A 57233-nucleotide genomic window follows, 5' to 3' on the forward strand; every position below is an offset into this window, starting at 1 on the left:
CGTTCTCGCCGAAGAAGACGAAATCCCGGGTGACCGCCTCGGCCGGCGCGTCCAGGGTGAGCGAGAGCGTGCTGGTGGCGCCCCCGTCGTGGGTGAGCAGCAGGTGCACCAGCCCGCTCGGGCCGTCCATCGCGGCCACCCGGGTGACCCGGCCCAGCACCGGCAGGATCAGCGACAGCGCGTGCGGGCCGACGTCCCAGAGCGCGCCCCGCTCCCGTCGCCACGGCGAGTTCCCGTACGGGTTTCCGGGCTGGTAGATGGAGGCGAACATGGTCGCCCGGGCGTGCTGCCAACCGCCGGCCGCCGCGGTCGAGGCGAGGAAGCCGGTGACGTTCGGGTGGAACCGCTGGGTGAAGAAGACCACCGAGGCCACCCCGGACGCCTGGGCGGCGGCGACCACCCGGTCGGCCTCGGCGAGGCTCAGCGCCAGCGGCTTGTCCAGCAGCAGGTGCCGCCCGGCGGCGGCGGCCCGGACGGCGATCTCCGCCTGCACGTCCGGCGGCAGCGCGACGGCGATCGCGTCGCAGGCGCCGAGCAGCTCGTCGACGTCGCCGAAGGCCGGTACGCCGTGCCGGGCGGCCAGCGCGCCGACCTTCTCCGGATCCCGGCCCCAGACCCCGGCCAGCTCGGCCTGCGGGTGGGCGTCGATGGCCGCGGCGTGCGTCTCCGCCGCCCAGTGACCGGTGCCGAACAAGCCGAACCGCAGCACGAGTCCCCCCGCCTTCGTCGTCCGCCACGGCGTACGCCCGTGGTCGTGATCCCACGCTAGTCGTCCGGTCCGTATCGCGCGCCTCGACCGGACGGGAGAGCCGGGCGACAGTCGTTACTACGACGCTTAGTAGTCTGTGCCGGTGACTCGGACTGCGCCGGGAGGGCGTCGATGACCAGCGCCGCTGCGGCCGGCTCGCCGGTGGATGGGATCCTCGCGACCTTCGCGATCGTGCTGTCGCTCGTACTCGCGATCTGGGCGCTGGTGGCGGCGCTGCGCCACCGGGCCCCGGACCGGCTCCAGTTCGCCGGGCTGGCTCTGCTGGAGGCGGCGCTGCTCGCGCTTGCCGCGCTGGCCCTGGTCGCGCTGGGCGGCGGTGAGCGGCCGGGCGAGCCGGGCGCCTTCTTCGGCTACCTGGTGACGCTGGTCTGCCTGCCGCCGCTGGCCTGGGTGCTGGCCCGGATGGAGCCGACCCGCTGGGGCTCGGCCATCGTCTGCGCGGTCTGCCTGGTCACCCCGGTCGTGGTGGTCCGCCTGCAGCAGACCTGGGAGGTCGTCGGTGGCTGAGACCCGGGTGCCCGAGCGCACGACGAACCGGGGGCCGGGGCGGCTGCTGATCGCGGTCTACATCCTCTTCGCCATCGCCGCGACCTCGCGGGCGGGCCTGCAGATCGCCACCAGGTTCGACGAGGCGCCGGTGGCGTACCTGCTCTCCGCGGTGGCCGCGCTGATCTACATCGTGGCCGCGGTCGGGCTGGCCCGGGCCGGGCACACCGGCCGCCGGGTCGCGCTGGCCTGCTGCTCGGTCGAACTGGTCGGGGTGGTCGCGGTGGGCATCCTCAGCGTGGCCGACAAGGCGCTCTTCCCGGACGAGACGGTCTGGTCCGGGTTCGGCAGCGGCTACGGCTACATCCCGCTGGTCCTGCCGGTGCTCGGCCTCTACTGGCTCTGGCGCACCCGCCGCGACGCCGACTGATCGCGTCCCGCCCGGCGGCGGCCGGGCGGGACGACGGTACGGGTCAGTCCTTGGGGCCGCCGGCGACGTAGATGACCTGGCCGGAGACGAACGACGCGCCCTCGCTGACCAGGAACGAGATGGTGTGCGCGACGTCCTCGGGGCGGCCGGTGCGGCGGACCGGGATCTCGGCCGCGGCGTGCTGCTGCAGCGCGGCGAAGTCGACCTTCATCCGGGCCGCGGTGGCCGCGGTCATGTCGGTGACGATGAAGCCGGGCGCGACCGCGTTGACGGTCACCCCGAACGGGCCCAGCTCGATGGCCAGGGTCTTGGTGAAGCCCTGCAGGCCGGCCTTGGCGGCGGAGTAGTTCGCCTGGCCCCGGTTGCCCAGCGCCGAGGTGCTGGAGAGGTTGACGATCCGGCCCCACTCCCGCTCGACCATGTGCCGCTGGGCGGCCTGGCTGAACAGGAACGCGCCGCGCAGGTGCACGCCCATCACCGTGTCCCAGTCGGCGTCGGTCATCTTGAAGAGCAGGTTGTCGCGGAGCACCCCGGCGTTGTTGACCAGCACGGTCGGCGCCCCCAGCTCGGCGGCCACCCGCTCGACGGCGGCCTCCACCTGAGCCCGGTCGGAGACGTCGGCGCCGACCCCGAGTGCCCGGCCGCCGGCGGCGGCGATGCCGTCCACGGTGTCCTTGGTCGCCGCCTCCTCGATGTCGACCACGGCGACGGCCATGCCGTCGGCGGCCAGCCGGCGGGCGGTGGCCGCGCCGATGCCGCGCGCGGCTCCGGTCACGATGGCGACGCGGGGCTCCTCCGACATGATTACCTCCCGGTAACTTGGGCTCGATCGAAGGAGCTTAACCCAGGGGTACGCGGCGGTGATCCCGTCGTCACATGTCCTTGCCCCGGCAGACCCGGATCCACCGGTACCCGTAGCCGGCGAGCTTGAGGCGGTCCAGCTTGCCGACCTCCTCGTAGTTCCGGTCGGTCAGCACGTCGATCGGCAGGTCCGCCTCGGGGGCGAGCATGCTCAGGTCCACCTCGACGTCCTCGGTGCCGAGATTGTGCAGGAAGGCCATCGTCCCGGTCGGCCCGTCGGCCCGGTGCGCGAGCACCCCGGGCGGCATCGGCACGTCGATGTGGGTGGTGCTGCCCGAGCCGATCTCCGGGGCCTCCCGGAGCGTACGGATCATCCGCTCGAACCAGCCCAGCAGCGACCTCGGGTCCCGGCGCTGGGCGGTCACGTTGACCTTCTGGTAGCCGTACTCGCCCTTGTCGACCACCGGGCGGACCAGCTTCTCCGGCTCCGCCGTGGAGAATCCCCCGTTCTCCTTGTACGACCACTGCATCGGGGTACGGATCGCCTCCCGGCCGGGCAGCGACAGGTCCTCGCCCATGCCGATCTCCTCGCCGTAGCGCAGCACCGGCGTGCCGCGCAGCGAGAACTGCAGCGCGTACGCCAGCTCGATGCGCCGGCGGTCGTTGCCGAGCATCGGGGCGAGCCGGCGGCGGATGCCCCGGCCGTAGAGGCGCATGTCCTCGTCCGGGCCGAACTGCTCGTACACCTGGTTGCGCTGCTCGGCGGTGAGCCGGGACAGGTCGATCTCGTCGTGGTTGCGCAGGAAGGTGGCCCACTGCCCGCCCTCGGGCAGCGCCGGAGTGTCCCGCAGCGCCTCGATCACCGGCTCCGGGTCCTGCCGGGCCAGGGCGAGCATCAGCCGCCCGTTGAGCATGAAGTCGAAGAGCATGTGGATCCGGTTGGCCGATCCGCCGCTGTCGCCGAAGTAGACCGGGAGTTGGTCCGGCTCGACGTTCGCCTCGGCCAGCAGGACGGCGTCGCCGCGTCGCCACTGCACGTGCTGGCGCAGCTCGGTGAGGAACTCCAGGTCCTTGGGCGAGTTCGGGTTGCCCGGTTCGGTCGACTCGATGATGAAGGGCACCGCGTCCATCCGGAAGCCGGAGACGCCGAGCTGGAGCCAGAACGACATGATCTTCTTGATCTCGGCCCGGACCTCCGGGTTGGTGATGTTCAGGTCCGGCTGGAACTTGTAGAAGCGGTGGTAGTACCAGGCCTTCGCGGTGCGGTCGTAACTCCAGGTCTCGTTCTGCTCGCCGGGGAAGACCATGCCCTGGTACCGGTCCGGCGGCTCCTCCTCGCTCCACACGTACCAGTTCCGGTACGGCGAGTCGGGCGAGGAGCGGGCGGACTGGAACCAGGGGTGCTCGTCCGAGGTGTGGTTCACCACCAGGTCGATGATCACGTGGATGCCCCGGTTCTGTGCCTGGTGCAACAGCTCGGCGAAGTCGCCGAGGGTGCCCAGGCGCGGGTCCACGTTGTAGAAGTCGGTGACGTCGTAGCCGCCGTCCCGCCTCGGCGACGGGTGGATCGGATGCAGCCACAGGCAGGTCACCCCGAGCCGGGCCAGGTAGTCCAGGCGACCGATGAGGCCGCGGATGTCACCCACCCCGTCACCGTTGGAGTCCGCGAACGTGTCGATGTCGAGGCAGTAGACGACCGCCTCCTGGTACCACCTGTCGCCCATACCCGGATTACTTCTCCCCTGCGCCGTTCCGGCAAACCCGCCCGGTCCCGCCGGCGCGGCAGCCGCCGGTACGGTGCCGGCATGAGCCCCGACACCCATCCCGTGCACTGGTCCACCGGCAGCTGGTTGAACCCGCCGGAACGGGCCGAGGAGTCCGGTGACGGCCTGCTGGTGCGGCCGCGCGAAGGCAGCGACTTCTGGCGACGGACCAGCTACGGCTTCGTACACGACGACGGGTCGGCGCTGCTGGCACCGTTCCCGGTGGGCAGCGCCGTGGAGGTCGGCTTCCGGCTCGACTACACCGCGCAGTTCGACCAGGCCGGGGTGCTGGTGCGGGTGGACGACCGGCGGTGGACCAAGGCCGGGGTGGAGATCAGCGACGGCCTCCCGCAGGTCGGCGCGGTGGTCACCGACGAGCTGTCGGACTGGTCGGTCGCCCCGGTGCCGGACTGGTCGGGGCGGGAGGTGACGGTCCGGGTCAGCCGGGCCGGGGAGGCGCTGACCGTCCGCGCCCGGGTGGACGGTGAGCCGTGGCGGCTGGTCCGGCTGGCCCCGCTGGACCCGGCGGCCGAGGCGTCGGCCGGGCCGTACTGCTGCTCGCCCAGCCGCGGCGGCCTGGTGGTCCGGTTCACCGGCTGGCGGCGCGGGCCGGCGGACGCGGCGCTGCACCCGGAGGGCTGAGGCGGGCCGACGCCCGGTGGGGCCGGCCACCGGCAGGTGTGGCCGGCCGCCGCGGGGGTACCGGTTGTGGATCCCCCGGCATCTTCCGAAAGGACGCCCATGGCCCTCGCCCAGCACGTCGACCCGCATCAGTTCACCGGGCTGACCGGGTGGGTGGCGGGCGTCATCGACTCGCTGGGGGCGCTCGGGGTGGCGCTGCTGGTGGCCCTGGAGAACGTCGTTCCGCCGATCCCGAGCGAGATCGTGCTGGCGATGGCGGGTTACCTCTGCGCCCAGGGCCGGTTCAGCGTGGTGCTGATCGTGCTCGCCGCGACGGCCGGCTCGCTGCTCGGCGCGGTGGTGCTGTACTGGCTCGGCGCGGCGCTCGGCGAGGACCGGCTGAAGCGCTGGCTGGACCACGTCCCGCTGGTGGACCGGCACGACCTGGAGAAGGCCGACCGTTGGTTCGAGCGGTACGGCCGGTGGGCGGTGCTGGTCGGCCGGCTGGTACCGGTGGTGCGCAGCCTGGTGTCCGTCCCGGCCGGCGCCAACCGGCTGCCGCTGGGCGAGTTCCTGCTGCTCACCACGCTGGGCAGCGGGGCCTGGAACGGGTTGATCGTCGGGCTCGGTTTCGGCCTCGGCTCCCGCTGGGAGCAGGTCGACCAGTACAGCAGCTGGTTCAACTACGCGATCTTCGCGGTCTTCGGCATCGTGATCGCGAGCTGGGTGACGAAGAAGGTCCGCCGCCGTCGGGCGCGGCGCGGCCGGCGGTCGGTGACCGCCGGCCGCTGACCGCGGCGCCGCTCAGTACCGCGCCGTGATCGAGGTGAACTCCCAGGTGTTCTGGGCGATGCCGGAGCAGTTGGAGACCACGCCCCCGCCCGGGCAGGGCCGGTCCCGGTTCACCGACCAGAAGGTGAACCGGGCCAGCCCGCGGGCCTTGGCCCAGTCCCGGATCTGCGTCCAGGTGGCCGGGGAGGTCAGCTCCTGCTGGTCGGAGAGGCCGTTCATGCCGGAGATCCCCATGTGGGCGTACGCGGTGGCGTCGGACCAGCCGAACGCCGTCTTCAGTGCGTTCTTCAGGCCCTCGGCCGCGTTGACGGTGCTCTGGTACATGTTCGTCCCGCCGCCGAAGTCGAACGGCATGATGGTGAAGACGTCGATGTTGGCGCCGAGCGCGGCGGCCTGGTTGATCAGCCGGGTGCCCCACCAGGACGGGCCGGAGGTGGTGGTGCCGATGGTGACGATCGTCTTGATGCCGGGGTTGTTCTGCTTGACGATCTTCAGGGCGCCGAGGATCCGGTCCTGCACCACCTCGTTCTCGAACTCGTCGGTGTTCTCGATGTCGATGTCGATGGCCTTCAGCCCGTACGCGTTGATGACCTGCTGGTACGCGCCGGCCAGCGCACTGGCCGAGGAGCAGTTCGGGCCGAGCTTGTTGCCGCTCCACCCGCCGAAGGACGGGATCACGTCACCACCGGCCGCCCGGATCGCGGCGATGGTGTTGGCGTGCGTGCCGCCGGTGAGCGGGCCGTTGCCGTCCCAGGCCGGCGTGCAGCCGCCGCCGGAGAGCACGAACGCGATGGTGAACCACTTGATGCCGGTCGCGTTCATCACGGTCGACGGCGCGGGCGGGTCGCCCCAGCCCGGGTAGAGGTAGGGCGCGGCGGCCATCGCGCCACCGCCGCCGGTGCAGCCCGTGGTGGTGGCCGACACGGCCGCCGACTTCGCCGACTCCCCGCTGCCGTTGTACGCGGTGACCGTGTAGCTGTGCGCCGAGCAGGCGGCCAGGCCGGAGACGGTCGCCGAGGTGCCGGTGACGGTGGCCTTCACGCTGGTGCCCTCGTACACCCGGTAGCCGGTGACCGTGCCGGAGACGGCGTTCCAGGCGAGCGAGACCGATGTGTTGGTGGTGCCGGTGACCCGCAGCCCGCCCGGGGTGGCCGGTGCCCCCGGGTTGCCGCCGCCACCGCCGCACGGGCCGCCGTTGACGGTGCAGTTGGTCGGGTCGCCGGTGCCGTTCACGTTGAAGCCGAAGGTGGTGCTGGCGCCCGGCGCGAGGGTGCCGTTCCAGGACTGGTTGACCGCGGTGACGTGCTGGCCGGAGGCGGTCAGCACGGCGTCCCAGAACGCGCCGACGGTGCTGCCGGCGGGCAGGTCGAACTGGACGTTCCACGAGGTGATGCTGGTCGAAGTGTCGTTCTTGACGGTGAACTTCGCCTCGTACCCGCTGCCCCAGCTGGTGACGCGGACGAAGGTGGCGGTGGCGGCGGAGGCGGGTGGCGCGGCCACGACGGTGGCCGCGACCAGGGCGGCGGCGAGCGCGGCGGCGAACGTCGCCACGCGGGTGGAACGGAGTCTCACGGCGTCCTCCAGGGACCGTTGTGGTGGCGGTGCCGGCCGGGCCCGGGCCGACCTGGCAAGACATTCACGACCGTCGACGTCAGCCTCTATTATTAAGACTGTTAACTGTTTCTGTCCAGAGGTGCCCGAGCGTTAGGAAGGGCCCCTTCCTATGCACCAGGCGTTAAGAAGGGGCCCTTCCTTGCGATCAGCGGCGGAAGGTGAACCAGTTGACGTTGACGAAGTCGGCGCCCTGGCCGCTGGAGAAGGTCAGGTAGACGGTGTGCCGGCCGGTCACCGGGCTGACGTTGCCGGGCACCGAGCGCCAGCTCTGCCAGCCGCCGGTGTTGGCGATCGCGAAGCTGCCGATCGGTGGGTTGCCGGGGCTGTCCAGCCGGACCTCGACCAGCCCGCTCACCCCGGCCGACGCGCCGGAGGCCACCCGGGCCAGGAAATCCTTCGGCGGGGTGGCGCCGAAGTCCACGTTGTCGTAGCGGGCCCAGTCACCGTTGCTCAGCCAGCCGATGTTCTGGCCGCCCTCGGCGCACGTCTCCACCTGCACCCCGTTCTGGGCGTTGAACGCCTCGGCCTGGATCGTCGAGTACGCGTCCACCCCGCCGCCCGGTGGCGGGGTGGTCGGTGGCGGGTTGCCGCCGCCCCGGGCGTAGACGGCCACGTAGTCGACCAGCATCGGCCGGCCGGAGACCGTGGCGGAGGTCGGTGTGGCGTAGCCGGCCACCCCGTTCGGGAAGCCGCCGCCCATGGCCACGTTGAGCAGCAGGAAGTAGCCGCCGTGGTTGGTCATCTGTCCCCAGTACGGCTCGCCGACCTGGGTCTGGCTGACGGTGTGGAAGAGCTGGCCGTCCACGTACCAGCGGAGCTGCTGGGGGCTGATCGAGGCGTCCCACTCGAAGCGGTAGGTGTGGAACGCCGACTGGCAGGTGCTGCCCGGGCAGGCCCGGGAGTTACCGATGCCGTTGAACTCGTTGCACGGGCCGCCGGGGGCGACGCCGCAGTGCAGCACCCCCCACACCGAGTTGATCCCGTTGACGTTCTCCATCACGTCGAACTCGCCGATCCCCGGCCAGTTCTGGTAGTTGCCCCGGTAGGGCGAGCCGAGCGCCCAGAACGCCGGCCAGTAGCCGGCGGCCTCCGCACCGGTGACGTTCGGCATCTGGATCCGGCCCTCTAGGGCGAGGACGCCCCCGGCCGGCGGCTTGAAGTCGGTCCGGACGGTCTCGATCCGGGCCGAGGTCCACCGGCCGGAACCGTCGCGGAGCGGGGTGATCCGCAGGTTGCCGGCGCCGTCCTGGCTGAGGTTGGCGGTGCTCGAGGTGTACGTCTGGATCTCGCCGGTGCCCCAGTTGGCCGGGCCGCCCGGGTAGCTGGTGCCGGTGTCGATGATCCAGTTGGCGGACGAGGGCAGGGTGCCGGCCGCGCCGGTGAAGTCGTCGCTCCACACCAGGCTCCAACCGGAGGGGGGCGGCGGGACGGCGGCGTGGGCGGTCATCGACGCGGCGGCCAGCGCAGTGGTGGTGGCGAGCACGGCCGCCGCCAGGGAGAGCCGCCGGCGCGACCGGCGCACGGCGGATGGGGCGGCGGGCGCCGCCGGAACAGGGTTCATCGGAATGCCTCTCTGCGGGAAACGGGGCGAGAGAGCGCTCTCTTGGTGCGATTTGTACGCCCCGCCCCCACACTTGTCAACGTTCGTCGATGCCTGCCGGCTGCGGCCGGCGCAGGACGGCCTGCTCCAGGGCGGTCCACGCGGTGCTGATGACCAGGTAGAGCACCGCCGCCAGCGGCACCACCAGCGCCACCAGCACCGTCGTGTACGGCAGCAGCGGCACCAGCCGGCCCAGCGCGGCCGCGGCCGGCCCGTCGGTGGGCGCACCGGCGGCGGCTGCCCGCCGGGCCCGCCGCGACGACCACCAGGCCAACGCCAGCAACGCCGCCAGCAGCACCCCGAAGACCGCCACCACCGGGCCGGCGAGCCCGTCGCCGAGGTGCCAGCCCAGGGGTACGCCGGCGAGCCGCGCATCGAGCAGACCGGTGTCCCCGGTGGCGAAGGCGCGGTACATGACCAGGAAGAACGGTGCCTGTAACAGCGCCGGGAGACAGCCCGCGACCGGGCTGGCTCCGGCCCGCCGGTAGAGCGCGAACAGTTCACTCTGCAGGCGGGCGGGGTCGTCGGCGTACCGCCGCTGCAGGTCGCGGACCTCGGGGGCGAGCGCCGCGCGGCGCCGCTCCCCGCGGACCTGCGCCAGGGTGAGCGGCGAGATCAGCAGCCGGACCCCGACGGTGAACAGGACGATCGCGGCGGCCGTGGCGGCCCCGCCGGTCAGCGGGGCCAGCGTGTCGGCGAGCCAGGTGACGACGGTGGCGGCGACGGACGCCGCGGTGTGCAGTGGTGCGAAGGCGAGCATGGGGAACCCCTCGGTCCGATTCCGGATGCCCCGACGGGACGACGTGTCCCGGCGGGACGGATGACGACGGAATCGGCCGCGCGGCGATGGCGGATCCGTGCCGGACGGGGACGGGCGGCCACCCGTGCCGGACGGGGACGGACGGCCACCCGTGCCGGACGGGGACGGGCGGCCACCCGTGCCGGACGGGGACGGACGGGCGCTACGCGGCCGAGGGGCGCAGGCCGGGCGCTCGGGGGCGGGGCCGGCCGGCGGCGTCGGGGTCGACCTGCCGGGGCACCCGGCGGTGCCGGGCACGGGCGCGCAGGGCGGTGGCCTGCCGGCCGCCGGGCCGGTCGGGCAGCACCCGGACCCGGGCGGCGAGCAGTACGGCCAGCAGCAGCGTGGCGGCCACCGCCGCACCGGCGAGCAGCGCCGCCGGATGGTCCGCGAGCACGGTGAGCTGGGCGAGCGCGTACGCCCACGCCCCCGTCACCGCCCCCAGCACGCCCGGCACGCCGCCCAGCCTAGAACCCGCTGTCACGCCGCCCCGGCCCTCGCGCCCGACCGCCCCTGGGCCGACGGGTCAGGAGGATTCGCGGACCAGGGGGAAGGGCAGGGTCTCGCGGATGGAGCGGCCGGTCAGCAGCATCATCAGCCGGTCCACGCCGAGGCCGAGACCGCCGGTGGGCGGCATCGCGTACTCCAACGCGGTGAGGAAGTCCTCGTCCAGCTCCATCGCCTCCGGGTCGCCACCGGCCGCCCGCAACGACTGCTCGGTGAGCCGGCGCCGCTGCTCGGTCGGGTCGACCAGCTCGGTGTACGCGGTGCCCAGCTCCATCCCGAACGCCACCAAATCCCACCGCTCGGCCAGCCGCGGGTCGTGCCGGTGCTGGCGGGTCAGCGGGGACACCTCGGTCGGGAAGTCCAGGTAGAACGTGGGCCCGTCGGTGCGCGTCTCGACCAGCCGCTCGTACAGCTCCAGCAGCACCGCGCCGCGCCCCCGGCGCGGGTCGTACGGCACCCCGGCGGCGTCGCAGAGCTTGCCCAGCGCCGCCAGGTCGGTGTCGGCGGTGACCTCCTCGCCCAGCGCGGCGGAGATCGCCTCGTGGACCGTCCGCACCGGCCACTCACCGCCGATGTCGACCAGCTCGCCGCCGGGACGGCGGGCCGTCGGGGTGCCGTGCACCGCGACCGCCGTCGCCACGATCAGCTCCCGGGCCAGCGTCCGCATGTCGTGGTAGTCGGCGTACGCCTGGTACGCCTCCAGCACGGTGAACTCCGGGTTGTGGCGGTGGTCGACGCCCTCGTTACGGAACGCCCGGCCCAGCTCGTACACCCGCTCGACCCCGCCCACGGCCAACCGCTTCAGGTAGAGCTCCGGTGCGATCCGCAGGCTGAGTCGCAGGTCGTACGCGTTGCTGTGGGTGACGAACGGGCGGGCGTTGGCGCCCCCGTGCACCCGCTGCAGGATCGGTGTCTCCACCTCCAGGAAGCCCCGCCCGGCGAGCGACGAGCGCAGGCTGTGCAGGGCCGCCCCCCGCGCCCGCAGCAGCTCCCGGGCGTCGTCACCGACGGCCAGGTCCAGATAGCGCTGCCGGACCCGGGCCTCCGGGTCGGCCAACCCGTGGTGCTTGTCCGGCAGCGGGCGCAGGCACTTGGCGGTGAGCCGCCACTCGGCGACCCGCACCGACACCTCGCCGTGCCTCGTCGCGTAGACCTCGCCGGTGGCGCCGACGTGGTCGCCGATGTCGACGGTGGCCCGCCACCTGCCCAGGTCGTGCTCCAGCATCAGCTGGAGGTCGCCGCTGCCGTCGCGGACGGTGGCGAACAGCACCCCGCCGTGGTCGCGGACCAGCAGCACCCGGCCGGCCACCGCCACGGTCTCCCCCGTCCCGGTGTCCGGGGCCAGCCCGGCGTGCCGCTCCCGCACAGCCGCGCAGCTCGTGGTACGCGGATAGCCCACCGGGTACGGGTCGATCCCCGCGGCGCGCAGCCGGTCGAGCTTGGCCAGCCGGACCCGGATCTGCTCCGGTCGCCCGGCCGGGGCCGGCTCGGGCGGGACGGCCCGGACCGTCGCGGTGGCCGGCGGCACGAAGCGCACCCCGCCGCCGGCCCGCGGCACCCCGTACAGCGGGGTCGGCTGGCCGCCCGGCAGGGCCAGGAAGCCCTCGGCGGCCGCCGCCGCGATACCCACCCGGGCCAGCTCGCGGCGCTCCGCGAAGCAGAGGTAGCGGGGCAGCCAGTGCGGCTGGTACTTGGCGTTGGACAGGTAGAGCGACTCCAGCTGCCACCAGCGGGAGAAGAAGAGCAGGGTGTGCCGCCACATCCGGATCACCGGGCCGGCCCCGATCCGCGCGCCCTGCTCGAAGACCGAGCGGAACACCGCGAAGTTCAGCGACACCCGCTCGACGCCCAGCCGGGGAGCGGCGCCCAGCAGCGCGGCCACCATGAACTCGGTGACCCCGTTCTCGGCCGCCCGGTCCCGGCGCATCAGGTCCAGCGAGAGCCCGCTCGCGCCCCACGGGCTGAGCGACAGCAACGCCCGCACCCGGCCCTGCGCGTCCCGGGCGTCGACCAGCACGCAGTCGCCGTCGGCCGGGTCGCCGAGCCGCCCCAACGCCATCGAGAAGCCCCGCTCGTTCTCGGTGTCCCGCCAGGCGCTGGCCAGGCCGGCCAGCCGGGACAGCTCCTCCGGCGGGATCTCGGCGTGCCGCCGCACCCGGGCGGCGTAGCCGGCACGCTCCACCCGGTGCACCGCCTGCCGTACCGGCCGCATGTCCCGCCCGTCCAGGTCGAACTCGCGGGTCAGCAGGATCGCCTCGTCGCCCAGGTGCAGCACCTTCAACCCGAACCGCTGGTACGCCCGGGCCCCGGCCTCGCTGGTGCCCATCACCGCCGGGATCCAGGCGTACGCGCGGGCCTGGCCGAGCCACGCCTCGATGGCCGGGCCCCACGCCTCCGGATCGCCGATCGGATCGCCGCTGGCCAGGCTGACCCCGTTGACCACCCGGTAGGTGATCGCCGCCTTGCCGCTCGGCGAGAAGACCGCCGCCTTGTCCCGACGGGTGGCGAAGTAGCCGAGCGAGTCCCGCTCGCCGAAGCGGGCGAGCAGCTCGCGGATCCGCTGCTCCTCGTCGGGATGCAGCACGGCGTTCGCGCGCTGGGAGCGGACCAGGGTGAACAGCCCGGTGACGAAGGCGATCGCGCCGAAGCCGCCGAGCAGCAGGTTGACCCAGCCGGGCGCCTGGCCCCGGCGGGTCACGTCGAGCGTGACCGCGCCACCGAACACCTTCTCCGCCGCGTACCCGAGCCGGTCCGACCAGGTGTGCAGGCTGCCCGGCTCGGCCAGCAGCAGCAGGTAACCGAGCCCCACCGAGACCGCCGCCAGGCCGAGGAAGACGCCGAGGGCCCGCCAGGTGCTGCCGCTGCGTACCCGGGCGTAGAACTCCTGGCGGGCGGCGAGCAGCAGGGCCAGCGCGGCACTGGCGAAGGCGATCCCGACCCACACCCCGACCGTCTCCAGCATGCTGAAGAGCCGCTGCCCGGCGGCGGCGTTGAGCCGGTTGCTGCCGAACACCAGCAGCAGCACCCCGGCCAGCACGCCGACCACCAGGGTGAGGCTGAAGTACGCCACCAGCACCCAGTACGCCAGCCGCTTGCGCCGCAGCACCGCCGACGCCAGGGTGCCGAGGAACACCGCGTACGCCAGGTTGGCCGGCGCGGGCACCAGCAGCACGTCGATCGCGGTGCGGACCGGCTGGATGTCGGCGCGGAGGGCACTGCTCAGCGCCGCCAGCGCGCACACCACCGCGACCACCCACAGCAGGGTGGCGAAGCCCCGCGGCACCTGCTCACGCCAGTCCCGACCGGTCCGCCGGGCCTCGGTCATCCTCTCCGACGTGCTGCTCGGGGTCACTGTGGCCTCCCTCGCTGCCGGCGGCGACGCACGGGCGTCGGCCGGCCCCATCGTAGGCACGCCGCCTCCGCCCCGGCCCGGACGCGCTCGGCTTCCGCACCGCACGGCTCCCCGCACCCGGCCGCCGTTCACCGCAGCGCGGCGCGGCAGCGGGCGGTGTTCGGGCGTACCGGCCGGCTGGCCGACGTGGTCGCGGACGTGGCCCGGCAGACACGCGGCTGACCGGGCCCGCAACGGATCTTCGCGTGACAGGATTGGTCCCGTGGCGGAGCGGCTGATCGTCATCGGTGGGGACGCGGCTGGGATGGCGGCAGCGTCCCAGGCCCGACGCCGCCGTGACCGGGCCGACCTGGAGATCGTCGTCTTCGAGCGGGGCCACTTCACCTCGTACTCCGCCTGCGGCATCCCGTACTGGATCAGCGGTGTGGTGCCGGAGCGGGACCGGCTCATCGCCCGCGACCCGGCCACCTTTCGGGAGAAGTTCGCCATCGACGTACGGCTGCGGCACGAGGTCATCGCCATCGACCTGGACCGCCACGAGGTGGTTGCCCGCGACCTGGCCGGCGGCGGCCAGGTCCGCGAGCGCTACGACGCCCTGGTGTACGCCACCGGCGCGACGCCGGTACGGCCCGACTGGGCGTGCGCCGGCGTCGCCGGGGTGTTCGGCGTGCAGACCCTCGACGACGGCACGGCCCTGCTGGACTGGCTGGAACGCGAGCCCCGGCCCCGCCGCGCGGTGGTGGTCGGCGGCGGCTACATCGGCGTGGAGATGGCCGAGGCGCTGCTCCAGCGCGGGCTCTCGGTCGACCTGCTCGAACAGGCCGACCAGCCGATGTCCACCGTGGACCCGGACATGGCCGAGCTGGTCTCCGACGCGATGCGGGGGATCGGCATCGGGATCCGTACCGGCCTGAGCGTCACCGACCTGCGGGAGCGGGACGGCCGGATCGCCGCGGTGGTCACCCCGGAGGGGCCGATCCCCGCCGACGTCGTGGTGCTCGGTCTCGGCGTACGCCCGAACACCGCGCTCGCCGAGGCCGCCGGCCTGCCGCTCGGCCCCACCGGCGGGGTCCGCACCGACCGGCGGATGCGGGTGCCCGGGGTACCCGGTGTCTGGGCGGCCGGCGACTGCGTGGAGACCCTGCACCGGGTCGGCGGCATGCCGGTAAACATGCCGCTCGGCACCCACGCCAACAAGCAGGGCCGGGTCGTCGGAATCAACATCGGGGGCGGGTACGCGACGTTCCCCGGGGTCATCGGCACCGCCGTGACCAAGGTCTGCGACCTGGAGGTGGGGCGGACCGGCCTGCGGGAACGCGACGCTCTGGCAGCCGGCTTCGAGTTCGTCTCGGTGATCGCCGAGTCGACCAACCGGGCCGGCTACTACCCGGGCGCCCGGCCGATGACGGTCAAGCTGATCGCCGAGCGGCCCGGCGGCCGGCTGCTCGGGGCGCAGATCGTCGGCTGGTCCGAGGCGGCCAAGCGGATCGACGCCCTGGCCGTGGCGCTGTGGAACGGCATGACGGTCGACGAGATGACCGCGCTGGACCTCGGCTACGCCCCGCCGTACGCCCCGGTCTGGGATCCGGTGCTGATCGCCGCCCGCAAGGCCGTCGACGCCCTCGCCGGCACCGGCCGCCGGTAAGGGCGCCTGTCGCTCTTCGGCTGTGCTTGACCGGTGCGACTGCCGAAGGACGACGCGCCGGAGCTGGAGTGGCTGTTGTTCACGCAGTCGGGGATCCTGACCTGGACGCAGGCGACGGCGGAGTTGACGCCGTCGACGGTGCGGCACCTGCTGGCCAGCGGACGCTGGCAACGGGTGTGCCATGGCCTCCTGCGTGCGGCGCCCGACGGCCCGTTCAGCCAGGATCAGCAGTGGTGGGTCGCCGTGCTGGCTGCTGGCGAGGGCGCCGTGCTCGCCGGGCTGGCCGCCGCGCGGGCCGGCGGGCTACGCGGGAGCAGGGCACCCTTCTCTACCGCAGGCGTCAGGAAGGGGCCCTTCCTTACCGCCCCTGGCAGGTGGGGCACCAGTAGAGGTTGCGGCCGGCCAGGTCGCCGCGGCTGATGTCGGCGCCGCAGACGTGGCAGGGCGCGCCGGAGCGGCGGTAGACGTACACCTCGCCGCCGTGCCGGTCGACCCGGGGCGGGCGGCCCATCGCCTCGGGCAGGTGGGCCGGGCGTACGGTGTCGATCCGGCCGTTCCGCACGGCGAGGGTCATCAGCTCGACCAGGTCCGCCCAGAGGTTCGCCCAGTCGGCCGGGGTCAGCTCCCGGCCGGGCCGGGTGGGCGGCAGCCCGGCCCGGAACAGCGCCTCGGTCACGAAGATGAGGCCGGTGCCGGCCACCACGGACTGGTCCAGCAGCAGTGCCGCCAGCGGAGCGCCGCTGCGCCGGATCCGCGCGTACGCCCGGTCCGGGTCGGCGTCGGCGCGCAGCGGGTCCGGGCCGAGCCGGTCGCGCAGCGCCGCCACCTCGGGCGGGGTGAGCAGCTCGCAGGCGGTCGGGCCGCGCAGGTCCAGCCAGTGCCGGTCGGACGACAGCCGGAGTCGCACCTGCCCGACCGGGGGCGGCGGCTCACCCGGCCCGTCGGCGAACTTGCCGTACAGCCCGAGGTGCACGTGCAGGATCAGCTCGCCGGCGTAGTGGTGCAGCAGGTGCTTGCCGTACGCCTCGGTGCCGTCGAGGACGCTGCCGGTGAGCCGGGCCGCACCCGCGGCGAAGCGGCCCTGTGGGCTGGCGACGTGCACCTTGTCGCCGGCGAACAGCTCGGCGTGCCGGGCCGCCAGGCGGTGGATGGTGTGTCCCTCTGGCACGCCGGCAACGGTAGCCCGGCCACCGCCGGCGCCGGCCCGGCACCCTCCCGGCACGTCGACGGGTGTCGACTCGTCGACGGCGGGGTACGTCCTGGGAGTCACGCGCGGTCTCCGCGCCGGAGATCAGGAGGTGTCGAAGTGAGGATTCTGTCCCGCCGGAACGGACCGGCGCGAAGTCAGGACGTGAACGGCGACGGGTCCGTCGACGGCCGCGACCGGGACGCCGTCGCGGACGGGGTGGACGGCCGGCCGGTGGCCACCGACGCGGAGCGGCGGGCCGCGGAGCGAGCCGCGGCGGCGCGGGCGGCCACCGGCCGGCCCCTCGGCGCGGAGGCTGCCCGGGCCCGCCCCGGGGTCGACCCGGACCCGGCCCTCGAACGCACCGTCGACCTGGACCGGGACGGCCGGCCGGACCGGCCGCTGGACCGTTCCGACGTCGACGACGGCAGCGCTCCGGTGGCCCTCGGCCCGAAGCCCCGGGCCAGCCTGCTGGCCACCCTCGGCCTGATCGTGTCGGTGGTCGGCGCGCTGTTCGTGCTGACCGGCACGCTCGCCGGGTACGGCATCGGGCTCGGCGCGATCGGCGCGGTCCTCGCCGTGCTCGGCCTGGTCGCCACCCGCCGCCGGCACGTGGCCGGCAAGACCGACGCGCTGATCGGCGTGGTGGTCGGCCTCGCCGCGGTGGTGCTCGGGATCGTGGCGATGACCGGCCAGTTCGACTGGCCGACCACCGACGGCGACTGGGTCGGCCGGTTGCGGGAGTGGCTTGATTCACAGTTTGCCGCTCTGTTCTGACGGGCACTGCCCCGCTCGCCGGCGCAGCGCCGGCACGCCCGATCAGCTCTGGTGGTTCACCAGCCGGGCACCCTCTCTCATCGGGGGCGGCGGTTCGCCGCCCCCGAATTGTTTCCCCGGGTGGCCGGCCCGCGTACACGCAACGATCCGTTGCCTCAAGCGGGCCAGACGCAACGATCAGACGCCGTACGCAACTTCTCACGGTGGATGTCGCCGCCCCCGCCGCATACCGTTGGACCACGGCGCCAGCCCGTGGGCCGACGGTGGCCGGGCGCGCCCGACCCCTTGGAGCACGACATGACGATGGACGCCACCCGCCAGCGCTTTCTGATGTGCCGGCCGACGTACTTCGCCGTCGACTACGCGATCAACCCGTGGATGGACCCCACCGCCCCGGTCGACGCCGACCTGGCGATCCGGCAGTGGGAGCAGCTCCGCCAGACGTACGTCGACCTGGGCCACGAGGTCGAGCTGATCGACCCGGTCGCCGGCCTGCCGGACATGGTCTTCGCCGCCAACGGCGGCACGGTGATCGACGGCAAGGCGATGGCGGTGCAGTTCCGCGATCCGCAGCGCGCCGACGAGGCCCCCGCCTACCGGGCCTGGTTCGAGGCCGCCGGTTTCGAGATGTACGACCCGAAGCACGTCAACGAGGGCGAGGGCGACATCCTCCTGGTCGGCGACCGCCTGCTCGCCGGCACCGGGTTCCGCACCGCGCACGCCTCGCACGCCCAGCTGCAGGAGGTCTTCGGCTACCCGGTGATCACCATGCAGCTGGTGGACCCGCGCTTCTACCACCTGGACACCGCGCTCACCGTGCTGGACGAGCGGACCGTCGCGTACCTGCCGGAGGCGTTCTCGCCGGGCAGCCGGGCCGTGCTGCGCCGGCTCTTCCCGGACGCGGTCCACGCCACCATGGCCGACGCCGAGGTGCTGGGGCTGAACGCGGTCAGCGACGGCCGACACGTGGTGCTCCCCGCCCAGGCCACCGATCTCGCCGCCAAGCTGCGCGACCGGGGCTACCAGACCATCGGGATCGACCTGTCCGAGCTGCGCAAGGCCGGCGGCGGCCCGAAGTGCTGCACGTTGCGACTCCGTCAGGGAAAGGCAGTCAAGTGATCATCGACGACATGCTGCGGACACCGTCCGCGGTGCGGGACGCGGAGCGCCACACCGCGCACAACTACCACCCGCTGCCCGTGGTGATCTCGTCCGCCGAGGGCGCCTGGCTGACCGACGTGGACGGCCGGCGCTACCTGGACTGCCTGGCCGGCTACTCGGCGCTGAACTTCGGCCACCGGCACCCGAAGCTGATCGAGGCCGCGCACGCGCAGCTCGACCGGCTCACGCTGACCAGCCGCGCGTTCATCCACGACCAGTTCGCCGACTTCTGCCGGGAGTTGGCCGCGCTCTGCGGCAAGGACCTGGTGCTGCCGATGAACACCGGCGCCGAGGCGGTGGAGACCGGCATCAAGGTCGCCCGCAAATGGGGCTACCAGGTCAAGGGCGTCGCGCCGGGCCAGGCGAACATCGTGGTCGCCGAGGGCAACTTCCACGGCCGGACCACCACCATCGTCAGCTTCTCCACCGACGAGGACGCCCGCGCCGACTTCGGGCCGTACACCCCGGGCTTCACGGTCGTCCCCTACGGCGACCTGGACGCGCTGACCGCCGCGATCGACGAGAACACCGTCGCCGTGCTGCTCGAGCCGATCCAGGGCGAGCAGGGCGTCGTGGTGCCGCCGGAGGACTACCTGCCGGGTGTCCGCCGGGCCTGCACGGAGCACAACGTGCTCTTCATCGCCGACGAGATCCAGTCGGGTCTGGGGCGTACCGGCGCGACGTTCGCCTGCGACCACGAGGGCGTCGTCCCGGACATGTACCTGCTGGGCAAGGCGCTCGGCGGCGGCATCGTGCCGGTCTCCGCGGTGGCCGCGAACTCGGACGTGCTCGGCGTGCTCAAGCCGGGCCAGCACGGCTCGACGTTCGGCGGCAACCCGCTGGCCTGCGCCGTCGCCACCGAGGTGGTCCGGCTGCTGGCCACCGGCGAGTTCCAGCGGCGCTCGGCCGAGCTGGGCGAGCGGCTGCACGCCGGCCTGCGCGGCCTGATCGGCAAGGGCCTGGTCGCCGTCCGGGGCCGCGGCCTCTGGGCCGGCCTCGACATCGACCCGGCGCTGATGACCGGCCGGGAGGCCTGCGAGCGGCTGATGGAGCGGGGCGTCCTGGCCAAGGACACGCACGGCTCGACCATCCGGCTCGCCCCGCCGCTGGTGATCACCGAAGCGGAGATCGACCACGCGGTGGCCCAGCTCGCCGCCGTCCTGGCCGGCTGACCCCGTACGCAGAAGGGCGCCGGGACCGCGACGGTCCCGGCGCCCTTCGGCGTCGGTCTCAGGGGCGCGGCAGCCGCATGGCCATGGTGGGGGCCTCGGCCATCACCGAGGTGGGGCTGAACTTCGCGTCGCTGAGCAGCTCGTCGGCGCGGCCCACCTGCACGCCCGGGTAGAGCTCGACGATGTCGCCCTGGCCCAGCACCCGGGACTGCTGCGGGGCCAGCGCGATCCGGTCGGGCTCCGCCATCGAACCACCGGGGCGTACGCCCGAGCCGTTGGTGCTGGTGTCGGTGACGATCACCTCGCCTCGACCGCTCCAGCTCGGCCCGTCTGACGCCGCGCCGCGACCTGAAGCGGGCGCCCGCAGCTCGAACCGGACGTGGCTGCGGCTGATCCAGCGCCGCGCCTCGTCGTTGAGCCACTGGCCGAGCACGATCCCGCCGGAGGAGTCGGGCGCCCGCCCGACCAGCACCGGCTGGGCCTCGGTCAGCGCGAAGCGCCGCCGGACCAGCCCGCCGATCCGGACCGCCAGCACCTCGGTACGCGACCGCGGCCCGGCATCGCTCAGGCGGGTGCCGTGCCGGGGGCAGGTCGGCGCCCCGTTACGCAGGGAGGGTGGTGGCTGCCCGGCCGGGGCGCGGTCCACCCGGGCCAGGTCGGCGAAGGCGCCACCGCCTCCGCCGCCACCGAAGAGCGCGCACCCGGACTCGGGGCAGCGCCACTGCCGGGTCAGCAGCTTCGCGCCGGCCGGGGACCGGCTGCCGGAGGCCGGGCTCTGCCCGCCGCCGACGTGCGCGATGAACACCGGTCCGCCGGCACCGGGCACCGGGGCGAGCACCCGCCCGGCCTGGCCGAGCCACGGGTAGCGACCGCCCAGCCCGTCGAAGCGGACCCGGCTGAGCACCGGCAGCCCGAGCAGGTCGGCCACCTCCAGCATCCGGTCGCCGGGATGGTCCAGCACCTCGACCAGGCCGTCGTCGGCCCAGCGCCGGACCACCATCCGCTCGTTGGACGTCAGGTCGGCGTCGGAGAGCAGGGCCCGGTGCACGATCGCGTAGACCGGGACGCTGTCCTCCTCCAGTTGCCGGGACAGGGCGTCGATCACCATGCCGAGCCGCAGCAGGCTGGCCGGCCGCCCGCCGTCCAGGTCCTGCCAGCGGATCACCTCGGCCAGGTCCACCACGGCCCGGGCCAGCGAGGGGTCGGTGCAGACCCGCCCCTCGATGGCGTCGAGCACCTTGCTGATCTCGAATCTCATGCGGCGCTCCGGACGATGTCGTCGATCCGCCGGGTCGGGGTCAGCCCACCCGGCGCGTCCCACACCGCCTCGGCGGTGAGCACGTCTGCCATGCGCCGACCCTACCGGCAGCGCTGGCCGGGACCGTTCGACGCACGCCGGAAATCGACCGTCGCCGGTCGGCGCGAGCGGCTAGGCTGACCGCCGGCCCGGCCGACCACCTCCGCCCGGCCCGGCCGGCTCACCCCGCACGCAGCGGCCGGCCCACCTCGTGCAGGTGCCCGAGGGCCTGCCGGTACGACTCGATCAGCCCGGTCTCGGCGTACGGGATGCCCTGCTCGGCGCAGTACGCCTGGACGATCGGGCGGGCCCGGCGCAGGTTGGCCCGGGGCATGTTCGGGAAAAGATGGTGCTCGATCTGGTAGTTCAACGCGCCCAGCGCCACGTCCACGAACCGGCCGCCCCGCACGTTCCGCGAGGTGAGCACCTGCTTGCGCAGGAAGTCCAGGTCGTCGTCGGCGGTCGGCATCGGCATGCCCTTGTGGTTCGGGGCGAACGCGCACCCCATGTAGAGCCCCCAGAGCCCCTGGTGGACGGCGGCGAAGAGCAGGGCCTTCCCCGGCGACATCACCGCGAAGAGCAGGCCGAGGTAACCGACGGCGTGCGCGACGAGCAGCACCGCCTCGACCGCCCGGTGCCGCACCGGGGTACGCCACCGGCCGCCGTCCCGGCCGGCCAGGGCCTGCACGCTCGCCACGTGCAGCGCCAGCCCCTCAAGCAGGAGCAGCGGGAAGAAGAGCCACGCCTGCCGCCGGGCCAGCCACCGGCCCACCCCCCGGGTCGCCGCCGCCTGCTCGTACGTCCAGACCAGCGCGCCCGCCCCGACGTCCGGGTCCTCGTCGGTGTGGTTCGGGTTGGCGTGGTGCCGGTTGTGCTTGTCCACCCACCAGCCGTAGCTGAGCCCGACGGCGAGGTTGCCGGCGATCAGGCCGACCAGTTCGCTCGGGCCGCGTCGGCGGAACATCTGCCGGTGGCCGGCGTCGTGCCCGAGGAACGCCACCTGGGTGGTGGCCACCGCCATCCCGGCCGCCAGCAGCACCTGCGCCCAGGAGTCGCCGACCGCGACCACCACCGCCCAGCCGGCCAGGAAGGCGCCCAGGGTGAGCCCGATCCGGGCCGTGTACCAGCCCGGCCGGCGGGCGAACAGCCCGGCCTCGGCGACCCGGCGGGACAGCCGAGCGTAGTCGCTGCCCCGCCGCGCCGGTGGCGCCGTCAACGTCGATGAGGTCATGCGGGTACTCGTCCCCTCGGTCGGTGCGCCACGCCGACTGCGCGACTCTCCGTAGCCAAGCATGCCTTGATCGACTGCGTCGAGTAATCCCGCCAGCCCCCCAACCCCCGGTGGAGTTTTCCCTACCCCATCCGGCCCACCGCGGCCCGCAGTCGGGCCAGGTCGCGCCGGCGCCGCTCGTAGGTGGCGGCGAGCGTGATCAGCGCCAGCCCGCCCAGGCCGAGGAAGATCCACCGGGGCAGCAGGTCCCAGCCCCGGGCCAGCTCGTGCAGCGCGAGCGGAACCAGCGTGGCCGCGCCCAGGAGGACGGGTGCCTGCCAGCGTCGGGCCGCCCCGCCGAGCACCGCGCCCAGCGCCACCACGCCGAGCGCCAGCCGCCGCCCCGGCTGCGGGTCCGGCGCCGCCAGCACCGACACCAGGCTGGGCAGCAGCGCCGCGGCGAGCCCCGGGCCGAGCGCCAGCCAGCTGTTGAACCCCGGCCGGGTGCGCAACGCCACCAGGCCCGCGCCGAGCGCGAGCGCCGCCGCCGGTACGGTGTACGCCTCCAGCACCGCCACTCCACCGGCGGCCAGCAGCAGCCAGCCGCCGAGCAGTTCGCTGCCGCCGGCGACGCCGGCGAGGATCCACCGCCGGGCCGGTGGCTCACCCCGTCGCACCACGCGTACCGCCACGGCCGCGCCCCACAGCGCGCAGACCGCCGCCGCGTGCCGCAACGCGCCGCCGGTGACCAGCAACGCGAGCAGGGCGACCGCCTGCGCCGCGGCCTCCAGCGCCACCGCGCCGGACGCGCCGGCCGCGAAGTCCCGCGGGGGCTGCTGGCCGCGGGTGACCGGCAGCAGGCCGGGCATCCCGGCCCCGCCGGCCGCCCGGGCGCGCAGCAGCGGCACGCCGTGCAGGGCCGCCACCGCCACGGCCAGCACCGCGAAGGCGGCGGTACGCAGCGGCAGCCCGCCCGCCAGCGGCGCGGTCACCGCGAAGCCGGTGGCCGCGGCCAGGGCCACCAGCCAGCCGGCGAGCCGGGTGGCGGCGTGCCGGCCGGCCGCACCGACCACGGCCGCCGCGACGACCACCGCGCCCAGCCCGGCGAGCGTCCCGGCCCGGGTGGCGAGCAGCCCGCTCAGCCCGGCGAGGCCCAGCACCAGCCCGAGCGGCAGGGTGACCGGCACCAGCGGCCGGCGCGGCGCGGCGAGGGCGGCCACCAGCAGCCCGACCAGCCCGGCCGTGAACGCCGCCGCGGGCACCACGGGCCACGGCGCGCCGGCCGCCGCCAGCAGCACCGGCAGGGCCAGCGCACCGAACGGCAGCGCGGCCGGCGCCGGCAGCCACCGACCGCCGCTGCGCCGGCTCTCGCTCGCCGCTTCTGGTGCCGCGCACCGACCTGGAGCCGGCGCGACCCGGGCGTAGACCCCGGCGGCGGCACCGAGCAGCAGCAGCGCCAACCCGGCCCGCGCCGCGCCCGGCACCGCGGCCACGGGCGGCACCCCCGACCAGACCGGTACGGGCAGCGCCAGCAGCACCCGCAGGGCCGCCGGTGCGGCGGCGAGCAGCGCCAGCCCGGCCAGCCCGGCCCCGACCACCCGCGGCGCGACGCCGGGCCGGGCGGCCCCACCGGCGGCGAGGGCCGGCAGCACCCCCGCCGCGGCGTAGAGCGCCACCGGCTCGGCGCCAGGTACGACCAGCGGCGCGACCCCGACCGAGGCGAGCGCGACGGCGAACCCGGTCGAGGCGTACCCGTGCAGGTCGGGCCAGTGCCGACGGACGGCCGGTACGGCGGCCACCAGCACCGCGACGGCCACGGCCGCGCCCCGCAGCTGCCACCAGGCCGGCGCGCCGAAGCCGATCAGCGCGACCGCCGCCCCCGCCGGGACGGCGAGCAGTCCCACCCCCAGCGCCACCCCGGCGATGGCCCGCTGCGCGCCGGCGCCCCGGCGGCCGAGCGCCGCGACGGCCGGGCCGAGGACGGCGAGCACGGCCAGCACCGCGCCCGCCCCGGCCGGCTCGGCACAGCCGATCAGCAGGGCGTGGCCGAAGAGGAGCGCCGCGGCCAGGGCGCCGGCGAGCACGGTCGGCCGCCGCCGGGCCGGCCGGAGCACGGTGCCGACCAGCAGTGCGGTGGCCGCGACCAGCTCGACCGCCAGCACCAGCGGCCACGGGGTGGCTACGACGGCCGGCGCGGCCAGCACGGCCAGCGCGCCACCGGCCAGCCCGATCGCCGGCCGGGCGGACCGGGGCACCAGCAGCGCCACCGCCCCGGCGGTGAGCAGCACGGCGACCGGAAGCTGCCAGCCCCAGGACGGGGCGGGCACGGCCCGTCCGCCCTGCCAGGCGGGGAACGCGGCGACCACGCCGGCGCCGGCGACGACCATGGTGAGGGCCGCCGCCGCCTGTCCGAGCCCCGCCGCCACCACGAACGCGCCCACCCGCGGCCCGCCCCGCAGCCGCGCCGGCAGCGCCCGCACCGCGCCGGCCGACCCGGCCACGACCAGCCCGGCCGCCACCAGCAGCAGCCCCGGGCGCAGCGCGACGACCGGCCGGATCAGCGCGCTGGCCAGCACCGGCACCAGCAGACCGGCGGCGACCGCCCGGTAGGCCCGGCCGCCGCCCACCAGTGCCCCGGCGACCAGCGCCAGCGCCACGAGCAGGAGCGGCCCGCCGGCCAGCGCGGGGGCGCCGGCCGCCCGCCCCAGCACGAGCGGCACCAGCGCGCAGCCGGCCGCGGTGGCGAGCGCGACGCCGTGCCCGACCCAGCCGAGCACCCACCCGGCGAACAGGGCCCGCGCACCACCGCTTCCGGCCGGCCCGACCCGCTTTCCCAGGACCACCACCACCGCGAGGTCGCCCAGCGCCACCCCGGTCAGGACCAGCGCCCAGCCGGCGGCCGACGGTGCGGCCTCGACGGCGGCCAGCGGCAGCACGGGCTGCGCGAACAGCAGCGCCGCGAACCAGGGCACGGTCAGCCGGCTGAATCGCGCATACCCGGCCGCGGCCGCCGCGCTGGCCCCCCCGACCAGCGCGGCGTACCGGCTCCCCGGCCAGCCGGCCACCCCGAACAGGTCCACCGACCAGGCGGCGTACCCGTCGAGGAGCACCAGGAGCAGCCCCACCGCGGCGAACGTCTCGGCCGTGCCGCGCAGCCCGCGCCGGCGGGCCACCAGCGGCCCGGCGAGGGCGAGCGCGGTGAGGCAGAGCAGGATCAGCGCCCGGCCACCGACCCCGAAGGCGGCCCAGGCGACCGCCGTGAAGACCACCGCCGCGGTGCCGAGCAGCAGTCCACCGAGGACGAAGAGGAGACCCTGCACGGCCCGGGTCGAGGTCTCCGCGCCGCCGGGCCGCGGGTCGGCGGCCGGCACCGGCGAGACCGCCGGCGGCACCGGCCCGACCGGGGACGCTGGCGGCACCTGCCCGGACGGGCGCGGCGCCGGGATCTCCGACCGGATCCGCGTGGCCAGCTCCGCCCGGCGCTGCCGGGCCGTGCCGAGCCGGACCGCCAGGTCCTGGTACGCGGCCCGGGCCCGCTCGACCTGCGGTGTCAGCGCGGCGATCTCCCGGTCCAGCCGGACCACCTCGGCGGCTGGCGGGTACGGCGGACGCCCGCAGCCGGGGCAGCCGGAGACGAGATCGGCGGGAGCGCCGCAACCGGGGCAGGGGTAGCCGGTGTTCTCCACCCGGACAGCATCGCGACCGGCGGGCCGGCCCGACAGAGTAGGGGTACCTAGGACCGGGTGTGGTCGTGCACCCAGGCCGCGTAGTCCGGGTTGCCGCTCTCCACCCGTGTCACCAGGATCTCCGGCACCTCGTACGGGTGGTTGGCACGGATCTGGTCGACCAGCGCGTCCACCCGGTCCGGCGCGGTCTTGAACTGGACCGACCACTCGGCCGTGGTCTGGATCGCGGACTCCCACCAGTAGGTGCTGTCCACCTGACCGCCGACCTGGGCGCATGCGGCCAGGCGTCCGGCGACGGCCGCAGCCGCCAGCACGTCCGCGACCCGGCGGGCGTCCACCACCGTCGTCACCACGCAGATCTGCTCCACGAACCGCACCATACGTGGGATTCCTGCGAGCCGGCTGCAGCGCCCACCGAAGCCGGCTCCGCCATCCCGGCCCCGCTGTGCGGGCGGGCCGGTTCCGCCCGCGCTCAGCCGGCGGCGGTGCCGTCCCGGTGCGCCGCGACCCACCGATCGATCCGCGCCCACCAGTCGAAGAGCCAGTCGATGCGTTCCTGCCGCCCGGCGGGGATCTCCTCCGGCGGCACCGACCAGAACCGCATCACGATCCGCTTGTCCATCGGCAGCTCCCGCCACACGTCGGTGACGGTGAGCATCCGATCCAGCCCGGTGTGGGCGACGAAGACGACCCCGGCCGCAGGGGCGGCGTCCAGGGCGGCCAGCAGCCCGCCCGGCTGCGGGGCGAGCACGTGCTGCATCCGCTCGGCACGCGACGCCATCCGGTCCAGGCCGAGCGCGCGGAGCCGGGCGATGGCCCGCAGCCGCCGGCCGGGGGTGAAGTTGCCACCCTCCGGGAAGATCACGAACGCGTCGTCGCCGTCCAGGCCCGTGGCGAGGTGGCCGATCTGCGCGAGCATCGCTTCCCGACCGTCCGGCCCGGGCGCGATGAAGCGGTTGGGCAGCCGGTTGAGCAGGACGTCGATCGCCGGGTCCCACTGAAGGCTCTCCTTCAGCACGATCCGCGGTTCCCGGTGGAACCAGTTCACCAGCGCGTGGATCAGGATGAACGAGTCACCGGGCCCGGCGTGCCGGCAGATCACCAGCTCGGGGCGGCCGGGCAGGGCGACGTCCGGGTCGGCGCCGGCCACCTCGATGCGCAGCCGCAGCGCCCAGCGGGCCTGCCAGAACAGCACCCGTAGGAACCAGCCGGCGAGCTGGTAGTGCGCCCGCTGGAAGGCCGGTGACCGCTTGCGCGCGCCGAAGCCGGAGGCCAGCCAGAGCGCGAAGAGGGCGAGCAGCGCGGCGGCGTCCCAGACCAGGTAGACCGCACCGATCCAGAGCAGCCGCAGCGGTCGCAGCCGCCCCGGCACCAGCGGCGAGGCGGCCAACGCCAGCAATGCCCAGGCCGGCAGCGTGGCCACCACGGCGAGCGCGAGCAGCACCACGCCCGGGGCCACCAGCAGCCGGCGTACCCACCGGGGCGGCAGCGGCATCAGCGCTCCAGCCGGGTGTCCAGGTATCGGCGGGAGGCGGTGTACGCCCGGCTGATCCGGCGCCCCACCGCCGCCAGGTCGCGGTACGCCCACGGGCTGTCCTCGCGCGGCTCCAGGCCACCGGTGGGCAGCACGTGCACCTCCACCCCCTCGGGCAGGGCCGCCATCTCGCGGGCGAACCGGTGCCGCCGGGCGATCTCGAAGGCCACCTGGGCGATCTCCCAGGGCCGCCGGGGCGGGCTCAGCTCACGCTCGATCCGCCCCACCTGGAGCACGAAGATCTGCTTCGCGCCGAGGGCGACCGCCTCCCCGACGGGGATGGAGTTCACCACCCCGCCGTCGATGTAGTGCTGGCCGTCGATCTCCTTCGGCGGGAGCAGCCCCGGCACCGAGGCGGAGGCGAGCACCGCCGGCACCAGCGGCCCGCTGTGGAACCAGTGCTCGGCGGCGCGCTCGATGTTCGCCGCGCAGCAGCGGAACGGCACCTTCAGATCGGCGAAGGTGGTCTCCTCGCCCAGCTCGTTCTCCAGCAGCCGGCGCAGCGGCCGGGGCGAGTGCAGGTGGGTACGGGCGGCGAACCGGCGCAGCTGCCGGGCGACCGAGTCCCCGTACACCTCGCTCGCCTCCGGGGAGGCCCAGAGCCGGACCAGCCGGTCGGTGACCGCCTCGGTCGGGTCAGCGGCGACCAGGGCCCCGTTGACCGCGCCGATGGAGGTGCCGAGCACCATGTCGGGCTGGATCCGGGCCCGGAACAGGGCGCGCAGCATGCCCACCTCGACCGCGCCGAGCACGCCCCCGCCGCCGAGCACGAACGCCACCGGACCGCCTGCCATGCCGTTCATCCTGGCACGCGCCGGGAAGGCGCCCCGGTCGAGCCGCCCCGCCCGGCACCCACCGTGACCCCGGGCAACCGCCGCAATGCAGCCTGCGACGACGGACCGGACAGCCGTTGACATGCCGGACACATTCCCGCAACCTGATACCGCTCCCAAGCCCCAGGCAGGTGCGATTTGAAGGCGTCACTGCACGCCGGCAGGTTGCTGGCCCGCAGGTACCGGCTGATCGACCAGATCGGGGCCGGCGGCATGTCGGTGATCTGGCGTGCCCGGGACGAGGTGCTGGACCGGACCGTGGCGCTGAAGGTGCTCGCCCCCTCGCTCGCCGCCGATGCCCGGTTCCGCGACCTGGTGCGGGAGGAGGCCCGCTCCGCCGCCCAACTGGTGCACCCGCACGTCACCGCCGTCCACGACTACGGCGAGACGCCGGCGCCGGACGGCAGCATCACCTCGTTCGTGGTGATGGAGCTGCTCGGCGGCGAGGAGTTGGAGCACCGGCTGACCGAGGGGCCGCTGCCCTGGCCGGAGGCGGTGGAGATCGTCGCGCAGGTCGCCGAGGCGCTCGCCGCCGCACACCGACTCGGCATCGTGCACCGCGACATCACCCCGGCGAACGTGATGATGACCCCGGTCGGGGCCAAGGTGCTCGACTTCGGCATCGCCACCCGGGTCGGCGCACCGGACGAGGACGAGGACGGCGGCACGTTCGGCACCCCGGCGTACGTCGCGCCGGAACGGCTGGACGGGGCAGCGGCCCAGCCCGCCACCGACGTCTACTCGCTGGGCGTGCTGCTCGTCGAGGCGCTGACCGGCCACCCGCCGTACCCGGCGGACACCTGGGAGCAGCTCAGCGCCGCGCTCGCCGAGGCCGGGCCACCCAGCCTGGACGGCGTACCCGGTCTGCCGGAGCCGGTCGCGGACGTCTGCCTGCGCTGCCTGGCCCGCGACCCGCGGCGGCGGCCCACCGCGCACCAGGTGGCCCGCGTGCTGCGCGAGCAGCTGCTGCCCGCCGAGCCGCAGCCCGCCGCCATGCTGGCCCCGGCGATGGCCCCGCCGGCGCTGGCCGCTCCGGAACCACCGGCGCCGGCGCTGGCCGCTCCGGAGCCACCGGCGCCGGCGCGCCACCCCGCCGCCGAGCCCGACGGGGACGCCGCCGCCCCGCCCGGCGCGGGACCGCGGCGCCGGCGGTCGTTACCGCTGGTGGCAGTCGGCGTGGTGGTCGTGGTGGGCGGCGCCGCCGTGCTGCTCGCCCCCGCCCTGCTCCCCGGCCGGCAGCCGTCGCCGGAGGTGCTGCCGAGCGCCGGGCCGCTGGTGGTGCCCTCCACGACGCCGTCGAGCCCCGCCGCGCCGGGCCCGAACCGTCCGCCCAGCCCGAGCCGATCGGCCCCGGCCACCAGCAGCGCGGCACCGGTGCCGGCCGCCGGCAGCCGGTTCGAGGCGGCCAACCGGGTGGACGGGCTGATCGAGGCGGGGCTGGCGGCGGGCCAGATCCGCGAGGACGTCGGCGTCGACCTGCGCAACCTGCTGCGTAACGCCACCGCCGCGAGCGGCGCGGGCGCGCTGACCAGTGCCGTGGACACGCTCCGCGCGAAGATCAGCGAGCGGCGGCGGGAGGGCAGCATCAGCTCCGCGTACGCGGAGCGGCTCGACGCGGCGGCCGCCCACCTCGCCGCGGCCCGGGCGTGACCGGTCAGCGGGCGGTGGCCGGCGCCGGCTCGCGCTGCCCGGGCCGCGGGGCGTGGGTGGCGAGGAAGCCCTGGTACACCGACTCGTAGCCGGCGGCCATCCGCTCCACGGAGAAGTTCTCCGCGACGTGCGCCACGCAGTCGGCCGGGTCCAGGCGGGCGGACTCGATCAGTGCCGCCGGAAGCTCGTCGGGGTCGTCGCAGACCAGTCCGGTCAGCCCGGGGCGGACCAGTTCGGGGACCGCGCCCCGGCGCAGCGCCACCACCGGCGTACCGGTCGCCATCGCCTCCACCATGACCATGCCGAACGGCTCCTCCCACTGGATCGGCATGATCAGGCACCGGGCGTCGACCAGCAGCCGCAGGGCCGAGTCCCGGTCGGCGTTGAGCACCAGGGTCACGTCCTCGCCCAGCAGCGGCTCGACCACCTGCTCGAAGTAGCGGCGTTCGGCCGGCTCGTTGCACTTGCCGGCCAGGGTGAGCGGCAGATTTGCCCGGCGGCAGGCCCGGATCGCCACGTCGGGCCCCTTGTCCGGGCTGAACCGGGCGAGCCAGAGCACCGGCCCGCGCCCCGGCGCGCGCTTGCGTGGGAAGTCCCGCAGCGGCATCGCGTTGTGCACCGTCCCGACCCAGGGCAGCCCCGGGTTCGCCCGGCGCTGGGCGCGTGAGATCGCCACCAGCCCCACGCCCCGGTCGGTGTCGCTGAGCACCGCGCCGTACTCCCCCACCGGATTGCCGTGCACGGTGGCCACCGTGGGCACCGCCCGGCGGCCGGCGACCAGCGGGCCGATGGTGGTGTGGTCGTGGATCACGTCGAAGTCGGCGGGGTCGACCAGGTGGTTGACCCGGGCCAGGTGGGCCAGCTCGGGCAGGGACTCGCCAAGGCGGTGATACTGGAGTTCGTCCGTGGTGGAGACGAAGTCGCCGCTGGTCCCGTGGTCCCCGCCGGCGCCGAAGACGGTCACCCGGTTGCCGCGGTCGACCAGGCCGTCCACCAGCCCCGCCACCACCTGCTCCAGCCCGCCGTAGCCGGGGGGCGGCACCGACAGCCACGGCGGCACCACCATGGCGATCCGCAACGGCCGTGGCCGGGCGCGGTCGGACGGCGGGTGGTTCACGGCCACGAGTCCTCCCCGATGGTTCCGGCGTTGGCGGATCGGCGACGCTTTCCCTGGGCGGCGGGAGGTAAACGGGCGCATCCGGCCGACCGGCTCAGCCGGCCACCACGATCCGGTCGTCGACCTCGCGTACGCCCGGGGTGGCCCAGGCGGCCCGTTCCGCCTCCTCCCGCTGCCACCACGAGCGGACCACCCCGTCGAGCACCACGGCGTTCCCGGCGACCCCCACCCTGATCCGCTCCGTGCCGGTCCGCCGGAGCAGGACCCGTTGCAGGTCACGGCGGGTCTGCTCGTCGCTGGACGGGGTGGGTGAGTGGACCTCGACCAGGTTGGTGACCCCGCGTACGCCGCGCAGCCGGCGCAACTCCCGCTCGGCCGTACGCCGCTGGAATCCGTACTCCACCTCGCCGCGGAGCATGATCCAGCCGTCGGCGACGGTCACGTCCAGCCGCTCGGCGGGGACGAAGCTGTCCCACTCCAGCGCCCGGCTGGCGGCGATGGCGATGTCGGCGTCGCTGCGTTCCTCGGCGGCCGGCAGGCGTACCTCGAGGTCGCTGGCCACGGCCCGGACCCCGCGTACCCGGTGCGCGCAGCGCTCGGCCGCCCAGCGCCGGGCGTAGCTGTCCACCTGTCCGGTGAGCGTCACCACACCGTCGACGACGGTCACCCCGATGTCGGTCGGCCGGGTCTGCGCGTCCCAGTCCAGCTCGGCGAGCACGTCCCGCTGGATCTCCGGATCGGTACGGACGGCGGTGGCGCTCGTCATGACGTCCCCCTCCCGTGGCGGTTCCCGGTCAGTCGAGGGTGCCGCCGGACGGGGTGAGCCGGGCTCACCCGCACCGGGTGGGAAACGAGAAGCGGCGGCGGGTGACGGAGCCAACCCCCTTGACCCCGTCACCCGCCGCCAGTGGAGGAGGCAGGTCCTTGTCCGTTACGACGTCTCGGCGAGCGTCACGGTTGCCGTCTGGCTCGATCCGTTTCGCTTGAACTGCACCTCGACCCGGTCGCCGACCTTGCCCGCCTGGACTGCGCCCACCAGATCGTTCGAGTCCTTGATCACCTTGTCGCCGAATTTGGTGACCACGTCGCCCCGCTGCAGCCCGGCCTTCTCCGCGGCGCTGCCCGGGCTGACCGAGGCGACCAGCGCGCCACCGTCCTCGGCTTCTCTCACGCTGACCCCGAGCGACGGGTGGCTGACCTTCTCGCCACGCTGGAGCTTGCCGGCGACGTCCTTCGCCTTGTTGCTCGGGATGGCGAAGCCGACGCCGATGTTGCCGCTGCTGCCCTGGCCGGCGGTGGCGATGGCGGTGTTGATGCCGATCACCTCGCCCCGGGTGTTGACCAGCGCACCGCCCGAGTTGCCCGGGTTGATCGGGGCGTCGGTCTGGAGCAGGCCGGAGATCGAGCTGGCGCCCTGCCGCGGGTCCATCTGCTGGCCGCTCTCGCCGGCCTGGATGGTGCGGTCACGGGCGCTCAGGATGCCGGCCGTGACCGAGCCCTGGAGGCCGAGCGGGCTGCCCAGGGCGAGCACCTGGTCGCCGACCTGCATGGCGTCGCTGTCGCCGAACGTGGCCGCCTTCAGGCCGCTCACCCCGCTGGCCTTGACCACCGCGAGGTCGGTCTTCGGGTCGGTACCGACGATCTTCGCCTGGGCGGTCGTGCCGTCGACGAAGACCACCTTCGCCATGTCGCCGCTGGCGGAGGCGACCACGTGGTTGTTGGTCAGCACGTACCCGTCGGCGCTGAGGATCACCCCGGAGCCCTCACCGCTGTCCGTCATGATCGAGACCACGCTGTCCTGGACGGAGGCGGCGATCTTCGGCAGGTCCGCGCTGTTGATCACAGGCGCGGCCGAGTAGTTGCGGGTGACGGTGGTGCCGTGGCCGCCCAACGCGAGCGCGAGCGCGCCGCCGGCCACCCCGGAGCCGAGCATCAGCGCCAGGACCAGCGCTCCCGCGCCCACGAACTTCGCCGCGCGGCCCGGCCGCGGCGCCGGCTGCGGCTGGCCCCACGGCGGGACCGGCTGGCCGGCCTGGTGCGGCTGCCCGCCGGGATACGGCTGGTACGGCGGCACCGGCCCACCGGCCGCCGTCGGGTAGCCGACGCCAGGATGCGCGCCGGCGCCGTGCGGCGCACCGGCGCCCTGGTGGACGCCGCCGGCCCAGGCCCCCGGCTGCTGCCCCCCGTACCAGGGGCCGGGCTGCTGCGGCTGCCCGGAGACCGGGTACGGCGGGGCGGACGGCGTCGCCGTCGGCCGCGCGTACGGGCTGACCGGCTCGGCCGGCGCGGCGGCGGCCGGAGCGTCAGGGCGGCCGAAATCGGCGGCGGCCGGAGCGTCAGGGCGGCCGAAATCGGTGGTGGCCGGAGCTTCGGGGCGGCCGAAATCGGTGGTGGCCGTAGCTTCGGGGCGGCCGAAATCGGTGGTGGCCGACGCGTCGGCGCGGCCGAGGTCGGCGGTCGCCTCGACGGCGGTCCCGGCGGCCGGGGAGTCGGCCGGAACCGGCGCGGCGGCCGGAGTAGCTGCGGAGTCCGCGGGCCCGCTCCCGGTGTGGGGCAGCTCGGCGGTGGGGTGCGACGGCTCCGCGTCGGCGAGAGCCGGCGACCGCTGCGGGTCGGTCTCGTGGTCGGTCATGTATCCACCTTCTCCTCTGCCACTGCGACCAGCCTGGAACGCACCTGAATCTTTTCTGAAAGTCAGTCGCCCGGCTCCGGCGACTCGGGCAGCAGCGGCAGTCTGACCCGGAAGGTGGCCCCGCCGCCCGGCGTTTCGGCAACCTCCACCGTGCCGTGGTGCGCCGCCACCAGCGCGGCCACGATGGCCAGCCCCAGCCCGGTGCTGATCGGCCCGCCGGCCCGCCGGGTCCGCGCCGCGTCCACCCGGTAGAACCGCTCGAAGACCCGCTCGGCCTGCTCCGGGGTGAGGCCCGGGCCGGTGTCCGCCACCTCGATCACGGCCAGGTTGCCGGGCTCCACCCGCAGCCGCAGGATCACCGAGGTGTCCGGTGGGGTGTGGGTGAGCGCGTTGGTCATCAGGTTGCCGATCACCTGCCGCAGCCGGGCGTCGTCGCCGAGCACCACCAGCGGCCCGGCGCCGGGCTCGATGTCCAGCTTGATCGGGCGCTCCGGGTCGACCACCCGGGCCGCCTGCACCGCGTCGGAGGCGAGTACCGGCAGCTCCACCGGGGCCAGTGTGATCGGCCGTTCCCGGTCCATCCGGGCGAGCAGCAGCAGGTCCTCCACCAGCAGCCCCATCCGGGCCGCCTCGTCCTCGATCCGGCGCAGCAGGCCGGCGGTCTCCTCGGGCTGCCGGGCCGCGCCATGCCGGTAGAGCTCTGCGAAGCCCCGGATGGTGGTCAGCGGGGTGCGCAGCTCGTGCGAGGCGTCCGCGATGAACTGCCGCATCCGCTCCTCGGAGCGCCGGGCCCGCGCCTCGGACGCCTGCGCCGCCGCGGCCGCGTCCCGGGCACTGACCTCGGCACTGCGGGCCGCCGCCTCGGACGCCGCCCGGGCGGTGAAGGCCGCCTCGATCTGGGCGAGCATCGCGTTCAGCGCCCGGGACAGCCGGCCCAGCTCGGAGGTCGGCACGGCACGGCCCTCCTCCGGGTCGGGCACCCGCCGGGTCAGGTCACCCCCGGCGATGGCCGCCGCGGTCCGCTCGATCTCGACCAGCGGCTTGAGACTGGTACGCACGATCCCCGCGCCCACCGAGGCCAGGATGATCAGCACCGCCCCGCCGACCAGCAGGTCGATCCAGATCAGCTGACGGACGGCGAGATCCACGTCGGTGAGGTTCTGCCCGATCACGGTGTAGGTGTCGGCGTTGACCTGCCGGATCATGATCCGCCAGCGGACGTGATTGTCGGCCCCGTCCGTGGTGAAGGCGGCGTGGTTGGCGTGCTTGTCGTACCAGGACTGCTGGGTGAGGCCGGCCGGCAGGTCGGCCGGGATCAGCGACTTGTCCCGGGCCACCGTGCCGGACTGGGCGGATCGGCTCCACTGGGCGAGCAGGTAGTCGGTCGGGAGGGTGTTGACCGTCTGCTGGTTGATCGTGATGCCCTGGCGGAGCTGCTCGCTCAGCTGGTCGTCGATCCGGCCGACCAGGTAACTGTGCAGGAAGAACGCGGTAAGAGAACTGATCACCACGAGCGCCGCTGCCACCAGGGCGAGGACCGAGGCGACCAGCTTCACCCGCAGCGGGACGCTGCGCAGCCAGCCCTTCGCGTCGTGGACGGCGCTCACGCCGCCGGCTTGCGCAGTACGTACCCGACCCCGCGCAGGGTGTGGATCAGCCGGGGCTGGGTGTTGTCGATCTTGCGCCGCAGGTAGGAGATGTAGGACTCGACGATGTTGTCGTCGCCGCGGAAGTCGTAGTTCCAGACGTGGTCGAGGATCTGCGCCTTGGAGAGCACCCGGTTGGCGTTGAGCATCAGATAGCGCAGCAGCTTGAACTCGGTCGGCGACAGCTGCACCCGCTGGCCGGCCCGGTGCACCTCGTGGGTCTCCTCGTCCAGTTCCAGGTCGGCGAAGGTGAGCCGGGAGGGGGCGTGGTCGCCGGTGGCGGTACGCCGCAGCACCGCCCGGATCCGCGCGGTCAGCTCCTCCAGGCTGAACGGCTTGGTGACGTAGTCGTCGCCGCCCAGGGTGAGCCCGCGGATCTTGTCGTCGGTGGCGTCGCGGGCGGTCAGGAACACCACCGGGGTACGCGTACCGCCCTCGCGGAGCATCCGGATGACCTCGAAGCCGTCGAGGTCGGGCAGCATCACGTCGAGCACGACCAGGTCGGGCCGGTGGTCCTTGGCGGCGGCCAGCGCCGAGCTGCCGCTGGTCGCGGTGGCGACGTCGAAGCCCGCGAAACGCAGGCTCGCGGAGAGCAGCTCGAGGATGTTGGGATCATCCTCGACGACGAGCAGTCGAGCCTCGGTCTGGGTAGCCACCATGTCAGCCATCATCCGCGCTCCGGCTGCGGTCCCGCTGGGTGGATGCTGGAAACAACCTGTGAGCCGACCCGGCCCGGCGGGGGCTCAGCGCAGCAGCCGACGCAGCCCGTCCAGCGCGCCGTCGAGCAGCCGGATCGCCGTCCGCAGCTGGGTGTCGGTGAGCCGGCCGGCGCGGACCAGCGCGCCCACCTCGACGGTGAACGCGGCCAACCGCTGGTCGAACTCGGCGAGCAGGGTGGACTCGCCGCTCGGCGCCGGGCCGCCGGTGGCCGTGGGCCGGGTCCGCGGCGGCTCCCAGCGGGCCTGCCGGGTCTGCCGGGCTGCCTCGCGCAGCTCCCGCTTGAGGTCGCGCACCGAGCCGCGTACCTCGCTGCGGATCTCGCCGGCCAGGGCGGACAGATCCTCCACGGAGGCGGTGATGTCCGATTCCAGGGTGGCCAGTTCGTCGGCGCGCTGCCGCAGCTCCGCGCGGCCCGCCTCGGTGATCTCGTACACCTTGCGGCCGCCGGCCGCGGTGTGGGTGACCAGCCCCTCGACCTCCAGGCGTTGCAGCCGGGGGTAGATGGTGCCGGCGCTCGGCGCGTACAGGCCGAGGAAGCGGTCCTCCAGCAGCCGGATCAGCTCGTAGCCGTGCTTCGGGCCGTCGTCGAGGAGCTTGAGCAGGTAGAGCCGGAGCCGCCCGTGACTGAACACGGCGGTCACGGCAGCTCCTCCACGTCGTCCGGGTCCTCGACGGGGCGGGCGAGCAGCGCGATGCTGCCGGAGGTCGCGGACGCCCAGAGCTTACCGCCGCCCGCGCCGAGCACCCCCTGGCTGTCCTTCATCGAGCCGAACCCGGAGCCCCCGCTCACCTGCGGGAAGCCGCTGGTGATCCGGCCGGAGGTGGTGTGCAGGTGGACGGTGAGATCGCTGTCCTCGCGGACCCGGACGGTGATGCTGCCGGAGATGGCGCTGAGCCGGATCTCACTGCCGCGCGGGGTGTCCAGGTCGCAGGTGATCGATCCGGAGACGGCGTGGGCACGCACCCGCTCGGGTGCGCTGTCGGCGAGGATCAGCTCGCCGGAGACCGTCTCCAGGTCCAGGTCGCCGGCGACCCCGAGCGCCTCCACCGGACCCGAGGTGACCTTCGCCGTGGTGCGACCGCGCAGCCCCATCAGGGTGACCTGGCCGGAGGTGACCTCGACCCGGGTGTCCCGGCGCAGGCCGGAGACGACCAGCGAGCCGTCCACCAGGTGCAGGTCGGCCAGCACGTCGGCCGGCACGGCGACGGAGACCTCGGCCCGGAACCGGCGGCCGAGCTGGCCGAGCCACCAGAGGAAGCCGGGCCAGCGGGGGTGCCGCTCGTGCCCGACGAACAGGCGGCCGTCGCGGTGCTCGACGATCACCGGCCGGCGGCTGACCCGGGTGACGTCGATCCGCGCCGGGCCGTCGGCGGCGACCACGTTGAGCCGGCCGCTGATCAGCCGGACGTCGAGCCGGGTGACCGGCCCGTCCAGGGTGAGCCGCTGCGGGCTGTCGACCGTCCAGCTGGACATGGCGTCCTCCCCTCGGGTGACGCGCCGACCCCGGCACGTCGAGTGACGAGAGGAATCGTAACGCGATACATCGCGACTGAACAAGACCTGTCGCGACTATGTCGCGACGGGCTCAGGCGGCCAGGTCCAGCGCCACCTGCCGGACGGCCGGCACGGTGGGGCCCTGATCGCCCGCAGGGGGCGCCGGGCACGCCCGTACGACCCGCCGGGCCGGGGTCAGGTGGACCGCCGACTCGGCCGCCCGGGCCAGCAGCCGCCGGTCCGCGTCCGAGGCCGGGTGCAGCGCGGCGGCCACCGTCACCGACACGGTCAGGTCCCGGGCGGCCAGCACTCGGCGGGCCGACTCCCAGAGCGTCTCCGCACCGAGGAACGCGGCCAACGTGGACCGGTCGCCGGCGTACCGGTAGGCGAGGCGCAGCGGCACGACCGGCACGCCCGCGTCCGCCGCGGCCTGGAACATCGCCGGCCGGAACCCCCGGCCGGGCCGGCAGTCGGCCGACTCGCCGCACCAGGTCGTCCCCTCCGGGAAGACCGCCACCGACTGGCCGGCGCGCAACGCGGCGGCCACCCGGCGGACCGTGGCCGGCAGGTCGCGCGGCCGGGCCCGGTCCACGAAGACCGTGCCGACGGCGGCGGCCAGCGGCCCCACCAGGGGCCACTCCCGCACCTCCCGCTTCGCGAGCAGCCGGGCCGGCGCGACCGCGAGCACGGCGAGGACGTCCAGCCAGGAGACGTGGTTGGCGACCAGCAGGGCCTGCCGGCGCGGCAGCCGGCCCCGGACCGCCAGCCGTACGCCGAGCGCGCGCAGGGTGGCCCGGGCCCAGCCGCGCAGCGCGGCCCGCCGCTCCCGTGCCGGCAGCAGCGGCAGCACCACGGCCAGCCCGATCCCGGCCAGCAGCATCCCGAGCACAGCCAGCAGCCGCCCGGCCCGGCGCGGGAGCGACACGGCCGGACCACCGGCGGCCGGCAGACACCACGGTCCGCAGCCCGAGGCGGGACGCCACAGCCCGTCGGCGGTCACGACGGCTCCCCGCCCAGGAAGTGCCGCAGGTAGCGCGGGTTCATCCGGTCCAGCGAGAACAGCACGTAGAAGTCGGCGCAGCCGAAGTCCGGGTCGTACGCCGGCTCGCCGCAGACCCACGCGCCCAGCCGCAGGTAACCACGGAGCAGCGGGGGGACCAGCGCGCGGCGTTCGGCCGGCGACAACTCCAGCTCGGCGCGTCCGCCGCCGCGCCCCGACCTGGAGCCGTCGGGCGACAGATCCAGCTCGGCGGGGGTGGGCGCCTCGGCGAACCACGGGCGGCGGGGCGTCACCCGCAGCGGCGGCGGGGCGAGGTGCCGGGCACTGGCCTGGCGCCACACCTCGGCGACCGCGACACCGCCGTCGGCCACCGGCACCGAGGCGCAGCCGCCGAGCCAGCGCGAACCGCGCAGGTGCAGGTAGCGGGAGATGCCGGCCCACATCAGGTTGATCACCGCGCCGGAGCGGTGGTCCGGGTGCACGCAGGACCGGCCCGCCTCGACCAGGTCGTCCCGGAGCGGGGCCAGCGGGGCCAGGTCGAACTCGCTCTCGGCGTACCGGCGGGCGGTCCGCCCGGGCGGGAGCAGGCGGTAGGTACCCACCACCTCGTCAGTGCCGTCGTGCAGCACCACCAGGTGGTCGCAGTGGGCGTCGAACTCGTCGCTGTCGAGCCCGGCCGCGCCGGGGTGCAGGGTCGCGCCGAGTTCGGTGGCGAACACCTCGTGGCGCAGGCGTTGTGCGGCCGCGACCAGCATCGGGTCGTCGGCGATCAGCAGGGTGTAACCGCTGGTCGTGAGCGGTGCGCCAGCGGCGTGCAGAACAGCCATGGGTACCTGTGTAAGCGGCGCGGGTTGCCGGCCCCGGGGATGAGGGGTGTCGATCCGGTGAACGCCGGCCCACCGGCCGCCACCAGGCGCGTCGATCATGGGGTTGGCCGCACGTTTCGCCCGGTTCCCGGCCGCCAACCTCATGATCGGCCGGGTGGAGGTCGCGCGGGTGGGCGTGCGAGGCTCGGGACCGGGCCGGCGAGAGGGCCGGTGGCGGAGCGCACGCGCGGAGGAGCTGCATGATCATCGAGTCCCGTTTTCACGGGCCGGCCGGGTCGGGGAACGGCGGGTGGAGCGCCGGGATCTTCGCCGCCGTGGCCGACGGCCGGGGGCCGGTGGAGGTCACCCTGCGCAAGCCGCCCCCGCTGGAGACCCCGCTGACCGCGGTCGACGGCGAGGTCCGCGACCCGGACGGCCAACTGGTCGCGCAGGTACGCCGGATCGAGGAGTTCCACGCCGTGGTCCCGCCGGTGGACCGGCCGACGGCCGAGGCGGCGGCGCGCGCGTACCCGGGGCTGGTCGAGCACCCCTTCCCCGGCTGCTACGTGTGCGGGCCGGAGAATCCGGACGGGCTGCGGATCTTCCCGGGCCGGCTGCCGGACGGGCGGACGGCCGCGCCGTTCCGCGCCCCGGCCGAGGTGGTGCCGGCGACGGTCTGGGCGGCACTCGACTGCCCCGGCGGCTGGGCGGTGATCGCGCCCGGCCGCCCGTACGTCCTGGGTCGGATCGCCGCGGTGGTCGCGGCGCTGCCGCGGCCCGGCGACGAGTGCGTGGTGACCGGCGCGATGGTCGGCGGCGAGGGGCGCAAGGCCGAGGTGCACTCCAGCCTGTACGGCCCCGACGGGGCCCTGCTCGGGTACGCCCGGGCCACCTGGATCGCGCTGCCGGCGGCGTGACTCCTCCTCCCTGAGGACGACCGCCTCCTGCCCACGACGGAGAAGGCGGTACGCGTCCCGCCTGATTGACCCGGTTGCGCGGGGTTGCCAGGCTGTGCCACGGCGCTTTCCGCAACGGCGCCCCCACCGGCGCGCCCGCGCGCCGGGTCAGGAGAGGAGAACGATGTCCGACGGGCAGTCAAGCCCCAGCGCCGGGACCGGCCAGATCGTGGTGTCCGGACTGACCAAGCAGTACAAGAACGTCCGGGCGGTCGACAATCTGTCCTTCACCGTCGAGCCGGGGCGGGTGACCGGCTTCCTCGGCCCGAACGGCGCCGGCAAGACGACCACCCTGCGCATGCTGCTCAACCTGGTCACCCCGACCGCCGGCGCGGCGACCATCGACGGCCACCGGTACGCCGACCTGACCGACCCGCTGCGCTCGGTGGGCGCGGTGCTGGAGGCGTCGAGCGCGCACAAGGGCCGCACCGGCATCAACCACCTGCGGGTGATCTGCGCGGCGGCCGGCCTGCCCCGCGAGCGGGCCGACGAGGCGCTCGCGCTGGTCGGGCTGACCCCGGCGGCCAACCGCAAGTTCAAGGGCTACTCGCTGGGCATGAAGCAGCGGCTCGGCATCGCCGCCGCGATGCTCGGCAACCCGCGGGTGCTGATCCTCGACGAGCCGGCCAACGGCCTCGACCCCGAGGGCATCCGCTGGATGCGCGGCTTCCTCAAGGGGCTGGCCGCCGAGGGGCGGACGGTGCTGGTCTCCAGCCACCTGCTCTCCGAGATGCAGCTGCTCGCCGACGACGTGGTGATCATCGCGGCCGGACGGCTGGTCCGACAGGGGCCGGTGGACCAGGTGATCGGCTCGATGGCGCACGGCACCCGGGTGCGGGTCCGCACGCCGCAGGCCGAGGAGCTGGCCGCGGCGCTGCGTGAGCAGTCGGCCACGGTGGACCGCGACGGCCACGGCGCGCTGCTGGTGGCCGGGCTGGACGCGCCGGCCGTCGGCCGGGCGGCCCTGGCCGCCAAGGTCGAGCTGCACGAGCTGACCACCGAGCGCCCCGACCTCGAGGGGGTCTTCCTGGAACTGACGGCCGGAAAGGCGGAGATCCGATGAACCTGGTCCGGTCGGAGCTGCTCAAGATCCGTACCACCAGCACCTGGTGGGTCCTCGGGCTCATCTCGCTGCCGCTGTGGGCCCTCACCCTGCTGATCAACTGGTGGCAGACCGACGCGCTGGCCAGCGGGAATCTCGGCGAGGTGCCGGCCGAGCAGGCCGACCGACTCCACGCCGCGCAGGTTGCGGAGAACCTAGCCGCCAACCTCTACACCAACGGGCAGTTCTTCGGCCTGCTCATCGTGATGTTGCTCGGCATCATCGTGGTGACCAGCGAGTTCTTCCACCAGACGGTGACCACCACGTTCCTCACCGCGCCTCACCGCACCGCGGTGATGCTGGCCAAGCTGGTCGCCGCGGCCGGGCTGGCGATGGTGCTCTGGCTGGTCACCACCGTGCTCAACCTGGTGTTCGGAGGGCTGATCCTGAGCAGCGTAGACATCGGCTCCCATCTCGGCGGTGGCGCGGTGTGGCGGGCAATCGGGCTCAACGCGCTGGCGTACCTGCTCTGGGCGGTGCTGGGGGTCGGCATCGGGGTGCTGATTCGCAGCCAGATCGGCGCTACGGTGACGGGCATCCTGCTCTACCTGGGCGGCGCGATCGGCGCCATAACCGTGTTCGCCGTCCTGGCCGCCAAGTTCGGCGAGGGGGTCAACAAACTCCAGGTGCTGGTGCCGTCGCTGGCCTCGTCGCTGATGGTTACCGGCACCGAGATCCCAGGAAACCCGCCGCGCTGGGTCGGTGCCCTCGTGCTGGTGGGGTACGCCCTGGTCAGCGGGGTCACCGGCGTCCTGATCACGCGGCGGCGGGACATCGCCTGAGCCGTACCCGCAACGGCCCCGGCAGGTGACGAGCGTCACCCACCGGGGCCGTTCGGCTCCTAGCAGGAGTCGACGGAACACGCAGCGTTTGCCGAACTTCTGCCATCTTCTGTGAAACGGGCCACCCGCCGGAGGCGAGAATGCCCGCGCCGGTCGTACGGCGTAGCCTGGGACCCGTCCGTGCGCCCGTTTCCGGGCACCGCCGGACACCGCGTGCATACGAACCCGCGTGAAAGAGGCGATCAGCGGCCGTGTCGACCCAGCAAACTTCGCAGGAGAACCCACTGGCGGGTTTCGGCCCGAACGAGTGGATCGTCGAGGAGATGTACCAGCGCTATCTCGCCGACCCCTCGAGCGTGGACTCGGCCTGGCACGACTTCTTCGCCGACTACCGGCCGGCCCCGGGCGCCGCCACCCCGCGCCCGGACGGCAAGGCCGCGGCGGCCACCCGGCCCGAGCCGGGTGAGCAGCAGGAAGCCGTCGCCAGCGTCGCCCAGCAGCCGACCCCCGCCAAGCCGGCCCCCGCCGCCAAGGCCACCCCGGCGAAGGCAGCCCCGACGGCAGCGGAGAAGCCCGCCGCCAAGCCGGCCGCCGCGCCGAAGCCCGCCGCCAAGGCGCCGGCGGTGAGCGCCGCCGGCACCACCCCGCTGCGCGGGGTCGCCGCCAAGATCGTCCAGAACATGGACGCCTCGCTCTCCGTGCCGACCGCGACGAGCGTGCGCGCGGTCCCGGCGAAGCTGCTGGTCGACAACCGCATCGTGATCAACAACCACCTGGCCCGCGGCCGCGGCGGCAAGGTGAGCTTCACCCACCTGATCGGGTACGCGATGGTCCGGGCGCTGGTCGAGCACCCGGAGATGAACAACTCCTACGCCGAGGTCGACGGCAAGCCGGCGATGGTCCGCCCGGAGCACGTCAACCTGGGCATCGCCATCGACCTGGCCAAGCCGGACGGCAGCCGCACCCTGGTGGTCCCCTCCATCAAGGCGTGCGAGCAGATGGACTTCCGGCAGTTCTGGCAGGCGTACGAGGACGTGGTCCGGCGCGCCCGCCGCAACGAGCTGACCATGGAGGACTACTCCGGCACCACCATCTCGCTGACCAACCCGGGCGGCATCGGCACGGTCCACTCGATCCCGCGCCTGATGCAGGGGCAGAGCGCCATCATCGGCGTCGGCGCCATGGAGTACCCGGCGCCCTACCAGGGCATGAGCGAGGCCACCCTGGCCGAGCTGGCGGTCAGCAAGGTCATCACGCTGACCAGCACGTACGACCACCGGATCATCCAGGGCGCGCAGTCGGGCGAGTTCCTCAAGGTGATGCACGAGCTGCTGCTCGGCGAGCGCGGCTTCTACGACCTGATCTTCACCTCGCTGCGCATCCCGTACGAGCCGGTGCGCTGGGTGCAGGACGTGGCCGTCAACTCCGAGGGCCAGATCAACAAGACCGCGCGGGTGCACGAGCTGATCCACGCGTACCGGGTGCGCGGCCACCTGATGGCCGACACCGATCCGCTGGAGTTCAAGATCCGCAAGCACCCGGACCTGGACGTCCTCCAGCACGGGCTCACCCTGTGGGACCTGGACCGGGTCTTCCCGGTCAACGGCTTCGCCGGCAAGCAGCGGATGAAGCTGCGCCAGATCCTCGGCGTCCTGCGCGACTCGTACTGCCGCCGGGTCGGCATCGAGTACATGCACGTCCAGGACCCGGAGGAGCGCCGCTGGATCCAGGAACGCATAGAGCGCAAGTACGAGAAGCCGTCCCCGGACGAGCAGAAGCACGTGCTCAACCGGCTCAACGCCGCCGAGGCGTTCGAGACCTTCCTGCAGACCAAGTACGTCGGCCAGAAGCGCTTCTCGCTGGAGGGTGGCGAGTCGCTGATCCCGCTCCTCGGTGAGGTGCTGGAGTGCTCGGCCGAGGCCGGGCTGGACGAGGTCGTCATCGGCATGGCCCACCGCGGCCGGCTCAACGTGCTGGCCAACATCGTCGGCAAGCCGTACGAGAAGATCTTCTCCGAGTTCGAGGGGCACCTCGACCCGCGCTCCACGCAGGGCTCGGGCGACGTGAAGTACCACCTCGGCCAGAACGGCAAGTTCACCACCCCGGACGGCGAGCACGCGGTCAAGGTGTCGGTGGTGGCGAACCCGTCGCACCTGGAGGCCGTGGACCCGGTGCTGGAGGGCATCGTCCGGGCCAAGCAGGACCGGATAGACCTCAAGCTGGAGGGCTACACCGTGCTGCCGCTGGCGGTGCACGGTGACGCGGCCTTCGCCGGCCAGGGCGTGGTCGCCGAGACGCTCAACCTGTCGCAGCTGCGCGGCTACCGCACCGGCGGCACGGTGCACGTGGTGGTCAACAACCAGGTCGGCTTCACCACCGCCCCGGAATACAGCCGGTCCAGCCTCTACAGCACGGACGTCGCCCGGATGATCCAGGCGCCGATCTTCCACGTCAACGGCGACGACCCGGAGGCCGTCGTCCGGGTGGCCCGGCTCGCCTTCGAGTACCGGCAGGCGTTCAACAAGGACGTCGTGATCGACATGGTCTGCTACCGCCGGCGCGGGCACAACGAGGGCGACGACCCGTCGATGTCCAACCCGCAGATGTACCAGATCATCGACTCGAAGCGGTCGGTCCGGAAGCTCTACACCGAGGAGCTCATCGGGCGGGGTGACATCACCGTGGAGGACGCGGAGGAGCTGCTCCGCGACTACCACGCGCAGCTCGAGCGGGTCTTCAAGGCCACCCGGGACGCCGCCTCCACGCCGCGCCAGGTCAGCCGGCCCCGCCGCGAGGAGGAGCCGGAGCCGCAGGTCGACACCGCCACCGACGCCGCCGTGGTCAAGGCGATCGGCGAGGCGCACGTCAACCTGCCGGAGGGCTTCACCCCGCACAAGCGGATCCAGCAGCTGCTGGATCGGCGGGCCAAGATGTCCGTCGAGGGCGGCATCGACTGGGGCTTCGGCGAGATCATCGCGTTCGGCTCGCTGCTGCACGACGGGGTCACCGTCCGGCTCGCCGGGCAGGACTCCCGGCGCGGCACCTTCGTCCAGCGGCACGCCGCGGTGGTCGACTCGAAGACCGGTGAGGACTACCTCCCGCTGAACTCGCTCACCGGCGACGGCGAGCGGTCCCGGTTCTTCGTCCACGACTCGCTGCTGTCCGAGTACGCCGCGATGGGCTTCGAGTACGGCTACTCGGTGGAGAACGTCAACGCGCTGGTCTGCTGGGAGGCCCAGTTCGGCGACTTCGTCAACGGCGCCCAGTCGGTGATCGACGAGTTCGTCTCCTCCGGCGAGGTGAAGTGGGGCCAGCGCTCCTCGGTCACCCTGCTGCTGCCGCACGGCCACGAGGGCCAGGGCCCGGACCACACCTCCGGCCGCCCGGAGCGGTTCCTCCAGCTCTGCGCCGAGGACAACATGCGGGTGGCCATCCCGAGCACCCCGGCGAGCTACTTCCACCTGCTGCGTCGCCAGGCCCTGTCGCCGAAGCGGAAGCCGCTGGTGGTGTTCACGCCGAAGTCGCTGCTGCGGCACAAGCTCTGCGTGTCGCCGGTGGAGGACTTCACCTCGGGCGGCTTCCAGCCGGTCCTGCGGGACACCGCCGCCCCGGCGCCGGCGCAGGTGAAGCGGGTGCTGCTCTGCTCGGGCAAGGTCTACTACGACCTGTTCCAGGCCCGGCAGGAGCGGGGGATCACGGACACCGCGATCATCCGGATGGAGCAGCTCTACCCGCTGCCCGTCGAGGAGATCCGGGCCGCCCTGGCGCAGTACCCGAACGCCGAGGACTTCGCCTGGGTCCAGGAGGAGCCGGCCAACCAGGGTGCCTGGTCGTTCGTCGCGCTCAACCTGCTGGAGCACCTGAGCGACGTCCGGCTGCGCCGCATCTCCCGCCCGGCCGCCGCCGCCCCGGCGGTGGGCTCGGCGAAGATGCACGAGGTCGAGCAGACCGCGCTGATCGAGGCGGCTCTCCCCCGCCCGTGACCTGACCGCGCCGCGAGCACCGGGGCAGCGACCGTACGACGGCCGCTGCCCCGCTCGCGTGGCGGTCCATCTCTCCGCGAGAGGACGGACATGTACTTCACCGACCGTGGCATCGAGGAACTCGTCGAGCGCCGGGGCGAGGAGCAGGTCAGCCTGGAGTGGCTGGGCGAACGGCTGCGCGACTTCGTCGACCTGAACCCCGAGTTCGAGACCCCGATCGAGCGCTTCGCCACCTGGCTGGCCCGGCTGGACGACGAGGACGACGAGTGACCGGGACGGATTGACGGCGGGCCGTTCCCTGGCGTCCACTGGAAGGCAGCGCCCACGGTCCGACGAGGACGAGTCGGACCACGCGCCGCCCGACGCCAGGGAGGCGGAGATGACTCCCGAACCCCGCAAACCGCCGCAGGACGCGGTGACCGTATGCCACCTGCGCCTCGGCATCGGATCCGTCGGCATCGCGCTGCCGGTCGTGCTGGTGGTCGGTCACCTGGTCGCGGCCCGCCGGCTCACCCTGCTCGACTCGCTCAGCAGCTACTACCACACGGAGATGCGCGACGTCTTCGTCGGCTCGCTGTGCGCCGTCGGGGTGTTCCTGATCGCCTACCGGTACCGCCGGCCGGACGACGCGCTGGGCACGGTCGCCGGGGTGCTGGCGGTCGCGGTGGCCCTCTTCCCCACCACGGTGGGCGCGCCGGCCGGCACGACCAGCCACAGCGACCGGATGGCCGGCGTGGTGCACCAGGTCGCCGCCGGGGCGCTCTTCGTGCTCCTCGCCGCCTTCTGTCTCTTCCTCTTCACCCGCCCGGACCGGGTCGGGGTGCCGCCGCGCCCGTCGGCCGTCCGGTTCTACCGCGTCTGCGGCGCGCTCATCCTGGCGGCGATCGCGATCGCGCTGGCGAGCACGCAGCTTCCCCCGGACGTACGACACGCGCTCAAGCCGGTGCTGTGGTGCGAGACGGTCGCCGTGTTCGCCTTCGGGGCGGCCTGGGTGGCGAAGAGCGACGCGCTGTTCCGAGCCACGGAGCCGACCGACGGGATCGACGCGGATCCGGGCAGCCGGCCCGTCGCGCCGACACCGTCCTGACGCTGACCGGGGCCGACGGCCCCGGGCAGAAGGACCCGGGCGAGGCGGCGTGCGATCTTGTAGCGTGAGGTCGTGGCGCGCAGCGTGTACCTGACCGGCGTGGGGTCGGGCGGGGGCAAGTCGACCATCGCACTCGGGCTGGCCGAGCTGCTGTCCCGGCAGGTCGAGCGGATCGGCGCGTTCCGGCCGCTGGTCCCCGGCACCGGGCCCGACCAGATCCTCACCCTGCTCACCGAGCGCTACCGGGTGGAGCTGCCGATCGACGAGCTGCACGGCTCGACGTACGCGGAGGCCACCGCACTGGTCGCCGACGGCCGGCGGGAGGAGCTGATCTCCCGGATCGTCGCCCGCTACCGGGAGGTCGAACGGCGTTGCCCGGCGGTGGTCGTGGTGGGCAGCGACTTCGCCGACGGGGACGGCGCGGGCCCCCGCGAGCTGGCCTTCAACGCCCGGCTGGCCACCGAGTTCGGCAGCGTGGTGGTGCCCGTCGTCGACGGGTTCGGGCAGCGGCCCGAGGCGGTCGCGGCGGCGGTGCGCGGGGCGTACCACGACCTGGCGGAGCTGGGCGCGACCGTGCTGGCCGTGGTGGCCAACCGGGTACCGGGGCCGATGACGCTGCCCGAGCTGCCCGTCCCCGCGTACGCGATCCCGGAGGTGCCGACCGTGTCGGCGCCGACGGTGGCCGAGGTGGCGGCGGCGCTCGGCGCCACCCTGCTCTCCGGCGACGACACCGCGCTGGACCGGGACGTCCTCGACTACGTGGTGGGCGCGGCGCACGTGCCCACCCTGCTGGACCATCTCACCGACGGCGCGTTGGTGATCACCCCCGGCGACCGGGCCGACCTGCTGGTGGCGGCGGGCGCCGCGCACGTGGCCGGGCAGGTCTCCCTGGCCGGCCTGGTGCTCACCCTCGGCGAGCAGCCCGACCCGCGGGCGATGCGGCTGGTCGAACGGCTGAACACCGGGCTGGCGGTGCTCTCGGTGACCAGCGACAGCTACGACACGGTCGCGGCGTCCAGCCGGATCGAGGGCCGCCCCAGCCCGGCGAACCCGCGCAAGGTGGAGGCGGCGCTCGGCGCCTTCGAGCGCTGCGTGGACACCGTCGACCTGGCCCGCCGGCTGCGGGTCAGCCGCTCCGGACGGGTCACCCCGCTGATGTTCGGGAACGACCTGATCGACCGGGCCCGGGCGCAGCGCCGGCGGCTCGTGCTGCCGGAGGGCGCGGAGGAGCGCATCCTGCGCGCGGCGGAGATCCTGCTGCGGCGCGGCGTCGCCGACCTCACCCTGCTCGGCCGCCCCGACGACATCGCCCGGCGCACCCGGGAGCTGGGCGTGGACCTCGGCGACGCACAGGTGGTCGACCCGGTCCGCAGCGAGTGGCGCGACGAGTTCGCCGACGAGTACGCCCGACTCCGCGCCCACCGCGGCGTGACCCCCGAACTGGCCCACGACATCGTCGCGCAGCCCAACTACTTCGGCACCATGATGGTGCACACCGGGCGCGCCGACGGCATGGTCTCCGGCGCCACCCACACCACGGCGGCCACCATCCGGCCGGCCTTCGAGATCATCCGGAACGTACCGGGCGTCTCGGTCGCCTCCAGCGTCTTCTTCATGCTGCTCGCCGACCGGGTGCTGGTCTACGGCGACTGCGCGGTCAACCCGGACCCGGACGCCGCCCAGCTCGCCGACATCGCCATCTCGTCGGCCGGCACGGCGGCCCGGTTCGGCATCGAGCCGCGGGTGGCGATGCTGTCGTACTCGACCGGCGACTCCGGCTTCGGGGCGGACGTGGAAAAGGTCGCGGCGGCCACCAAACTGGTCCGGGAACGCTGCCCGGGGCTGCTGGTGGAGGGCCCGATCCAGTACGACGCGGCGATCGACCCGCAGGTGGCGGCCACCAAGCTGCCGGACAGCCCGGTCGCGGGGCGGGCCACCGTGTTCGTCTTCCCGGACCTGAACACCGGCAACAACACGTACAAGGCGGTGCAGCGCTCGGCCGGCGCAGTGGCGGTCGGCCCGGTCATGCAGGGACTGCGGCGGCCGGTCAACGACCTGTCCCGGGGCGCCACCGTGCCGGACATCGTCAACACGGTGGCGATCACGGCCATCCAGGCCGCCGGGTCGCCGGAGGAGGTCGCGTGACCGACCGGATCCTGGTCCTCAACTGCGGGTCGTCGTCGGTGAAGTACCGGCTGTACGACGGCGAGGAGGTCCGCGACAAGGGCACCGTCGAGCGGGTCGGCGAGCCGGGCGGCGGGCCGGCCGACCACGAGAGCGCGGTCCGGGAGATCACCGACCGGCTCGACCTGACCGGGCTGGCCGGGGTCGGTCACCGGGTGGTGCACGGCGGCCGGAAGTTCAGCGAGCCGGCGCTGATCGACGATCGGGTCATCACCGCGATCGAGGACCTGGTGCCGCTCGCGCCGCTGCACAACCCGGCCAACCTGGCCGGCATCCGGGTGGCCCGGGCGGCCCTGCCCGACACTCCGCAGGTCGCCGTCTTCGACACCGCGTTCCACCACACGCTGCCCGAGGCCGCCGCGACCTACGCCATCGACCGCGGCGTCGCCGCGCGGTACGGCATCCGCCGGTACGGCTTCCACGGCACCTCGCACGCGTACGTCTCACGGCGCACCGCCGAGCTGCTCAGCCGGCCGTACGCGGAGCTGAACACGATCACCCTGCACCTCGGCAACGGGGCGAGCGCCTGCGCGGTCCGGGGCGGGCGGAGCGTGGCCACCTCGATGGGCATGTCCCCGCTGGAGGGCCTGGTCATGGGCACCCGCAGCGGCGACCTGGACCCGACCGTCATCTTCCACCTGCGCCGGGAGGCGGGGATGGGCGTGGACGAGATCGACGACCTGCTCAACCACCGCAGCGGCCTGCTCGGGCTGACCGGGGTCAACGACATGCGCGAGGTGCTGGCCCGCCGGGAGGCCGGGGACCCGGCCGCCGCGCTCGCCTTCGACGTCTACCGCCGCCGGATCACCGGGTACGTCGGCGCGTACTACGCCCTGCTCGGGCGGGTCGACGCGGTCACCTTCACCGCCGGTGTCGGCGAGCACGCGGCACCCGTCCGGGCCGCGTCGCTGGCCGGCCTGGAGCGGCTCGGGATCGCCGTCGACCCGGCCCGCAACGACGGCAGCGGCGACCGGGTGATCTCCCCGGACGGCGCCGAGGTCGCGGTCTGCGTGGTCAACACCGACGAGGAACGCGAGATCGCCCGGGAGACCCGGGAGGTCCTGGGCTCACCCGGCTGAGGCTGCCGCGACCGGCCGGCGGCAGGCGCGGGGTCCGGGTCCCGCGCCGTCAGCCCAGAGCCAACCAGGCCACCACGGCGATCACCACCACGACGGCGACGCCGATGCCGGCGATCAGCGGCAGTCGGGACGGCGCCCCGACCGCCGCTGCCGGCTCGGGCGACTCGACGAAGGCGCGGAACTGGGCGGTGTTGCCGCTCGGGTCGGTGTGGTTCTCAGCCATGCGCGTGACCCTAGCGAAGCTCGTCCACCCGGAGCGTTCCGCCGGGCCGGTGCCGACGATCCGGTCCGGCCGGTGGAGCCGGGTCGGCCTTGCGGTGGCGGCGCTCGGTCCGGACGTCCGGGCCGTACCGGCCACCCGGCCGCCTACCGTGAAGACGTGAAGATGCTGCGGCTGGTCGCCGCGCTGGTGACGGCGCTGCTCGCGGGTTGTGGTTCGGCCACCGCCACCACCGGCGATCCCGCCCCGCCCACCGTCGGGGAGGCCCCGCAGCAGGCGTACGCCGTCGGTGTACGGCAGTTCGTCGTCGACCCGGGCGGCCCCCGGCCGCTGCCGGTCACCGTCTGGTACCCGGCCACGGCGGGTCCGCCGGTCGTCCGGCCGGACGCGGCGGTGGCCGCCGGGCGGTTCCCGGTGGTGATCTACAGCCACGGGCTGCACAGCCTGCCCGAGCTGCACGCCCCGCTGACCACCCGCTGGGCCGCCGCCGGCTTCGTGGTCGCCGCGCCGACCTTTCCGCGGACCAACCTGCGGGCGCGGAACTTCACCCGGGACGACGTCCGCAACCAGCCCGCCGACGGCTGGCGCCTGATCCGCCATCTGGTACGCCTCGACACCCGCCGCGGCGACCCGCTCGCCGGGCACCTGGCCGTCGACCGGATCGCCGCAGCCGGCCATTCGGCGGGCGGCTTCACCACGGCCGGCATGTTCACCTCCGGGCACTCGGCCCGGCTGCGCGCCGGGATCGTGCTCGCCGGCGGCGGGCTGGCCGGCAGCTTCGCCGGGCCGGTGGCGCCGCTGCTGTTCGTGCACGGCGGGGCCGACCCGATCGTGCCGGAGTCGGTCGGCCGGGCCGCGTACGCCCGCGCGCCCTGGCCAGCCGCCTTCCTGAGTCTCCCCGGCCAGGGCCACGGCGAGTACCTGATCCCTGGCCGTCCCGGCTTTCCCCAGGTCCTCGCCACCATCCTCGACTTCCTCCGGTGGACCCTCTACGACGACCGCGCCGCCCTGCACCGCCTGCCCCGCGACGCCCAACTCCCCGGCGTCACCACCCTCACCAGCCGCCTCCCCCGCTGACCGCCCACCCACTCCGGCGGGGGTGGTGGGTAGGGTCGGGGGTGTGGGTGTGGTGGCGGGGCGCCAGCTGGATGCGATCCGTGAGGTGACTGCGCTGGCCGAGCGGGCCGGCATCGCGGTGTGGTTGCGCGGCGGCTGGGCGATGGACTTCCACCTCGGCGAGGTGACCCGGCCGCACGCGGACGTCGACTGGTACTGCTGGCGACGCGACGCCGACACACTGGCGGACCTGCTCAGCGCGGAGGGCTGGCGGTCCGACCCGCGGCTGCCCGTCACGACCCAGCTCGACCTGCTCCGCGGCGACGTCGAGCTGAGCTTCGCGTACCTCGATCGGGACGCCGACGGCCGGGTGGTGGTCGGTGGCGGGCCGTGGGCCGGGACCCCGCTGCCCGAGGGGATGCTGGACGCCCGGCCGGGCCGCATCGGCCCGCTGGTCGCACCGGTCATCAGCGTCGCCGCGCAGATCGAGTTCAAGGAGATGTTCCCGGTCTGGATGCCGGCCCGGCCCCGCCGCGCCAAGGACGCCGCCGATTTGGCCCGCCTCCGCGGCAGCATGCCCGGCCAAGCCTGACCGCCGGTCCCGCGCGATCCGGGGCCGGCCGGTGCGGATCACGAGGCAGAATCGGCTTCATGCTCCGTCGCCGTGCCGCGCTGGCCGCCGCCGCCCTGCTCACCGCTGGTCTCGCCGGCTGCTCGAGCGGGACCCTCCCGGCCCGGCCGGCCGCACCGAGCGCGTCACCGAAGACGAGCGCTCCGGCGCCCCGGGTACCCGCCGGGCATGCCCCCACCGAAAGCTTCGCCGTCGGCGTACGCCAGCTGAAGCTGAACCGCGACGGCGACCGCGCCCTCCCGGTGACCGTCTGGTACCCGGCGTCGGGCGCGGCGGGCGGGGCGCCCGAGCGGTCCGCGGCGGCGGCCGACGGGCGGTTTCCGGTGGTGATGTTCAGCCACGGGCTGGGCGCCCGGCCGGAGGACTACCAGCTGCTGCTGAGCCGCTGGGCGGCGGCCGGGTTCGTGGTGGCCGCGCCCCGGTTCCCGCACACCGGCGCGGGCGGCGACGGCAACGTGCTCGACGTGCTCAACCAGCCGGCCGACGTGTCGTACGCGCTGACCCGGGTGCTGGCCCTCGACGAGAAGCCGGACGACCCGCTGCACGGCCGGCTGGACACCGACCGGGTGGCCGCGGCCGGGCACAGCGCGGGCGGCGTGACCACCATCGGGCTGTTCACCGCCGGCCGGGACGACCGACTCGACGCCGGCATCGTCTTCGCCGGTACGGCGCTCGGCGTCGGCACCGCCTTCGCCGGGGCCGCCGCGCCGCAACTCTTCGTGCACGGCCAGGCCGACGAGGTGGTGGACTACGCCGCCGGCAAGGCGGTCTATGACGCGGTGCCGTGGCCGAAGGCGATGCTGAGCCTGCCCAAGGGCGACCACGGCCGAGCCCTGCTCAGCGACGGCGGGACGCTGCGGGTGGTCGCCGACACCACGGTCGAGTTCCTGCGCTGGACGCTCTACGGGGACGCGGCGGCGAGGCAACGCCTCCCCGCCGACGCCACCCGCGGCGGCCTGGCCACCCTCGACAACCACCTCTGACCCCCTCCCCGCCCCCTGCCCAACCTTGTTGATCAAGAGGTTTACGTCAGAATCCGGGCCCCGGATGACGCAAACCTCTTGATCAACGGGAGCAGGCGAGGGGGAGGGGGGTGGGGGTAAGGGGGGTAAGGGGGTTAGGCGGTGTGGTCGATGACGACCTTGCCGAAGACCTTGCCGGAGGCCAGGCGGGCGAAGCCCTCCTCGATCCGGCTGAACGGCACCACGCAGTCGACCACGGGGTGTACCTCGTGCTCGGCGCAGAACGCGAGCAGCTCGGTGAGCTCGCCCGGGGTGCCCATCGAGGCGCCGAGGATCTCCAGCTGCATGGCGAAGACCCGGCGCAGGTTGACCTTGGGCTCGTGACCGGCGGTGGCGCCGGAGACCACGATCCGGGCCATCGGCGCCGCCGACTTCAGCGAGTGGTCGAAGGTGGCCGCGCCGACCGTCTCGATCACGACGTCCACCCGCTCGGGCAGCCGGGCGCCCGGTTCCAGCGCGGTCGCGCCCAGCTCGGCGATCCGCTCCCGCTTCGCCGCGTCGCGGCTGGTCGCGTACACCCGCTTGCCGAGCGCGACGCCCAGCGCGACGGCCGCGGTGGCCACGCCCCCGCCGGCCCCCTGCACCAGCACCGACTCACCCTCGTCCACCCGGCCCTTGGTGGTGAGCATCCGCCACGCGGTGAGCCAGGCCGTGGGCAGGCAGGCGGCGTCGGTCGCCGACAGGCCGTCCGGCAGCGGCAGCAGGTTCATCCGGGGTACGGCCACCCGCTCGGCGAAGGTGCCGGGGAAGTGCTCGGAGAGGATGGAGATCCCCCGTGGATCGCCCGGGGTGGGCACCACCGGGTAGATGACCACCTCGTTGCCGTCCGGGTCGGTGCCGACCGCGTCGCAGCCGAGGATCATCGGGAGCTCGTCGCCGCTGAGTCCCACCCCGCGCAGTGACCAGAGGTCGTGGTGGTTGAGCGAACTGGCCCGCACCTGCACGGTGACCCAGTCCGGATCGGGGTGGGCCGGCTCGGGGCGGTCGCCGACGGTGAGCGCGGCGAGCGGGTTGTCGGCGTCGATGGCCGAGGCATATGCGGCACGCATGATCGGCACCGTAACAAGCTGAGCGGCCGTTAAGAAGGGGCCCTTCCTGTGCAAAGAGCGATAAGAGGGGCCCCTCCTACGCCTCAGCGGCGGGCGACGCCGTCGCGGCGGGCGGCCTCGGCCACCGCCTCGGCGACCGCCGGGGCGACCCGCGGGTCGAGTGGCGAGGGCACGATGGCCTCCGCGGTGAGCGTCTCGGCGACCACGTTCGCGATGGCGTCGGCCGCGGCCACCTTCATCCCGTCGGTGATCCGGGTGGCCCGGGCGTCCAGCGCGCCCCGGAACACGCCGGGGAAGGCGAGCACGTTGTTGATCTGGTTGGGGTAGTCACTGCGCCCGGTGGCGACCACCGCGACGTGCCGGGCGGCCACCTCCGGGTGCACCTCGGGGGTGGGGTTGGCCAGCGCGAAGACGATCCCGCCGGGGGCCATCCCGGCGACCGCCGCCTCGGGGATCTGCCCGCCGGAGACGCCGACCAGCACGTCCGCGCCGCGCAGCGCCTCGCTGACGTCGCCCTGCCGACCGTCGGCGTTGGTGGTCTCGGCGAGTTCGGCCTTGCTCCCGGTCAGCTCGCGGTGCCGGCCGATGATGCCCTTCGAGTCGCAGACCACGACCTGGTCCGGGTTCACGCCCCCGGCGATCAGCATCTTCGTCACCGCCACGCCGGCCGCCCCGGCCCCGCTCACCGCCACCCGCAGGTCACCGAGCTTGCGGTCCAGCAGGGTCGTCGCGTTGCGCAGCGCGGCCAGCACCACGATGGCGGTGCCGTGCTGGTCGTCGTGGAAGACCGGGATCGGCAGCGCCTCGTCCAGCCGGCGTTCCACCTCGAAGCAGCGCGGGGCGCTGATGTCCTCCAGGTTGATCCCGCCGAACGAGGGGGCGAGCGCGCGGACCGCCGCGACGATCTCGTCCACGTCCTGGGTGTCCAGGCAGACCGGGACCGCGTCCACGCCCGCGAACTGCTTGAACAGCACCGCCTTGCCCTCCATCACGGGCAGCGCGGCGCGGGGACCGATGTTGCCCAGACCGAGTACGGCGGAGCCGTCGGTGACCACGGCGACGGTGTGCGACACCCAGGTGTAGTCGTTGACGAGGTCGGGGTTGGCGGCGATCGCCTCGCACACCCGGGCCACGCCCGGGGTGTACGCGAGGGAGAGGTCCTCCCGGCTGGTCAGCGGAACGGTCGAGGCGACCGCCATCTTGCCGCCGGCGTGCAGCCGGAAGACGGGATCAGCAGGATCCGGGGTGGACGTAGACATGGTGACTCCAGGATCTGTCGAGCAGACGGACCGGTCCGGCTCGGCGCGCGCGGTCAGCGGCCAGCGGGGCGGCGGTGCGGGGGGTCACCCGGGCACTTTCCGAGCATAGTGGCGCGCCCGTCACTCAGGTGTGAGCGGGGTCATATCCACTGTCGCCGACCTTTGACCAACCCGGGACGCGGCCAGTAGCGGGCCACCACCCGGCCCCGGACGTCCGCCACCCCGTACGCCCGGGAGTCGTCGGTGACCAGGGCGTTGTCGCCGCGTACCCACCAGCCCCCGGCCTGCGGACGGACCGCGCGCTTGACGACGAGCAGGTCGGGGCGGCTACGGAAGACGGCGACCACCACGTCGCCCGGGCGGACCGGCCGGCCGCCGGTACGCACGAGCACCGCGTCCCCGTGCCGCAGGGTCGGGGCCATGGAGGGGCCGGTGACCAGCACGGCCGCCAGCGGCCCGCGCAGCACGGGCGGGGCGGAGCCGTTCGTGGCACCCACCGGGTTTCACCTCCCGCCCGTCGGGGAGCATCTCCAGGAGTAAGGTCGGCTTGGATCATCGCAAACATCCCATGGAGGACCCTGATGCGCCTTCCCCGCATCCTCACGCCCCGTGTGACCGCCAGCGCCCACTGCGACCTGCCGTGCGGCGTTTACGACCCGGCCCAGGCCCGCATCGAGGCGGAGTCGGTCAAAATGATCTGCGAGAAGTACCAGTCCAACACCGACCCGGAGTTCCGCACGCGCGCCATCCTCATCAAGGAGCAGCGCGCCGAGCTGGTCAAGCACCACCTCTGGGTGCTCTGGACCGACTACTTCAAGCCGGCTCACTTCGAGAAGTACCCCCACCTGCACCAGCTCTTCAACGAGGCGACCAAGATGGCCGGCGCCGCCGGCGCCAAGGGCGCGACCGACCCGGCGAAGGCCGACGAGCTGCTCTCCAAGATCGACGAGATCTCGAAGATCTTCTGGGAGACCAAGCAGGCGTGACGCTGCCCGAACCGGCACCGGCGATCCGGCCGGCACGTCCCGAGGACGTGCCGGCCGTCGTCGCGATGGTGCACGAACTCGCCGACTACGAGCGGGCCCCCGAGCAGTGCCACCTCACCGAGGAACAGCTCGCCACCGCGCTGTTCCCGACTGCTCCGGGTCGCGGCGCGGACGCGCCGAGCTGGAGTGGTCGGAGCCCCGAGCCGGCCCTCTTCGGCCACGTCGCGGTGGACGCGGCGGAGCAGCCGGTGGGCTTCGCCCTCTGGTTCCTCAACTTCTCCACCTGGGAGGGCGTGCACGGCATCTACCTGGAGGATCTGTACGTCCGTCCAGCCGCCCGGGGCACCGGGGTCGGCCGCCGGCTGCTCGCCACCCTGGCCGAGATCTGCGTCGAGCGCGGCTACCGGCGGCTGGAGTGGTGGATGATCAACTGGAACCCGGCGGCCCGCTTCTACGCGTCCATCGGGGCGAACCCGATGGACGAGTGGGTGCCCTACCGACTCACCGGACCGGCCCTGCACGACCTCGCCGCCCAGGCGGCCGCCGCGCCCACGCACCCGGCGGGCTGAGCGGGTAGAGTCCCGCACCGGGGGGATGAGGCGTGACTCAACTGACCGGCCAGCCGACCACCGACGACGATGTCGTGCACCTCACCGTGCCGGCCGACGGCGGTTATCTCGGCGTGCTCCGCACCGCCACGGCCGGCCTGGCCGCCCGGCTCCAGTTCGCCCTCGAC

Annotated in this window: 52 protein-coding genes (1 of these 52 running past the window's edge); 24 read left to right on the plus strand and 28 right to left on the minus strand. The window is 74.2% G+C overall.

Annotated elements, in window-relative coordinates; genetic code table 11:
- A partial coding sequence (locus ABZ570_RS01860) for a Gfo/Idh/MocA family oxidoreductase (RefSeq protein WP_358055711.1) occupies nucleotides 1-706 on the minus strand: 706 nt, incomplete at its 3' end.
- Between the two features lie 174 nt (nucleotides 707-880).
- On the opposite strand from ABZ570_RS01860, the gene ABZ570_RS01865 reads away from it, so the two are divergent.
- Together ABZ570_RS01865 and ABZ570_RS01870 are read left to right on the plus strand one after the other, a co-directional pair.
- Nucleotides 881-1276, plus strand: coding sequence for a hypothetical protein (locus tag ABZ570_RS01865; protein WP_358055713.1), 396 nt, complete (start codon nucleotides 881-883; stop codon nucleotides 1274-1276).
- Nucleotides 1269-1685: a hypothetical protein gene (locus tag ABZ570_RS01870; protein ID WP_358055715.1), complete on the plus strand. Its 417-nt coding sequence runs from the start codon at nucleotides 1269-1271 to the stop codon at nucleotides 1683-1685. The genes ABZ570_RS01865 and ABZ570_RS01870 overlap by 8 nt, the downstream gene beginning before the upstream one ends.
- A gap of 43 nt (nucleotides 1686-1728) precedes the next feature.
- On the opposite strand, the gene fabG is transcribed toward ABZ570_RS01870, so the two are convergent.
- Nucleotides 1729-2487 carry a 3-oxoacyl-ACP reductase FabG gene (gene fabG / locus ABZ570_RS01875; RefSeq protein WP_358055717.1) on the minus strand — a complete coding sequence of 253 codons (759 nt, stop codon included), beginning with the start codon at nucleotides 2485-2487 and terminating at the stop codon, nucleotides 1729-1731.
- A 70-nt stretch (nucleotides 2488-2557) separates the two neighbouring features.
- A complete protein-coding gene (locus ABZ570_RS01880) occupies nucleotides 2558-4210 on the minus strand; it encodes an alpha-amylase family protein (protein ID WP_358055719.1) in 1653 nt (550 codons plus the stop codon).
- Between the two features lie 81 nt (nucleotides 4211-4291).
- On the opposite strand from ABZ570_RS01880, the gene ABZ570_RS01885 reads away from it, so the two are divergent.
- Together ABZ570_RS01885 and ABZ570_RS01890 are read left to right on the plus strand one after the other, a co-directional pair.
- On the plus strand, nucleotides 4292-4891 hold the full coding sequence (locus ABZ570_RS01885) for a DUF1349 domain-containing protein (RefSeq protein ID WP_358055721.1): 600 nt from the start codon (nucleotides 4292-4294) through the stop codon (nucleotides 4889-4891).
- 99 nt (nucleotides 4892-4990) lie between these two features.
- Nucleotides 4991-5662: a DedA family protein gene (locus tag ABZ570_RS01890; RefSeq protein WP_358055723.1), complete on the plus strand. Its 672-nt coding sequence runs from the start codon at nucleotides 4991-4993 to the stop codon at nucleotides 5660-5662.
- A 12-nt stretch (nucleotides 5663-5674) separates the two neighbouring features.
- Here ABZ570_RS01890 and ABZ570_RS01895 read toward each other — a convergent pair whose 3' ends face one another.
- The 5 genes from ABZ570_RS01895 to lysX all read right to left on the minus strand — a co-directional run bounded on the left by ABZ570_RS01895 (nucleotide 5675) and on the right by lysX (nucleotide 13534).
- A complete protein-coding gene (locus ABZ570_RS01895; protein WP_358055725.1) occupies nucleotides 5675-7234 on the minus strand; it encodes a cellulose binding domain-containing protein in 1560 nt (519 codons plus the stop codon).
- A gap of 187 nt (nucleotides 7235-7421) precedes the next feature.
- On the minus strand, nucleotides 7422-8837 hold the full coding sequence (locus ABZ570_RS01900; protein ID WP_358055727.1) for a carbohydrate-binding protein: 1416 nt from the start codon (nucleotides 8835-8837) through the stop codon (nucleotides 7422-7424).
- 76 nt (nucleotides 8838-8913) lie between these two features.
- Complete coding sequence (locus ABZ570_RS01905; protein ID WP_358055729.1) at nucleotides 8914-9636, minus strand: membrane protein insertase YidC; 723 nt, start codon at nucleotides 9634-9636, stop codon at nucleotides 8914-8916.
- A gap of 202 nt (nucleotides 9637-9838) precedes the next feature.
- Nucleotides 9839-10132: a DUF6412 domain-containing protein gene (locus ABZ570_RS01910; protein WP_358055731.1), complete on the minus strand. Its 294-nt coding sequence runs from the start codon at nucleotides 10130-10132 to the stop codon at nucleotides 9839-9841.
- Nucleotides 10133-10201: 69 nt separating this feature from the next.
- Nucleotides 10202-13534, minus strand: a complete 3333-nt coding sequence (gene lysX, locus ABZ570_RS01915; protein WP_358055733.1) for a bifunctional lysylphosphatidylglycerol synthetase/lysine--tRNA ligase LysX — start codon at nucleotides 13532-13534, stop codon at nucleotides 10202-10204.
- A gap of 262 nt (nucleotides 13535-13796) precedes the next feature.
- Here lysX and ABZ570_RS01920 point away from each other — a divergent pair, with 262 nt between their 5' ends.
- Complete coding sequence (locus ABZ570_RS01920; protein WP_358055735.1) at nucleotides 13797-15179, plus strand: FAD-dependent oxidoreductase; 1383 nt, start codon at nucleotides 13797-13799, stop codon at nucleotides 15177-15179.
- 358 nt (nucleotides 15180-15537) lie between these two features.
- Here the strand turns inward: ABZ570_RS01920 and ABZ570_RS01925 are convergent, their stop codons facing one another.
- Nucleotides 15538-16347 carry a DNA-formamidopyrimidine glycosylase family protein gene (locus ABZ570_RS01925; protein WP_358055737.1) on the minus strand — a complete coding sequence of 270 codons (810 nt, stop codon included), beginning with the start codon at nucleotides 16345-16347 and terminating at the stop codon, nucleotides 15538-15540.
- A 138-nt stretch (nucleotides 16348-16485) separates the two neighbouring features.
- On the opposite strand from ABZ570_RS01925, the gene ABZ570_RS01930 reads away from it, so the two are divergent.
- From ABZ570_RS01930 to rocD, 3 genes are all read left to right on the plus strand, one after another.
- On the plus strand, nucleotides 16486-17142 hold the full coding sequence (locus ABZ570_RS01930) for a thrombospondin (RefSeq protein WP_358055739.1): 657 nt from the start codon (nucleotides 16486-16488) through the stop codon (nucleotides 17140-17142).
- A 303-nt stretch (nucleotides 17143-17445) separates the two neighbouring features.
- The gene (gene ddaH, locus ABZ570_RS01935) at nucleotides 17446-18261 is read left to right on the plus strand and encodes a dimethylargininase (RefSeq protein WP_358055964.1); all 816 of its coding nucleotides are present in this window, start codon (nucleotides 17446-17448) and stop codon (nucleotides 18259-18261) included.
- Nucleotides 18261-19475, plus strand: a complete 1215-nt coding sequence (rocD, locus tag ABZ570_RS01940) for an ornithine--oxo-acid transaminase (protein ID WP_358055966.1) — start codon at nucleotides 18261-18263, stop codon at nucleotides 19473-19475. Before ddaH ends, rocD begins: the two co-directional genes overlap by 1 nt.
- A gap of 58 nt (nucleotides 19476-19533) precedes the next feature.
- Here rocD and ABZ570_RS01945 read toward each other — a convergent pair whose 3' ends face one another.
- From ABZ570_RS01945 to ABZ570_RS01970, 6 genes are all read right to left on the minus strand, one after another.
- Nucleotides 19534-20733 (minus strand): FHA domain-containing protein, encoded by a 1200-nt coding sequence (locus ABZ570_RS01945; RefSeq protein WP_358055741.1) that lies wholly within the window; start codon nucleotides 20731-20733, stop codon nucleotides 19534-19536.
- Between the two features lie 220 nt (nucleotides 20734-20953).
- A complete protein-coding gene (locus ABZ570_RS01950) occupies nucleotides 20954-22003 on the minus strand; it encodes an acyl-CoA desaturase (protein WP_358055743.1) in 1050 nt (349 codons plus the stop codon).
- 122 nt (nucleotides 22004-22125) lie between these two features.
- Nucleotides 22126-25668, minus strand: coding sequence for a hypothetical protein (locus tag ABZ570_RS01955; RefSeq protein ID WP_358055745.1), 3543 nt, complete (start codon nucleotides 25666-25668; stop codon nucleotides 22126-22128).
- A gap of 47 nt (nucleotides 25669-25715) precedes the next feature.
- On the minus strand, nucleotides 25716-26036 hold the full coding sequence (gene cutA / locus ABZ570_RS01960; RefSeq protein ID WP_358055747.1) for a divalent-cation tolerance protein CutA: 321 nt from the start codon (nucleotides 26034-26036) through the stop codon (nucleotides 25716-25718).
- A gap of 104 nt (nucleotides 26037-26140) precedes the next feature.
- Nucleotides 26141-27163, minus strand: coding sequence for a 1-acyl-sn-glycerol-3-phosphate acyltransferase (locus tag ABZ570_RS01965; RefSeq protein ID WP_358055749.1), 1023 nt, complete (start codon nucleotides 27161-27163; stop codon nucleotides 26141-26143).
- Nucleotides 27163-27996 (minus strand): patatin-like phospholipase family protein, encoded by an 834-nt coding sequence (locus ABZ570_RS01970; protein ID WP_358055751.1) that lies wholly within the window; start codon nucleotides 27994-27996, stop codon nucleotides 27163-27165. Before ABZ570_RS01970 ends, ABZ570_RS01965 begins: the two co-directional genes overlap by 1 nt.
- 177 nt (nucleotides 27997-28173) lie before the next feature.
- On the opposite strand from ABZ570_RS01970, the gene ABZ570_RS01975 reads away from it, so the two are divergent.
- On the plus strand, nucleotides 28174-29685 hold the full coding sequence (locus ABZ570_RS01975) for a protein kinase (RefSeq protein WP_358055753.1): 1512 nt from the start codon (nucleotides 28174-28176) through the stop codon (nucleotides 29683-29685).
- Between the two features lie 4 nt (nucleotides 29686-29689).
- On the opposite strand, the gene ABZ570_RS01980 is transcribed toward ABZ570_RS01975, so the two are convergent.
- The 9 genes from ABZ570_RS01980 to ABZ570_RS02020 form a co-directional block, all read right to left on the minus strand.
- Nucleotides 29690-30751 (minus strand): glycosyltransferase family 4 protein, encoded by a 1062-nt coding sequence (locus ABZ570_RS01980; protein WP_358055968.1) that lies wholly within the window; start codon nucleotides 30749-30751, stop codon nucleotides 29690-29692.
- A gap of 145 nt (nucleotides 30752-30896) precedes the next feature.
- The gene (locus ABZ570_RS01985; RefSeq protein WP_358055755.1) at nucleotides 30897-31568 is read right to left on the minus strand and encodes a BON domain-containing protein; all 672 of its coding nucleotides are present in this window, start codon (nucleotides 31566-31568) and stop codon (nucleotides 30897-30899) included.
- Nucleotides 31569-31733: 165 nt separating this feature from the next.
- Complete coding sequence (locus ABZ570_RS01990) at nucleotides 31734-33434, minus strand: trypsin-like peptidase domain-containing protein (RefSeq protein WP_358055757.1); 1701 nt, start codon at nucleotides 33432-33434, stop codon at nucleotides 31734-31736.
- 62 nt (nucleotides 33435-33496) lie between these two features.
- Nucleotides 33497-35041 (minus strand): ATP-binding protein, encoded by a 1545-nt coding sequence (locus tag ABZ570_RS01995; RefSeq protein ID WP_358055759.1) that lies wholly within the window; start codon nucleotides 35039-35041, stop codon nucleotides 33497-33499.
- Nucleotides 35038-35739 carry a response regulator transcription factor gene (locus tag ABZ570_RS02000; RefSeq protein ID WP_358055761.1) on the minus strand — a complete coding sequence of 234 codons (702 nt, stop codon included), beginning with the start codon at nucleotides 35737-35739 and terminating at the stop codon, nucleotides 35038-35040. The genes ABZ570_RS01995 and ABZ570_RS02000 overlap by 4 nt, the downstream gene beginning before the upstream one ends.
- 84 nt (nucleotides 35740-35823) lie before the next feature.
- Nucleotides 35824-36441, minus strand: coding sequence for a PadR family transcriptional regulator (locus ABZ570_RS02005; protein ID WP_358055763.1), 618 nt, complete (start codon nucleotides 36439-36441; stop codon nucleotides 35824-35826).
- Nucleotides 36438-37274, minus strand: a complete 837-nt coding sequence (locus tag ABZ570_RS02010) for a DUF4097 family beta strand repeat-containing protein (RefSeq protein WP_358055765.1) — start codon at nucleotides 37272-37274, stop codon at nucleotides 36438-36440. Before ABZ570_RS02010 ends, ABZ570_RS02005 begins: the two co-directional genes overlap by 4 nt.
- Before the next feature lie 112 nt (nucleotides 37275-37386).
- A complete protein-coding gene (locus ABZ570_RS02015; protein ID WP_358055767.1) occupies nucleotides 37387-38295 on the minus strand; it encodes a lysophospholipid acyltransferase family protein in 909 nt (302 codons plus the stop codon).
- Complete coding sequence (locus ABZ570_RS02020; RefSeq protein WP_358055769.1) at nucleotides 38292-39122, minus strand: GNAT family N-acyltransferase; 831 nt, start codon at nucleotides 39120-39122, stop codon at nucleotides 38292-38294. Before ABZ570_RS02020 ends, ABZ570_RS02015 begins: the two co-directional genes overlap by 4 nt.
- Nucleotides 39123-39361: 239 nt before the next feature.
- On the opposite strand from ABZ570_RS02020, the gene ABZ570_RS02025 reads away from it, so the two are divergent.
- The 8 genes from ABZ570_RS02025 (at nucleotide 39362) to ABZ570_RS02060 (ending at nucleotide 50274) form a co-directional block, all read left to right on the plus strand.
- On the plus strand, nucleotides 39362-40018 hold the full coding sequence (locus ABZ570_RS02025; RefSeq protein WP_358055771.1) for a hypothetical protein: 657 nt from the start codon (nucleotides 39362-39364) through the stop codon (nucleotides 40016-40018).
- Between the two features lie 163 nt (nucleotides 40019-40181).
- Entirely contained in the window at nucleotides 40182-41120 is a 939-nt protein-coding gene (locus ABZ570_RS02030) for an ATP-binding cassette domain-containing protein (protein ID WP_358055773.1), read from the plus strand.
- The gene (locus ABZ570_RS02035; RefSeq protein ID WP_358055775.1) at nucleotides 41117-41941 is read left to right on the plus strand and encodes an ABC transporter permease; all 825 of its coding nucleotides are present in this window, start codon (nucleotides 41117-41119) and stop codon (nucleotides 41939-41941) included. Before ABZ570_RS02030 ends, ABZ570_RS02035 begins: the two co-directional genes overlap by 4 nt.
- A gap of 251 nt (nucleotides 41942-42192) precedes the next feature.
- Nucleotides 42193-45924, plus strand: coding sequence for a multifunctional oxoglutarate decarboxylase/oxoglutarate dehydrogenase thiamine pyrophosphate-binding subunit/dihydrolipoyllysine-residue succinyltransferase subunit (locus ABZ570_RS02040; RefSeq protein WP_358055777.1), 3732 nt, complete (start codon nucleotides 42193-42195; stop codon nucleotides 45922-45924).
- Nucleotides 45925-46014: 90 nt separating this feature from the next.
- A complete protein-coding gene (locus ABZ570_RS02045) occupies nucleotides 46015-46194 on the plus strand; it encodes a DUF6104 family protein (RefSeq protein ID WP_091124467.1) in 180 nt (59 codons plus the stop codon).
- A gap of 109 nt (nucleotides 46195-46303) precedes the next feature.
- Entirely contained in the window at nucleotides 46304-47011 is a 708-nt protein-coding gene (locus tag ABZ570_RS02050) for a DUF998 domain-containing protein (RefSeq protein WP_358055779.1), read from the plus strand.
- 72 nt (nucleotides 47012-47083) lie between these two features.
- Nucleotides 47084-49156, plus strand: coding sequence for a phosphate acetyltransferase (pta, locus tag ABZ570_RS02055; protein WP_358055781.1), 2073 nt, complete (start codon nucleotides 47084-47086; stop codon nucleotides 49154-49156).
- The gene (locus ABZ570_RS02060; RefSeq protein ID WP_358055783.1) at nucleotides 49153-50274 is read left to right on the plus strand and encodes an acetate kinase; all 1122 of its coding nucleotides are present in this window, start codon (nucleotides 49153-49155) and stop codon (nucleotides 50272-50274) included. Before pta ends, ABZ570_RS02060 begins: the two co-directional genes overlap by 4 nt.
- Before the next feature lie 49 nt (nucleotides 50275-50323).
- On the opposite strand, the gene ABZ570_RS02065 is transcribed toward ABZ570_RS02060, so the two are convergent.
- Complete coding sequence (locus ABZ570_RS02065; protein ID WP_358055785.1) at nucleotides 50324-50497, minus strand: hypothetical protein; 174 nt, start codon at nucleotides 50495-50497, stop codon at nucleotides 50324-50326.
- On the opposite strand from ABZ570_RS02065, the gene ABZ570_RS02070 reads away from it, so the two are divergent.
- From ABZ570_RS02070 to ABZ570_RS02085, 4 genes are read left to right on the plus strand one after another with little or no spacing between them, the layout of a single operon-like run.
- The gene (locus ABZ570_RS02070) at nucleotides 50496-50657 is read left to right on the plus strand and encodes a hypothetical protein (protein WP_358055787.1); all 162 of its coding nucleotides are present in this window, start codon (nucleotides 50496-50498) and stop codon (nucleotides 50655-50657) included. The genes ABZ570_RS02065 and ABZ570_RS02070 overlap by 2 nt on opposite strands.
- Nucleotides 50654-51571, plus strand: a complete 918-nt coding sequence (locus ABZ570_RS02075) for an alpha/beta hydrolase (protein ID WP_358055789.1) — start codon at nucleotides 50654-50656, stop codon at nucleotides 51569-51571. The genes ABZ570_RS02070 and ABZ570_RS02075 overlap by 4 nt, the downstream gene beginning before the upstream one ends.
- 43 nt (nucleotides 51572-51614) lie before the next feature.
- A complete protein-coding gene (locus tag ABZ570_RS02080) occupies nucleotides 51615-52142 on the plus strand; it encodes an aminoglycoside adenylyltransferase (RefSeq protein WP_358055791.1) in 528 nt (175 codons plus the stop codon).
- Between the two features lie 59 nt (nucleotides 52143-52201).
- Nucleotides 52202-53164 (plus strand): chlorophyllase, encoded by a 963-nt coding sequence (locus ABZ570_RS02085; protein ID WP_358055793.1) that lies wholly within the window; start codon nucleotides 52202-52204, stop codon nucleotides 53162-53164.
- A gap of 134 nt (nucleotides 53165-53298) precedes the next feature.
- Here ABZ570_RS02085 and ABZ570_RS02090 read toward each other — a convergent pair whose 3' ends face one another.
- From ABZ570_RS02090 to ABZ570_RS02100, 3 genes are all read right to left on the minus strand, one after another.
- The gene (locus tag ABZ570_RS02090; protein ID WP_358055796.1) at nucleotides 53299-54261 is read right to left on the minus strand and encodes a zinc-binding dehydrogenase; all 963 of its coding nucleotides are present in this window, start codon (nucleotides 54259-54261) and stop codon (nucleotides 53299-53301) included.
- A 74-nt stretch (nucleotides 54262-54335) separates the two neighbouring features.
- The gene (locus ABZ570_RS02095) at nucleotides 54336-55511 is read right to left on the minus strand and encodes an NADP-dependent malic enzyme (protein WP_358055798.1); all 1176 of its coding nucleotides are present in this window, start codon (nucleotides 55509-55511) and stop codon (nucleotides 54336-54338) included.
- Between the two features lie 140 nt (nucleotides 55512-55651).
- A complete protein-coding gene (locus tag ABZ570_RS02100; RefSeq protein WP_358055800.1) occupies nucleotides 55652-56008 on the minus strand; it encodes a S24/S26 family peptidase in 357 nt (118 codons plus the stop codon).
- Between the two features lie 84 nt (nucleotides 56009-56092).
- On the opposite strand from ABZ570_RS02100, the gene sodN reads away from it, so the two are divergent.
- The 3 genes in view from sodN to ABZ570_RS02115 are tightly spaced (at most 32 nt apart) and all read left to right on the plus strand, a layout consistent with a single transcriptional unit that may run on beyond the window.
- Complete coding sequence (sodN, locus tag ABZ570_RS02105; RefSeq protein WP_358055802.1) at nucleotides 56093-56497, plus strand: superoxide dismutase, Ni; 405 nt, start codon at nucleotides 56093-56095, stop codon at nucleotides 56495-56497.
- The gene (locus ABZ570_RS02110; protein ID WP_358055804.1) at nucleotides 56494-57066 is read left to right on the plus strand and encodes a GNAT family N-acetyltransferase; all 573 of its coding nucleotides are present in this window, start codon (nucleotides 56494-56496) and stop codon (nucleotides 57064-57066) included. The genes sodN and ABZ570_RS02110 overlap by 4 nt, the downstream gene beginning before the upstream one ends.
- 32 nt (nucleotides 57067-57098) lie before the next feature.
- Nucleotides 57099-57233, plus strand: the 5' portion of a protein-coding gene (locus tag ABZ570_RS02115) for an ATP-binding protein (RefSeq protein WP_358055806.1). Its footprint extends 273 nt past the window's final position; only the first 135 of its 408 coding nucleotides appear in the window; its start codon is at nucleotides 57099-57101; the stop codon falls past the right edge of the window.

This window comes from Micromonospora sp. NPDC007271 (assembly GCF_040634005.1).
Taxonomy (GTDB): domain Bacteria; phylum Actinomycetota; class Actinomycetes; order Mycobacteriales; family Micromonosporaceae; genus Micromonospora.

Coding starts and splice junctions, on each gene's coding strand:
- ABZ570_RS01865 (WP_358055713.1), top strand. CDS start 881: ATGACCAGCGCCGCTGCGGCCGGCTCGCCGGTGGATGGGATCCTCGCG.
- ABZ570_RS02000 (WP_358055761.1), bottom strand. CDS start 35,739: ATGGTGGCTACCCAGACCGAGGCTCGACTGCTCGTCGTCGAGGATGAT.
- ABZ570_RS02045 (WP_091124467.1), top strand. CDS start 46,015: ATGTACTTCACCGACCGTGGCATCGAGGAACTCGTCGAGCGCCGGGGC.
- ABZ570_RS02020 (WP_358055769.1), bottom strand. CDS start 39,122: ATGGCTGTTCTGCACGCCGCTGGCGCACCGCTCACGACCAGCGGTTAC.
- ABZ570_RS02095 (WP_358055798.1), bottom strand. CDS start 55,511: ATGTCTACGTCCACCCCGGATCCTGCTGATCCCGTCTTCCGGCTGCAC.
- ABZ570_RS02010 (WP_358055765.1), bottom strand. CDS start 37,274: ATGTCCAGCTGGACGGTCGACAGCCCGCAGCGGCTCACCCTGGACGGG.
- fabG (WP_358055717.1), bottom strand. CDS start 2,487: ATGTCGGAGGAGCCCCGCGTCGCCATCGTGACCGGAGCCGCGCGCGGC.
- ABZ570_RS01900 (WP_358055727.1), bottom strand. CDS start 8,837: ATGAACCCTGTTCCGGCGGCGCCCGCCGCCCCATCCGCCGTGCGCCGG.
- ABZ570_RS01950 (WP_358055743.1), bottom strand. CDS start 22,003: ATGACCTCATCGACGTTGACGGCGCCACCGGCGCGGCGGGGCAGCGAC.
- ABZ570_RS02065 (WP_358055785.1), bottom strand. CDS start 50,497: ATGGCTGAGAACCACACCGACCCGAGCGGCAACACCGCCCAGTTCCGC.
- ABZ570_RS02085 (WP_358055793.1), top strand. CDS start 52,202: ATGCTCCGTCGCCGTGCCGCGCTGGCCGCCGCCGCCCTGCTCACCGCT.
- ABZ570_RS01985 (WP_358055755.1), bottom strand. CDS start 31,568: ATGACGAGCGCCACCGCCGTCCGTACCGATCCGGAGATCCAGCGGGAC.
- ABZ570_RS01885 (WP_358055721.1), top strand. CDS start 4,292: ATGAGCCCCGACACCCATCCCGTGCACTGGTCCACCGGCAGCTGGTTG.
- ABZ570_RS02030 (WP_358055773.1), top strand. CDS start 40,182: ATGTCCGACGGGCAGTCAAGCCCCAGCGCCGGGACCGGCCAGATCGTG.
- ABZ570_RS02050 (WP_358055779.1), top strand. CDS start 46,304: ATGACTCCCGAACCCCGCAAACCGCCGCAGGACGCGGTGACCGTATGC.
- ABZ570_RS01965 (WP_358055749.1), bottom strand. CDS start 27,163: ATGCCGCTGCCGCCCCGGTGGGTACGCCGGCTGCTGGTGGCCCCGGGC.
- ABZ570_RS01980 (WP_358055968.1), bottom strand. CDS start 30,751: ATGGTGGTGCCGCCGTGGCTGTCGGTGCCGCCCCCCGGCTACGGCGGG.
- ABZ570_RS02025 (WP_358055771.1), top strand. CDS start 39,362: ATGATCATCGAGTCCCGTTTTCACGGGCCGGCCGGGTCGGGGAACGGC.
- ABZ570_RS01890 (WP_358055723.1), top strand. CDS start 4,991: ATGGCCCTCGCCCAGCACGTCGACCCGCATCAGTTCACCGGGCTGACC.
- ABZ570_RS01990 (WP_358055757.1), bottom strand. CDS start 33,434: ATGACCGACCACGAGACCGACCCGCAGCGGTCGCCGGCTCTCGCCGAC.
- ABZ570_RS01945 (WP_358055741.1), bottom strand. CDS start 20,733: ATGAGATTCGAGATCAGCAAGGTGCTCGACGCCATCGAGGGGCGGGTC.
- ABZ570_RS01970 (WP_358055751.1), bottom strand. CDS start 27,996: ATGGCAGGCGGTCCGGTGGCGTTCGTGCTCGGCGGCGGGGGCGTGCTC.
- sodN (WP_358055802.1), top strand. CDS start 56,093: ATGCGCCTTCCCCGCATCCTCACGCCCCGTGTGACCGCCAGCGCCCAC.
- ABZ570_RS02035 (WP_358055775.1), top strand. CDS start 41,117: ATGAACCTGGTCCGGTCGGAGCTGCTCAAGATCCGTACCACCAGCACC.
- ABZ570_RS01905 (WP_358055729.1), bottom strand. CDS start 9,636: ATGCTCGCCTTCGCACCACTGCACACCGCGGCGTCCGTCGCCGCCACC.
- ddaH (WP_358055964.1), top strand. CDS start 17,446: ATGGACGCCACCCGCCAGCGCTTTCTGATGTGCCGGCCGACGTACTTC.
- ABZ570_RS01880 (WP_358055719.1), bottom strand. CDS start 4,210: ATGGGCGACAGGTGGTACCAGGAGGCGGTCGTCTACTGCCTCGACATC.
- ABZ570_RS02070 (WP_358055787.1), top strand. CDS start 50,496: ATGCGCGTGACCCTAGCGAAGCTCGTCCACCCGGAGCGTTCCGCCGGG.